Source organism: Nitrosospira sp. Nsp18 (genome assembly GCF_900103145.1).
GTDB lineage: Bacteria > Pseudomonadota > Gammaproteobacteria > Burkholderiales > Nitrosomonadaceae > Nitrosospira.
Genome location: NZ_FMWY01000034.1, coordinates 1 through 40435 on the forward strand (window position 1 = coordinate 1; position 40435 = coordinate 40435).

Below are 40435 nucleotides of genomic sequence, written 5' to 3' on the forward strand. Positions count from 1 at the left end.
ACGCCGGAGAATCACTTCGGCTTTGAGGGCGTCGCCTGGTACTGGCACTTCGTGGACGTGGTCTGGCTGGGCCTGTTCATATTCGTCTACTGGCTCGTATAAGCAAGTACATCATACCGCTGGGTATTAATGACCCAGCGGTATGAATCCCAAATAGGTCCCCAGCATGAGCATGGCAAACAGAAAGACTGATAGTCCAACGCGCAGGGTCAAGGACCTAACCGCACGTATGCCGTTTCCTTTATCCTTGATTACATAATATAGCGCGGACGCCAGGCTACCGAGGATAAAGAGGAGAAATAGAACGACGACAATTTTCAAGGTCAGTCCTGTAGTTATTGGGTCTGAGAACAAGTTTAGCCGAGTTCTGAATACTATCCAATGACTATTTTAGGCTGGCAATTCACGCCGCGATTGTGGTCAACAATAGCGGCCACAGCCGGTATAGTAATTTTCATACAACTTGGTAATTGGCAGCTTTCCCGTGCCGAAGAAAAGGAATCGCGGCAGGAGCGGCTTGATCTTCTTTCGCGAGAACCTGCTGTCGCGGTACCGGACATTCCGGTTCGCATCGAAGATTTTCAATATCGCCAGGTCGAGGCACGAGGCGAGTATGTACCGCTACACACGATTTACCTCGACAACAAGATATTTCAGGGTATGGCTGGTTACCAGGTAATCACCCCGTTGAGGATAGGTAAAAGCTCAATGCATATTCTGGTGAACCGGGGTTGGGCTCCAGCAAATCGGGACCGTAATAAATTGCCTGAAGCGCCCGCACCAAATGGCGAAGTGATTGTCTCAGGATTAGCAACGATAGCGACACAAAAAACCCTGGAACTGTCAGCGGACGTTGTAGCGGGTAAAGTTTGGGAAAATCTTGACCTTGAGCGTTACCGGCGCGCTACAGGATTGATGCTGCAGCCGGTAATGATATTGCAAAAAAACGACGTGAAGGATGGCTTGGTGCGCCAGTGGGTGCGGCCGGATTCGGGCGCCGCTAAGAATCTTGGATATGCGTTTCAGTGGTTTGCCATGGCGCTGGCTGTACTGATTATTTATTTGGTGTTAAGTGTCAAACGAAATCGCCCCAAGGAAAAATAGACGAACGCTGATCTTATTGCTACTGCTGTTTTGCGCGCCTATTATTGCTTCTTATGCGCTGTTTTTCTCGGATATAAGGCCCGGCAGCGTTAATTATGGCGAGTTACTCGAAGTTAAAGCCCTGAAAGGGAGCGCTTTAAGTCAAACCGACCAGACGATTTTTCGCATGCGTCAAGTTCGTGGCAAATGGGCATTAGTATCAATTGACTCAGGAAAATGCGATGAGCGATGCCGGGAAAAATTATATTACATGCGTCAGGTGCGCCTGGTGCAGAATGCTGAACGGGATCGAATAGAGCGGTTATGGCTGATCGATGATAATGAAATCCCGTCACCGGAACTCGCACGTGAGTATGAAGGTACCTTATTTATTAATGCGAAGGATAGCGACTTGCTCAAAGCTATTCCCGCCAAGGCTTCGCAGCACGACCATATTTACCTTGTCGATCCTATAGGAAATCTTATAATGCGTTTTCCGAAAGATGTGGATCCTTCAAAGATGGCGAAAGACATCAAGCGATTGCTCAAGGTTTCTCAATTGGAACATGCGATGGGGACGGATAAGCGTCACTGAGCTGATATAGGTCGCGGCCCGAATATTGAAATGAAAGCCGGGATCATTGCAATAGCTGACGGAACCCCGCATTGCAGCGATCCCTCGAAGTCGGTAAGCGCAGGTATAGTGCCTGCACTGAATTAGGAGATGAACATTATGTCTACTACGAGCATTGCCTGGCAACAGACCGCCTCACGTATGCAACACTTCTATCGGTTGACGAAGCCTAGAGTTGTATCTCTTATCGTCTTTACCGCGGTTATCGGCATGTTTCTCGCAGTACCCGGTGCCGTTCCTTTAAACGCGCTGATATTTGGTACGCTGGGTATTGCGCTCGTAGCCGGCGCGGCTGCGGCAGTCAATTGCCTGGTCGAGCAAAAGATCGATGCGATAATGAATCGTACACGTGGCCGACCATTGCCCCAGGGAACGGTCACATCGCCCGAAACCTTGTTTTTTCTTGCGTTGATCGGTGGGACCGGATTACTTATGCTTCACCAGTTGGTAAATCCGCTAACCATGTGGCTTACCTTGGGGACCTTTGTCGGATACGCGATTATATATACCGTCATACTGAAGCCCAACACGCCGCAAAACATCGTCATCGGCGGTGCTTCCGGCGCTATGCCGCCCGTGCTCGGCTGGGCGGCGGTGACGGGCGAAGTGTCCTCGGACGCGCTGCTTCTGTTTCTTATAATCTTCGCCTGGACGCCGCCACATTTTTGGGCGCTGGCGCTGTACCGCAAGCTTGAGTACGCTAAGGTGGGGATGCCGATGCTCCCGGTTACTCATGGCGATAAGTTCACGCGCTTGCATGTCCTCCTGTACACGCTGATACTCATCGCCGTCACATTGATGCCTTATGCGACGCAGATGAGCGGGCTCATCTATATTACCGGTGCTTTGGTATTGGATGCGGTATTTCTGTACTACGCAGTAAAAATATACCTCGATTATAGTGATCAGCTCGCGCGCCAGGCGTTTCGTTATTCCATCTGGTATCTCGCTGCACTATTTACGGTATTGCTTGTGGATCATTACATCAGGTTATAGTAAGCGTGTGAGACTCCTGCAATTCAATTCCCTGCAATTCAATTCGCGCACGATATGGCCAGCGGCGGTAACGCTTCTGGCCGCTCTCCTGCTCACAGCCTGTAATAACGGCAACGCCCCAAAACCGACATTTCTCTCGACGGATATTACCAACGCCGGCTTCGGTGCCGATTTCAACCTGGTCGACCATACCGGCAAAATGCGTACGCTTGCAGACTTCAAGGGTAAAGCGGTAGTAGTTTTTTTTGGCTATACCCACTGCCCCGATGTATGCCCGGCGACAATGGGCAAACTTGCGACTGCGATGAAAGAGCTCGGCCCGGAGGCATCTCGTGTTCAGGTATTATTCATTACCGTGGATCCTGAACGTGATACTGCGCCGGCACTCAAGGAATACCTGTCTGCGTTTGATCCAACCTTTCTTGGTTTATATGGCGATGACCGGGCGACGAAAAAGGTCGCAAAAGAATTCAAAGCCATTTATCAAAAACAGGAGGGAGAATCCCCCGGACATCACACCATGGATCACTCTACCGGTACCTATATCTATGACACAAAGGGAAAGCTTCGGCTATACGTGAGCAGTGAGAAGGACGCTGATGTTTTTGCCCATGATCTTTCTGAGCTATTGAGAACGACAAGTTAGTACACTTGCAGCACAAGCTGGCTCAGCTCCAGATTTCCACTAGTATGACGGTCGGAATAAGCTCAGGTTAAGGTAATACCGCAACTTAAGGAAATAGCTTTCCCGGATTTAGTATATTGTTGGGATCAAACACGCGTTTGATCGCTTTCATCAGCGTTATCGTTGGCGCATCGATCTCCTTCCCGACAAACGCGCGTTTTTCGCTGCCCACGCCATGCTCCCCTGAAAGCGTGCCATTGAGTTCGATCACCAGGTCGAATATATCATTCAGACATTTTTCCGCGCGGCTCATCTCGTCGGCGCAATCCGGATTCACGAGCAAGTTGACATGAATATTGCCATTGCCCGCGTGACCAAAATTGACATTGGCAATGCGATATCTATCGCTCAGTTGCATCAACCCGTCGAGAAATCGAGGTAGTGCCGAAACCGGTACAACCACATCCTCATTAATCTTCTTGGGCGCAATATCGCGCAGTAACGGAGACAATGTTTTACGGGCCAGCCATAAACTTGCGGTATCCACTGTTTCCTCCGCATGGATGAGCCCCTCGTTGCGGCATGCAGAAAGAATCGCCGCGCGCGATTCCGAAATATATTGCTCGGACCCATCCATTTCAATCATCAGCATCGCGCTGGCGTCAGGCGGCAGCATATTGGGGAATCGGCTACGTATCAGGTTGAGCGACCCGGCATCCAGGAATTCAAGCGCGCTGGGCGTCTGCGGCAGCGCCATCACCCGGACTATCGCTGCGGCACAGCTCGGAAGGTCCCGGTAATGCGCAGTGAGCCCGCCATAAGATTGAGGGAGCGGAGTAAGCTTAAGTGTTGCTTCCGTAATAACGGCCAGCGTACCTTCCGAGCCTATTAAAAGTCGCGTGAGGTCATAGCCCACTACGCCTTTGGTGGTATAACAACCCGTCCGGATTATGTCTCCCGCGCCTGTAACGGCCTTGAGTCCTAGCACGTGATCGCGTGTCGTCCCATATTTGACTGCATGTGGCCCTCCCGCGGAGGTCGCCAGATTTCCCCCTATGCTTGAGTAGCCCGCACTCGACGGATCAGGTGGCCAGAAGTAGCCGTGAGGCCGCGCCGCGTCCTGTATCGATTGATTGATAACGCCGGGTTCTGCCACAATCACACGATTGGCGGGATCGATGTTGATAATGCGTAGCATCCGCTCCAGGGATAACGCCACCCCGCCCTGTTCAGGAAGGCTTCCGCCCGAGGTGCCGGTGCCGCGTCCGCGTGGCGTTAGCGGAATTTTAAAGTCGTTACAAAGCGACACTATAGCCTGTACTTCCGCGGTGGTAACCGGAAATACCACCGCATCCGGCGGAAAAATCTTTCGCGTGTTGTCATACGCATAGGCATAACAATCCACCGGATCCGTATATATCCGATCCGCCGGAAGCAGACAGACAAGTTTGGCGACGAAATCAGGCGTAATTACAAGAGACCTCTTATCATCCATCGGCTCCGCCTTTCCATCTTGAAAAAGCACAAGTATCCTGCTTGGCCAAACTTTCCCAAAAGCTTAATCCAGGTACTCGAAAACTTTCACAACCTTCCGAACACCACTTGTAGACCGCGCAATGTTCACTGCACTGTCCCCCTCCCTTACCTTTACAAGGCCCAGCAGATAAACCACAGCATCCTCAGTAACAACTTTAACGTGATTGACCTGAAACTCCCCGCTATCTAGAAAACGGGCCTTGACCTTGGACGTCAGCAATGCATCATTGCTGCGGGAAGCAAACGAACTTACGTCACCTATCGCTATCTCATTGGTGACTTTCCGTACGTTCTCCACGCCCGTCACCAGTTTTCCAATCTCTTTTTTCAATCCCTCGGTTGGAGCCTCGCCAGTAAGCAGCACGTTACGATTGAAGCTGGTGACGTTGACATTGACATCTCCACCCATCTTTTCGCTGATCCGTCGGCCGCTCTTAAACTCAATCCCCTCATCCTCCACGAACATACCACTGGTGCGCCGATCCTGCGACACCGCCGCCCCCGCGCCAACACCCGACACCACGCCGGCCGCAACTAGCACAGCACAGCCTGAAATGAACGGAAACAGCAATATCAGCAACCACTTCAAATTCCGATTAAGCATTCATACCCCTAATAAAAAAGAATAACCGCATCAGCATCATGCGGTCCAGTTCCAGCAATTTCCAACCAATTTGTGGCCTAACCCAGAAAAAACCACACAACTCCCACGGCGGCTATTTCGTAATACATACGAAATAGCTCAGTAGGGTAAATAAAATCCAAAAAAGAAACCTCATTCAATTGAAGTCGCTCGTCCGAGCCGCGGTCATCAATAAACCGCGCAAACACATGCCATTCCATCACGTACGGTATGCTGCTATTCTCCAAATGCGTTCCTGATCCACTCAACCTCCTTGCCGCCATGACCCGATAATAATACCGCGTCGAAACGGCAGGGCGGCTCGAACTTCAGAGCAGCAAGATAGTGACGCGCCGCACATAATAATTTTTTCCGCTTCACAAAAGTGATGCTGCCCGCCGCGCCACCAAAGAAGCGATTTGTACGCATTCGGACCTCAACGAATACCAGTGTCGTACCGTCTTGCATAATGAGATCAATTTCGCCAAAGCGGCAACGATAATTCCTTTGGAGCAAAACAAGATCATGGCGCAGAAGATAAGCTTCTGCATAGCGCTCCGCCTCGCTCCCATTCAACTTGAATGTTCCATATATGTACCGCAGTTAATCAAATGCCGATAAACGACATATATTATTTTACAATACTCTGCATCCCAGCAATCACCCACCACCGCAAAATGCAATCAAAGGAATTACCCTCGCCGGGCGCGTTATATATTGTAGCCACACCAATAGGAAACCTGCGCGACATCACCCTGCGTGCGCTGGACATACTTTCGGCAGTGGATGTGATTGCCGCAGAGGATACTCGCACCACCGCTAATTTGCTGAGGCATTATTCGATAAATAAAAAGATGATGGCCTTGCATCGCCACAATGAAAACGCCACGGTGGACAAGGTTGCCAGTTTGTTATCACGAGGGCAATCAGTGGCACTCGTTACCGATGCCGGCACCCCGGGAATCTCCGACCCCGGGGGAATTCTCGTTAAGCTGGTACGGGAACGCGGATATAAAGTGGTACCAATCCCTGGCCCCAGCGCGGCAGTTTGTGCTCTCTCGGCAGCAGGAATCACCGCTCCCCATTTTCTATTTTATGGTTTTCTCCCAGCCAGCGGTGGGCAGCGACGGCGGGAGCTGGAAGCGTTGAAATCACAGCCATTCACCATCATCTTTTACGAGGCGCCTCACCGCATTCTTGAGTGCCTAACCGACCTGGTTGAGGTACTGGGTGATAAAAGGCAAATAACGATTGGGAGAGAACTGACAAAATTATTCGAGACAATCCACAGTTGCGAGCTCGGCGACGCCTTGGGCTGGCTTCAGGCTGATCCTAATCGTCAAAAGGGCGAGTTCGTACTGCTAGTATCAGGCGCAGTAGCGCCGAACCCGGCGGAATTACCAGAACAGGCGCTACATATGCTGAAGCTGTTGTTGCGCGACTTGCCGCTAAAACATGCAGTAACGTTATCTGCGGAGATCAGTGGCGAAAGCAAAAATACGCTGTATTCGCAAGCTCTTCTACTACAACGCGAGCAAAATCAACAAAAATAGCGATCGGCCCCTCAAATGCCAGCGCTTGGCCTAGTAGACGCTAATTGCGGAAAAACATGGATGTGAACCAAGGCGTTCCAATCAGTAATCCCAGCACATAAACCAGCAGGAGTTCCCAATACTTCATCCGTCCCTGGTAGGCCGTCAAAAACTCAGGTCAAGCATAATCCTGATGAGGCTGGCGCAAGGTTGGGGCAGCGACTATAATACCCGGTCGCATGGTAACATCAACTGGTTCTTGCGAACGTGGGCAGCCCCCACTGACATTTAATTTTTTGGAGAGTCGACTATGAAAACACCTGCTACCTTTTATCACGCTGGCTGTCCTGTATGTGTCGAAGCCGAGCGGCAGATTGCTGACGCTCTGGATACCGACCGTTACGAGGTTGAACTCGTGAATCTCGGCGAGCAAAAGGATCGTATCGCGGCTGCTGAAGCGGCTGGCGTCAAGTCGGTGCCCGCAATTGTCATCAACGGCGCACCTTTCCACATCAACTTTGGCGCACCGATGTCGGCATTGAAGTCCTAATTGCCGGGAATGGCGGGCGAACTGCTCGCCATTTGCATAATATTTCCCATTATAAACACGATATACGCTACTCCCCGTTGCTCAAACCAAAGCTTGCATCCTCTGCATTTCCCTTCCCTTCCCTTCCCTTCCCCTTCCCTTAGGCGCCCCTGTCTGGCGAACACCCGATCTTTATTTTTCCGTAGCATGGCCGAGCATATGTATGCCGAAATAAACTCGAGTTTTCTTCTATACTAAGAAAATATCAGGAGTATTATCATGTCGACCATACCCGCGGGAGGAACAATGGAACTCATTCTATGGCGCCATGCCGAAGCTGAGGATGGTTCTCCGGATACTGCGCGAGAACTGACCGATAAGGGGGTGAAACAAGCGCGCGCGATGGCAGAATGGCTGAAGCCAAGGCTACCCAAAAACACGCGCGTGATAGTTAGTCCAACTGTGCGGACTCAACAGACTGCTGCCGCACTTGACGAGGATTTTGAAACTGTCAAAGAGATTGGGCCTGCCGCGTCGGCGAAAGCAGTTCTTGCAGCCGCTGGCTGGCCAGAAGCCAAAGGCGCAGTCGTGGTGGTGGGCCATCAACCCACGCTCGGGGAAGTGGCAGCGGTGCTTATATCCGGCGAGCCCGCAGGATGGCCCATGCGCAAGGGTGCGATATGGTGGTTCAGCCACAAAACGAAGGGAGGCGTAGAGGAGACGATTTTACGCGCCAGTATTTCACCCGACATGCTGTGACATGGTTAACGGCTGATCTTAAAAAAGAAGCTCACGCCACTTGCCGATCATGATCCGGAGACGGGCCGCTAGATACCTAGCCTGCGATCAAATAGCCATGCTTGTCATGGAATCTCCAGGGTTTACGAGGCATCAGCCTGTTCTGCGCCTCAGGTGGAATAAAGTGTAGGGGAGAGCGCCGACCTCGGTACGGTAGCATTACAAGATGCTGGCTATCAATTAGCTGGATAGGAAGGACAGCAAAGCAAAACATTCGCTTTCTTGCAACATCGGTGAAATTTCCGCTTCCGAGCACCGCAACAGGCCGCTTGTGCTGGCTGCATGGGGGTCGTGTACAATGCATCCACGTGCCGGCGCGACCGGTAATCATTAAATCAATTACATCCGGTACCGAACAGCCGTCCTGGATATCGGGTGCAGGAAGTTAGCTCCTCCAGGCGTCCGAATTTAACAAACGTACACAGTGCCTTTATAGTCGCAAAAATCCCTTGAGTTTTCGCGACTTTTTGCTTCATATACGACACCCCACCCACTGTTTTTTTCTCATCAGGTAACCGCGCATTCCGGTATACCCAATCAAGACCCGCCAAAATATGGAACCAAAAAAAACCGCCAGCCGCCAATCCCTTGGTCTGCTGAGCCTGGCTGCGCTCGGCGTCGTCTATGGGGACATCGGCACAAGTCCCCTATACGTCATGAAGACTGTTTTTGACCCTGCCCATGGACTTGCCGTCAACGAAGGCAATGTAATCGGCGTCATCTCGCTCATTTTTTGGGCACTCATGATTGTGGTCTCACTCAAGTACATCACTTTGATTTTGCGAGCGGACAATCATGGGGAGGGCGGCATCATGGCGTTGCTGTCGTTAGCGAGCTCCTCGGTCGCAGGTCGTCCACGGCTGCGCAATTTCCTGTTTCCCATCGGCGCGTTCGGTGCCGCGCTATTCTTCGGCGACGGCGTCATTACCCCGGCGATCTCCGTATTGAGCGCCGTGGAAGGACTGGAAGTCGCAACTCCCCTACTCAAACCCTACGTACTTCCCATAACGTTGATTGTGCTGATCGCGCTTTTTTTGCTGCAGCAGCGCGGCACAGGAGGCATTGGTACCCTATTCGGACCGGTGACCCTCATATGGTTCACTACCTTGGGACTCGCCGGCCTCGCCAACATTGCTGTTGCGCCACAGATATTGGCAGCGTTTAATCCTATTCATGCCCTCGCCTTTTGCCTCAACAATGGTTGGCTGGCGTTTATTGCTTTCGGCGCCGTGGTGCTGGCGGTGACGGGGGGAGAGGCACTCTATGCCGATATGGGGCACTTTGGGCCGAAGCCGATTCGGGTGGCATGGTATGGATGCGTCCTTCCCGCGCTTACACTAAACTATCTTGGGCAGGGAGCACTTGTACTCTCCAATCCGCTGGCAATCGCCAATCCCTTTTTTCTATTGTTTCCCTCCTGGGCCCTCTATCCTGCCGTAGGACTGGCTACCGCAGCGACAGTGATTGCATCGCAAGCCGTTATTTCCGGGGTCTTTTCGGTGACCAGACAGGCGATACAGCTGGGATTCCTGCCGCGCATGCAGATCAAGCATACTTCGGATCGAACAATCGGCCAGATCTATATTCCATTCGTCAATTGGATGCTGCTGGCAGCCGTGATCATGGCGGTACTCGGGTTTGGCTCGTCATCCAGTCTTGCGTCCGCCTACGGTGTCGCCGTGACCGCTACCATGGTAATTGAAACCATACTTACTTTTTTCGTACTTCGTTATGCCTGGAATTACCCGTGGCTGCTATGCGTTCTGGCGACCGGATTCTTCCTGACGATCGATACGGTATTTTTTGCCGCTACCATTCTCAAAATCGCTCAAGGGGGCTGGTTTCCGCTAGCAATTGGAGCAGTTATCTATTTTGTCATGGTTACGTGGAATCGCGGGCGCCGCATCCTGGTTGATCACTTGCGCTTCGCGGCAATACCACTCCTGCCGTTCCTTGAGTCACTGACTGCGCATCCGCCGGCGCGCGTGGCGGGTACGTCGGTTTTCTTGACGGCTGATCCAAATGGGGTGCCACACGCGCTTTTACATAACCTTGCCCATAACCAGGTCTTGCACGAGCGCGTAGTGTTTTTGACTGTAACGTATATCGAAACTCCCTGGGTTCCAGCAGACGAGCGAATATCGGTAAAGCCATTAGTGGAAAACTGCTACCAGATTACCGTTCGATACGGCTTCAAGGACGAACCCAATCTGCCGTATGCGCTCGAACTATGTGAGCCTTATGGGCTTGTGTTCGAGCAGCTTAAAACGTCGTTTTTTCTTAGTCGCGAGATCGTAGTGCCGAGTCCCGGGGCTGGGATGGCGATGTGGCGGGAACGCGTTTTTGCAACCATGGCGCGCAATGCAAGCAATGCTGCCGAATATTTCAAGCTACCTGCAAATCGTGTTCTTGAGCTGGGTGCGCGGGTTGAGATATGACGGGTTTCAGAATGGATTATTCAGCAAACAGAGTGCACGGCGTGGGAAAAAGAAACGATTTCAGAAATGGCGCGCCCAACACGATTCGAACGTGTGACCCCCGCCTTCGGAGGGCGGTACTCTATCCAGCTGAGCTATGGGCGCTAATATAGATAAGCTTGTCGACTAAAGGAATCTCGGGTAGCCCTCCATCTTTGATAGTGACGTGCTTCGACAAGAACTAATCCAGGACCCGGGCGATAGGATAGCTTTTTTTAAACCCCGCGTCCAACGTAACAAATCACTTTTTGCTTCGGTAGGCGTGAACCTATACAATAATCACTTTACTTGGAGTTATCGTGAGCGCCGCTGAAGACGAAGAGCATTCCTCGATTATTAAAACACCAAAACAATTGATGGTGGTCGTTCTAGCCGCTTTCGTGTTTCCTGTTCTGATTATTTGGCTATTGGGGAAGTATGTTACTGGAGATGTTCCGATAGACCAAAACAGTCGTGCTTTTTCCAATGAAACTGTGGCGCAACGCTTGAAGCCGGTGGGTGAACTGGTGCTTGCAAGTGATACTTCGCAGTCTGGAGCGCAATCTGGTGAAGGAACCGGTGAACCAGCGAGCGCGGTAGCTCCTCCTCCGGCAACGAGTGCGGCAGCTGCTCCAGTAGCAGATGCGGAAGGTCCGGAAAAAATAAAGGCAATCTACACCGCTAGCTGCGCTGCCTGTCACACCACTGGGGCGGCTGGCGCGCCCAAGCTGGGCGATAATGCTGCATGGAGCGCCCGAATCAAGGCTGGCAACGAGACACTCTACAACAGCGCACTTAAGGGAAAAAATGCGATGCCCCCGAAAGGCGGAAATGCGAGCCTCTCCGATGCCGACGTGAAAGCGGTAGTCGATTACATGGTGAGCCAGTCAAAGTGAATCTCTGAGCAATTTCGATAGTAAGATAAAGGGCGATAGGTAAATTACATATCGCCCTTATTTTTATGAAGAATGCCCGCGTTTGTGTATCTGATCTGCCGGAATTATTGATTCCGTAAATATGGCCACGTTCGCGATCGGTGATCTGCAAGGTTGTTATCAGGAGTTTCAGGAGCTCCTTGAGCTAATTCGTTTTGACCCTGCAGAGGACAAGCTGTGGCTGGTGGGGGATATTGTCAACCGGGGTCCGGATTCGTTGGCTGTGTTGCGCTTCGTCAGAGGGTTAAAAGATGCAGCAATAATGGTCCTGGGCAATCATGATCTGCATCTACTCATGGTGGCCGAAAGATGCGTCAAACTTCATCGGAATGATACATTAAATGATATTCTCGACGCGCCTGACAGGGATGAGCTGCTCCATTGGCTGCGGCACCAGAAGTTGCTGCATGCGGACGGTAATTATGTCATGGTGCACGCGGGTTTATTGCCTTCCTGGAGCGTCGCACAAGCTTCGCTCCTGGCGAAAATAGTGGAGACTGCGCTTCGCAGTCCGGATTTCCACGAACTTTGCCGCCATATGTATGGGAACCAGCCTGACCATTGGGACAACGGCTTGGAAGGTTATGAGCGTCTGAGAGTGGTAATCAACGCCATGACACGCATGCGTGTATGCACTGCGGACGGAAAAATGGATTTCGGCTACAAGGGCTTGATGCAGGACATTCCAGCCGGTTACCTGCCATGGTTCGATATGCCCAATCGCGCCAGCAGCGAAGCGATTATCGTCTGTGGGCATTGGTCTGCGCTGGGGCTGCAAATCAGGGATAACTTGATAGCGCTCGACACGGGTTGCCTGTGGGGCGGGAGCCTTACCGCTATTCGCCTTGAAGATCGGCGGCTTTTTCAGGTGTCTTGTGCGGCAGGGGAAGGGATAAGGCATCTGCAATAGCATGCTCCGCACCTCGCGCAAGTTCTCGCCGGTTTTTCCCGCTGCTGTTGATCGGGTCGGCGAAAATCAGTTCCAAGTCAATCCACGGTTGACTTAATATCTGCCGTAACGATTCCAATAGCGAAATCTTGACGTATGGCACTGCCTTACTGATTTCTCCTGTCGTGTCCGTATAACGTATCGCCACCGGATAAACCAGCGCTGCAACCATTACCGCGGGTTGCAACAGCGATGCATGAAAATGGCGAAGCAAAGTACCATCGCTGGTAGTGCCTTCGGGGAATACCGCAACGCGATCGCCAATTGTTAAAGCATCCCCGATATGTTCATTTATCCGGGCGGTATCGCGGCGTTTTGTGCGTTCAATGAACAAGGTGCCCACGTTACGGCTCAACCAGCCGAACAGAGGCCAATCTCGAATTTCAGCCTTGGCTACAAAACGTGCGGGACATACAGCTATGAGAGCATGCACGTCCACCCAGGAAACATGATTCGCCGCCAACATCACGCGCTGCGTTCCGGCGCTGGGCGGGGTGCCGCGGTAGTGCAATCGGATACACAGAATCGCGAGCAATCCGGCGCACCAGTTTTGCGCCATACGCCTTTGTGCTGCCTGACCAAGATGTGGGTAAATCGCGGATTGAACCAGACCCGAAACGATATGCAACAACAGGCGGACGGAGCGAAAAACCTGTATCAGCCGACTATTGGTATTGATTTCGTTTTTCATGTCATTATTATTGCATCAATAATGACATGCTGCCTCAGCAGCAGCGCCAGGTACTTTTTTCGGTCGGTGTCATTGCGCTTCCCGTTATAGAATGCGGCTACCGAAAATTTCAAAGTATCGCTGGTCTATTTCATCCCTGGTGAAGCTGTGATTCTGGCCACCGCGCTCGGCAATTTTCAACGCGCCCATCAGGGAGCCAAGCTGCCCGGTGCTCTGCCAATCCATTCCATTAGTAATTCCGTAAAGCAGGCCTGCGCGAAAAGCGTCACCACATCCGGTGGGGTCCACCAGTTTATCTGCCTTGACGCTCGGGATCTCGATTTGTTGACCATCAGAATAAATTACTGACCCTTCACCGCCTTTTGTGACAATAAGTCCCTTCACAAGTTTTGCCAGCGCTTCCAGCGAACATCCGGTACGCTCACGCAGCAATTGACCCTCGTAGTCGTTAACAGCTACGTAATCCGCCTTGTGGACAAAATCCAGGAGTTCTTCCCCGTTGAACATGGGTAATCCCTGACCCGGATCGAACATGAATGGAATGCCGGCTTCGTGAAATTCGCGTGCATGCTGGACCATGCCGTCTCGCCCATCCGGGGCAACGATGCCCAGGCTTGCGGTTTTTGCGTCCGCTACGTGATTTTCATGAGAAAAATTCATCGCACCCGGATGAAAGGCGGTTATCTGATTGTCCGCCAGATCGGTTGTAATGAATGCTTGCGCGGTAAATATACCCGTAATGCGGCGTATATGAGTTTGCACAAGGTCCAGGCTCGTTAACCGGTACGCATATGGTTGATAGTCATCCCCAACGGTTGCCATGATGAGCGGCTTGCCGCCTATCATTTTCAGGTTGTAGGCGATATTGCCAGCGCAGCCACCGAATTCTCTTCGCATATCCGGTACCAAAAAAGCCACATTCAGAATATGGATTTTTTCGGGCAGAATATGGTTCTTGAAATGGTCGTTAAACACCATAATGGTGTCGTAGGCAATAGAGCCGCAAATGAGTGTATTCATGGGCCTGATGGATAGTGAAGGTTTACGTGCTTCAGATCGGAACGACCATCAAGCGCTGTGCTGTTTCCATACTAGATCCAGCTCCCGCGCGGCCTTTACGTCGTCCAGCCTGCGCACGGGGGTCGTATGAGGCGCGTTTTTTACCAAGTCCGGCTGAGTGTGTGCTTCTTCCAGGATTTCCTTCATCGCAGCGACAAATGCATCAAGCGTTTCCTTGGATTCAGTTTCCGCCGGTTCGATCAGCATGCATTCCGGCACCAAGAGCGGAAAGTAGATGGTAGGGGCATGGTAACCCTTGTCCAGCAGGCGCTTGGCTACGTTCATCGCAGTTACGCCTGTACTTTCCTTCAGGTCTTTCAATGTAACAATAAACTCATGGCTGGCTCGGCGGTTCGGGTAGGCAATCTCGAAACCTGCCTTGCTCAGTTCCGCCATCAGGTAATTTGCATTAAGCGCAGCGAACTCGGCTACGCGATGCATTCCTTCCGCACCGAGCAGACGCACGTAGATATAAGCCCGGAGCAGCACGCCCGCGTTGCCCATATGAGCCGAAAGTCTGCCGATGGATTGCGGTATCTCCTTTTCCGTGAGCCAGCGATAAAGTCCGTTTTCGAGTGCTACCACCGGTACGGGCATGAATGGCAATAGCCGAGGGGCAACCCCGACCGGTGCTGACCCGGGGCCGCCGCCGCCGTGTGGCGTTGAAAAAGTCTTGTGCAGATTGATGTGAATGACGTCGAACCCCATATCGCCGGGCTTCACCTTGCCGAGTATGGCGTTCAGGTTCGCGCCATCGTAATAAAGCAATCCACCTACCTCGTGGACGATTTTGCTCATCTCAGCCACGTTTTTTTCGAACACGCCAAGCGTCGAAGGATTGGTCAGCATCAACCCTGCCGTTTGTGGACCCACCGCTGCCTTCAGCGCTTCCATGTCCACGTCGCCGTCTTTGTCAGTGGGTATTTCCACCACCTTATAGCCGCACATGACCGCTGTGGCGGGGTTGGTCCCGTGTGCTGCATCGGGAACGATGATTTCAGTGCGGGCGGAATCGCCGCGCGACTCATGATAAGCGCGAATCATCGATATCCCGATCAATTCGCCCTGTGCCCCGGCCATAGGCGTAAGACATACTCCAGCCATGCCGGTTACATCTTTCAGGATTTCCTGAAGCTCATACATGCAGGCGAGAAATCCCTGACCGGTACTTTCCGGCGCCCGCGGATGCCGCGCCAGAAATTGAGTCAGCATCGCAAGCGAGTTGCATGCTCGAGGGTTATATTTCATGGTACAGGAGCCAAGCGGATAGAACTGCGTGTCTATCGAGAAATTCTTTTGCGACAAGCGGGTGTAATGACGCACAGCGTCCATTTCAGACACTTCCGGCAGCAGCGGCGGCGCTTTACGCATCAGGTTTTCCGGAATGCCGGCTATCTCCGGACTTGTTGTCGGGGATTGAGAATAATTGCGCCGTCCGGGGCGCGAGTGTTCAAATATCAACATAGTGAAGTCCGATTCTTTGCAGTAAATACTTATTGAAAGGGGGTCCCGCCAATACGGGTTGCCCGGTCGCGTCGTCGGTATCCGGGCCTATTGCAGAGCAGCCAGGGCGGCATCATAGTCGGGCTCATCCTTGATTTCCGGTACGAGTTCAGCATAAATTACCTTATCGTTCTCATCCAGCACCACGACGGCCCGGGCAGTGACTCCAGCCAACGGACTATCGGTAATCGCCACGCCATAATTTTTCATGAATTCGGAACCGCGCATGGTCGAAAGCGTTACCACTTTGTCCAACCCTTCGATATCGCAGAAGCGGCTCATTGCAAAAGGCAGGTCGGCAGCGATTATCAGCACCACCGTATTAGCCATATTGCTGGCCTTTTCATTGAACTTGCGGGTCGACATGGCACAGACCGGCGTATCCAGGCTAGGGACAATGTTGAGTACTTTTTTCTTGCCGGCAAAATCAGCCAGCGTCACATCCTTCAGATCCTTGTTTACCAGCGAGAACGCCGGCGCCTTTTCACCGATTTTCGGAAAATTACCTTCAACTTTAATCGGATTGCCGGCTAAGGTGACCATATTGTTGCTCCTTGTGTGAGGGCGATATCGGTTCGAGTGGTTGAGAATCAACTGACGAGTTACAAATTATCGATGGCGTTCGCCAACTTCTCGGTGTAATTTTCCAGATCAGCAGATGTTTTGGTCTCCGTGGCGCATACGAGCATCGCATTGCCAAGCTCCGGGTAATATTCGTCCAGATTCAGCCCACCCAATATCCTCTGGTTTTTTAGCGCCTGCAATACATCCTTGGCCGGCGCCGGTAGGGAAATCACTGTTTCGTGAAATAATGGCCCGCTGAAAATTCTTTTAACGCCCTTGCAGTTCTCCAGTTTTTCCAGCAAAGCCAGCGTATTCGCATGGGACTGCGCGGCAATGCGTCGCAACCCTTCCGGCCCTGTCAGGGATAGGTAAATGGTGGCCGCAGTGACCATCAATCCTTGATTGGTACATATGTTCGATGTAGCCTTGGATCGCCGGATGTGCTGTTCACGTGCCTGAAGTGTGAGCACAAAACCGGTCTTGCCGTCCAGGTCCGTCGTGCGCCCGATAATACGTCCCGGCATCTGGCGTACCAGCGTCTGCTTGCAGGCCATGAAGCCGAAATAGGGTCCGCCGCTCGAAAGTGGAATTCCCAATGGCTGGCCTTCACCCACCGCGACATCAGCGCCCTTCTCGCCCCATTCGCCGGGGGGAGTGAGTATGGCGAGCGCCATGGGATTGACTACGGCAATAGCCAGTGCGTTTTTGCTGTGAGCCCAATCGGTGAGGGCATCGACCTCTTCGAGCACGCCGAAAAAATTGGGCTGGGGAATGACCAGCGCGGCAAATTCCTCCTTGCCGAACTCGTCCAACGCTTCAACCAGAGTCTGGCCAGATTGCTTGCAATAAGGTAGCTCAACGACGTCGATACCCTGGTTTTTGACGATGGCCCGAACCACGCTGCGATAAACGGGATGAACGGTCGTCGGCATCAGAATACGGCGTGAGGATTTGTGAGAGCGTACCGCCATCAATGCCGCTTCCGCCAGCGCGGAGGCGCCGTCGTACATGCTTGCATTGGACACATCCATACCCGTTAGCGACGCCATTATCGTCTGGTATTCATAGAGCAATTGCAGCGTGCCCTGGCTGGCTTCGGCTTGATAAGGGGTATAAGAGGAGTAGAACTCGCCGCGAGTGGTTATTTGCCATACCGCGGCCGGGATGTGGTGCTCATAGGCGCCTGCGCCTATGAAATTGAGATACCGCCCATCTATCTCGGCGCGTTCCAGCATCAGCCGCGATACTTCCATTTCGCTCAAGCCTGGGGGCACACGTTTCAGGCTACCCGTCTTGAGGGCGGCCGGAATTTCATCGAACAGATCATCAATGGTATTTGCGCCGATACTCGCAAGCATCGTATTTATATCTTCTTCAGTATGGGGAATGAACGGCATATTTTTTCCGCGAAATCATTGAGTGAACGGTAAACCTGATAAATAACCTCGAAAATAACCTCGGGGTTATTTATCAATCGCCGTCGGCTTCGAGTATTTTTTGATACCCTGCATAATCGAGCAGATTATTCAGCTCGCCGGCATTTTCCGGTTTTAGCCTGAAGAGCCAGGCCGAGTAAGCATCCTGATTTATCTTCTCGGGAGTCGATTCAAGCTCGGGGTTGACAGCGATTACCTCTCCTGAAATGGGTGCGTATACGTCAGCCGCGGCTTTTACCGACTCGACAACGGCACATTCTTCTCCCCGCTTGAGTTTGCGCCCCACGTTAGGCGTTTCCACGAAGACCATGTCGCCCAGTAACTCTTGAGCGTGCTGGGTAATGCCGATGGTTGCCGTGCCATCATCTTCGAGCCTCACCCATTCGTGGGATTTGGTGTATTTCAAATTGTTTTGGATACTCATGTCTTCACTCCAGAATTAAATGACAACCGCGTTGCCGTCAATATCAAACCAGGATTTTGCCATTTCGCACGAACGGGTATTTCACCACCTTCGCTCTCAGCATCTTGTCCCGCACTACGACTTGCACTTCATCTCCGGGGGAGACGCTTAGCGGCAGGCGTGCCAGCGCGATAGATCGTTCAAGCGTGGGGGAAAAGCCGCCACTGGTAATTTCACCTTCATTCTGATCGGGGTGCGTCATCACTTTCTGATGACTGCGCAATACGCCCCGATCCAATAATATCAAACCGATGAGTTGTTGTTTTACCGGCTTTTCCAGAAGTGCCTGCTTACCGATAAAATTACGATCGCTTTTCAACTCGACCGTCCAGCCCAACCCCGATTCCAGCGGGTTGGTAGTATCATCCATATCCTGGCCGTAAAGGTTCATGCCCGCCTCAAGCCGTAAGGTGTCGCGCGCGCCTAATCCTGCCGGCGCTACGCCTGCAGCATGAAGCGCATTCCAGAATTCTACGGCATCAACCGCCGGCAGCATGATTTCAAAGCCATCCTCCCCGGTGTAGCCGGTACGGGCGATAAAATATTTATCAAAAAAAACTGCCTGGAACAGCTTGAGATTCTCCGTTTCCGCCTGAGACCCCGCAATGACTTGCCAAACCTTGGCACGAGCCTCAGGCCCCTGTACCGCGATCATGGCCAGATCACGACGTGGAATAATTTCAAGTCCGGGAGCAATCTCATCACGCCGCGCCAGGATCCATGCCAGATCCTTGTCGGCAGTACCTGCATTGACAACCATGCGGAAATGCGATTCTGTGAGAAAATAAATGATGAGATCATCTATTACCCCACCCTCGGGATTCAGCATGCAGGAATAGAGTGCTTTGCCGGACTGCGTCAGTTTATCCACATTGTTGGCGACCAGCCGCCGCAGGAACTCACGTGCAGTCTCGCCCTTGATATCAAGGGCGAGCATATGGGACACGTCGAACATGCCCGCATCACTGCGCACCCGGTGATGTTCGTCAAGCTGGGAGCCATAGTGCAAAGGCATATCCCAGCCGCCGAAATCGACCATCTTGGCCTTCATGTCGCGGTGGGTTTGATTAAGGGAAGTTGCTTTCAAAGATCGATACCTCAAAAAAAAGGGTGAAGTCATGTCATGACTTCACCCCTCTGTCCTTTTTACCTGAGAGATTACGGAATATCTGTTTCTCTATTCCGTCTGCCCCTTCGGTGGCCAACTCAATGCCGGCGCTCTCCAGATTGCCTTTTCACAAGCGGTTCTCAGGGATCAGGATGACCTGCTCCACGCCTGAGCGATTCCGGGGGGTTGCGCCTTCGGCGGCGCCGATGAAACCGGCGCACTCTTCCGCTTGGATATAAATAAATAGCAGACTCGAACTATACTCCAGCAGCCGGGATCAAGACAAGGCATATCACATGGCCGAACTGTTCTTGCCTGCAATTCTAAATAAGTGAATCAACGTGTTTTGACTTTAAAATGGTATCTTATTCAAGCCCGGCAGCGATTAAATTCGAACCTTTGTGCTGCTTATATCCAGACGAGGCAGCGATTTATCCATGATAACGGGGTGTTATGAACGTGAGGTAAAAATGTATCCTGGCCATTTTGGGTTTTCTGAGCAGCCCTTTGCCGATTCATCAGTCACCGATTTTTTTTACGAGGGAGCCAACCGGGGCGCGACGCTGGATGCGCTCATTTATGTGCTTACACATGGTGAGGGGGTAGAGGGCATCATTCAGGTCATCGGCGCTGACGGCAGCGGTAAAACCACGCTATGCCGGTCACTGATAAAGCGATTGCCTGCACAAATGCAAGCTGTTTATCTCGCCAAGCCGGATTTTTCGCGAGAAGAATTTCTCCATTCGATCATGAATGAATTAAATCCCGGAGGCACTGAAAGCGCTACTACCGCTGTGCGGGCCACTGGTGCGATAGAAGAACTGCAACGTGCGTTGACCGAGAAACATGCCGGCAACGGACAAGTCGTGTTACTCGTGGATGAGGCTCATATCCTGTCTGCGGAAGTACTTGAAGAGGCATTGGCCCTGTATGACCTGGAATCGCCCCGTCACAAGTTGCTTCAAATCGTCCTGTTTGGCCAGGTTGAACTTGAAAACAAGTTGGCTTCGCCACAGATGCGCAGGCTTAACGACCGCGTCACTCATCGCTTTGCCCTGCAGCCTTTTAATACTAAAGCAGTTGAAGAATATCTGGTGCGCCGCGTGGGTACGGCGGGCTATCCCCACGCCGATATTTTTTCTGCTAAGGCGGTAAAATTGATTTCAAGGGCTTCCGGCGGGCTTGTTCGACAGATAGACATTCTCGCGGATAAATCCCTCCTGGCGGCATCGATCGCCGAAACCCGCGAAGTAGATGCGCATCAGGTCAACGCAGCCGTTGAGGATTCAGGAATCAAGCGCAGCTCCAGCGGCGGAAGCTGGCAACAATGGCGAGTTTTTCTGGGCCACTGCACAGTTGATGCGGTGGCCGTGTTTTCTACGGTCGCGGTCGTAGCGCTGGGCGTGTTGGGCTGGCATGATATTCGCTCCCCTTCGCCGGAGATTACCTCGCTAGTTGCTTCGATGCCGCTTGAAGCAACAACGCCAGCGCCGGTTTCGATTCCCGCACCCGGACCCGTATATTCCACGATGGTCACATCGATTCCTCCCAGCACTCCCCCTTCAGTTTCAGCGGCTGCAGCAGCGCCTTCCGGCATTTCCCGCTCAGTTTCGGCAGTTGCCTCTACGCCTGCTCCTCCCGAAGCTGTGGCAGGGATAGCACCTTCCGCAGAGAGTAAGCCCGCTGCCGAGATCGGACAACGCAGCACTGCCAGAACGCATATTGCCGGCGTTGAGCTGGCGGGAAATGCATTGCTGGAGCAGCGACTTGAAGTGACAACCAACACCATGCGCAAGACGGATAAGAATTTCTATACGATCCAGTTGTTCGCCACCGAAAACATACAGCCCGACCGTATGGAACGATTTCTGCTACGTGCACGGAGTCAGGTTGATTTATCCGATCTCTATGTCCACCCAGTAAGTAACGGGGATCAGGCCAAGTTTATCGTCACATATGGCATTTATCCCAGCCGTGACGAAGCCGACGCGGCGGTGGCAGGACTTCCAGAGAAATATCAAAGCTCGTTTCAACCGGCCTTGTTTGCCTTGAGCGACCTCCACTGATCCCGTATTTGTATGGAAATTTCCAAATGCTTGTGTTTTCGATATTCACGGCGCGGCCATTTCCAATAGCCGCGGGCGCGGCAATACGTGATGCTACAATGGTAACTGTCCGTTAAACATCATTTTACTCATGCCCGCTCCCTATCTTGCCACTGCCTTGACCGGCCCGATCCTTGATCTGGAGACATGCATCATCAATGCCATGCCCACCATTGAGCACTGGCTGAGCAATGAGTGGCAAAAGCATACAGTGCCGTTTTATTGCTCTGTGGATTTACGCAACAGCGGGTTCAAGCTGGCGCCCGTGGACACCAACCTGTTCCCCGGCGGTTTCAACAATCTCAACCCTGAATTTTTGCCGTTGTGCGTACAGGCAATGATGGCGGCAGTTGAGAAAATATGTACCGGCGCGCGCAGTGTGCTGCTGGTCCCGGAAAACCACACGCGCAATATTTTTTACCTGCAAAACCTGGGAGTGTTGCAAGCCATCATGCGCCATGCCGGCATGGATATTCGCATTGGCACCTTGTTACCAGAGATTACCGCAGCCACTGTGATCAATTTGCCCGATGGCGGCAAGCTTACGCTGGAACCGATCCAGCGCAGAGGGGATCGCGTGACGATAGAAGGCTTTGACCCGTGCGTCGTGCTCCTCAACAACGATCTCTCGACAGGCATACCGGCAATTCTGCAAAATCTCGGGCAGACCGTCGTTCCACCCCTTCGCGCAGGATGGGCGACCCGACGCAAATCGCAGCATTTCGCAGCTTACGACAACGTGGCGCGAGAATTCGCCGACCTGATCGGCATCGACCCGTGGCTCATCAATCCCTATTTTGCCGCTTGCGGCAAGATCAATTTTCGCGAAAAGAAAGGCGAAGACTGCGTAGCAAATACCGTAGACGAGATCCTGAGCGACATTCGGGAAAAATATGTGCAATATGGCGTCAAGGAAGACCCCTTCGTCATTGTCAAGGCCGATGCCGGCACCTATGGCATGGGTATCATGACCGTGAAAGATGGTGCCGAAGTCCGCGCGCTTAACCGTAAGCAGCGCAACAAGATGGCGGTCGTGAAAGAGGGCTTGCAGGTGACGGAAGTCATGGTGCAGGAAGGCGTATACACGTTCGAGAGCATTAATGAAGCGGTAGCCGAACCTGTAATATATATGATCGACCGTTACGTGGTGGGCGGATTCTACCGGGTCCACACCAGCCGTGGAGTCGACGAGAACCTCAATGCTCCAGGTATGCAGTTCGTACCGTTAGCCTTTGAAGATACCTGTCTTATGCCGGATCGTGAAGCCCGGCCAGGCTGTAGCCCCAACCGATTTTACGCTTATGGCGTGATAGCGCGCCTCGCGTTGCTCGCGGCAGCGCAAGAGCTGGAAAAAAGCGAAGGGCGAATCGAGGCTTTGTCGCTTAGCGTGACGCCATAATTCTTTCTTCAACCATTTCATCAGAATGCTGAGCTTGCAGACGCGTTCTGGAAAAACTGGTTTCGCCTTTGTATGCCGCTAGCGTAACCGAGGGTTCATAATTTATGAAAATCGCCTTCGTTCTCGACCACCTCGATTCAATAAAAACATATAAAGACTCGAGCTTCGCCATGATGCGCGAAGCGGTTTTCCGCGGCCATGATCTATTTGCCATGCAGCAGGGCGATCTGGTGTGGAAAGGTGGCGAGACAATAGGACTCGCGCGAGCCCTGCAATTAACGAGTGAGACTGATAAAGGGCGTCCGTGGTATCGGACAGCTGAACCGGAAGAAACGCTCCTGCAGGAATTTGACGCGGTGCTGATGCGCAAGGACCCGCCTTTTGACATGGAGTATGTTTATAGTACCTATCTGCTTGAGTTGGCTGAAAGCCACGGCGCTCATGTCATCAATAGTGCACGAGCAGTGCGGGACCATAATGAGAAGCTCGCGATAGCGAAGTTTCCGGAATACACTGTGCCTACGCTGGTGACAAGGCAGGAACACCTGATTCGCGATTTCCTTGCTGAATACAGCGATATCATCCTCAAGCCACTGGATGGCATGGGTGGTGCGAGCGTGTTTCGCATTCACAGCGCTGATCATAACATAGGCGTGATAATAGAAACCTTGACGCATTACGGTACACGCACGATCATGGCTCAGCGTTACATTCCCGAAATCAACCAGGGAGACAAGCGTATTCTGCTGATAGCGGGAAAGCCCGTGCCCTACACGCTGGCGCGTATTCCCAAGCCGGGTGAGACCCGCGGCAATCTTACCGCAGGCGCCAGGGGCGTAGCGCAGCCACTTACGAGGCGCGATCGGGAAATTGCCGAAGCATTAGGTCCCGCATTATATGATGAGGGCTTAATGCTTGTCGGGTTGGACGTAATCGGTGACTACCTTACCGAAATTAACGTCACCAGTCCGACAGGGATGACGGAAATTACTGATCAGACCGGCTTCAACGTAGCAGGGATGATGTTGGATGCGATTGAAAAAGCATACTCGTAAAAAACGGAATACGGATTGCAGCCACCGCTACGCTATGCCTCCTTAGCCTGCTAAGGAGGCTTGTTCTATTTGAGCACGTCGAACAGGTTGTTGAAATCGTCAGTCCAGGTAGCAAGGCCGAAGAGCGGTTTAATCGAGCTCGTAGCTTCGCGAATCGGCCCTGGCTGCAAGGCTCGCTTATCCTTGGCTATCAATACCCAATCAGTTTTTCGCAACGGTGAATTCTTTGCCTCATCATGGATCAGCACTGACTGCAATCCCTGATCCGCGGCGATTTTTTGCACCACAGGGGCAAGCGATAGGAAAGTATTGGTAACGTGAAAGGCAATGATACCGTCCGGATTCATATGGCGCAGATAGATCGCCACAGCCTCTCGCGTGATGAGGTGTATAGGAACGGAATCGCCTGAAAAGGCATCTACCGCAAGCACATCGAATCTTTGGGGTTTCTCTTTTTCTAATGACAAGCGCGCATCACCTTGCACAATTTCGATGCGAGCCTTACTGTCGCTGATAAAGGTGAATTCGCTTCGGGCTAGCTCGATCACCTGAGGGTTGATCTCATAAAAACGATAAATGTCCCCGGGCTGGCCGTACACGGCAAGGGTTCCTGCGCCCAGACCGATTACCCCTACCTTTTTATCTTGCGATCTGGTGTGAGCGATGGCAAGACCAATTCCGGCGGTGGGCCCATAGTAGGTCGTTGGTTCAAACCGGCGATCCGGGGCGAGATATTGTCCCCCGTGATTTACCGAACCATGATGGAGTTCGCGAATGTTGTCCGCTGGATTATCGTAGTTTTTATCAAGGATCAGCAAGGTTCCATAAAAGCTGCGTTCCATCTTGCGAGCATCCTTTAAATCATCGGATATCTGCGCAAAGAGAAAGTATCCGCACAGCAATGCAATACAGGCAGCTCCAGCAGGCAATAGCTTGCGCTCCCGGAAGAGAGAAAGCGCCAACAAGGCGATAATGATGAATCCAATACCTAGCTCGTAATATGCGGGAAGAACACGCGGGGCGACGAGCCCAACCATGATTCCACCGAGTGCGCCCCCGAGGGAAATCATGAGGTAAAACCGCGTCAAATATCTAGGCGCAGGTCGCATCTGCGCCAATTCCCCATGAGAGAACATGCAAAAGAAGAATAGACCTACTGCGTATAAGGGAATGGCGGTCTTCACATTGTAACCAATGCCACCTTGTAAACCATAAGCGCACGTAATAATAAATGCCGCGGTGGGCATCAAGAAACGCGAACGAACATACCATCGGTCGCTTTCGAAGCAGAGAACAAAGGTGAGCAAATAAATGGTGAGCGGCAGGAGCCACAGGAAGGGGATGGCGGCGATGTTCTGGGTGATATGGTTGGTAATCGCAATCAGAAGCCATGAGCCTGTCGCGGACAGACCGAGCCACGACAGATAGTCGCGCAGGCGTGGTTTCCATCCGCTTTCATGTTTATGGCTCAGAGCAGAAGCTTCTGCCGTCAGGACCCGGGCGTGGCGAAAAAAATAGAAAGCGGAAGCAGTACAAAGGAGTGCAAATAGCGCATACACATCAGACCACGCATAGGCCTGTAAATGAAGGGAAGTTCGCGGCTCGATGAGGAATGGGTAGCTCACCAGAGCCAGCAATGAGGCAAGGTTCGATAATGCGAAGAATCGATAGACGTGAGTACCGATGAGCGTACGAGTCACCCAAGCCTGAATAAGTGGCCCGGTAGTCGATATCAAAAAATAGGGAAGGCCAATCGTACTTACCAGGAGAACCAGTATCAAAAGCGCGGGATCTTCCGTGCCGGAGGGCTTCCATGCCGGATCGGGTATGATGGGCAAGAAGACCAGGCTTACGGCAAGCAAGGAAACGTGGAGTGTTACCTGATAGAGAGGCTTGAGATGCCGCGTAATCCAGTCGGAGTACGCATACCCTGCTAGCAGTACTACCTGAAAAAATACCATGCAGGTTGCCCAAACAGCAGCCGAACCGCCAAACCATGGCAGAATATGCTTGGAAATGAGCGGTTGAACCAGGAACAACAGGAACGCGCTGGAAAAGATGGTGACGGCAAAAAGTGCCATCGTCATCGATTTTTGTGCTGAATTCATGCGCCATTCCCCGCGGAAATCGGAGGCCACTCATAAAACCTTACAGTTGCGACCTTGGTCCTCAGCCTCATACAACTTATACAGCCCAGTTTTTGCCGCCTGTTCCCGCAGAAGATATCGTCATACAGAGATATTAGTCATGCAAGCTTGATGTACGTCGTTTTACTTTAGTCGGTTTATTACAAGTTTGTTGAATAATTCCGGTCAAGCGGAAGTGGGCTTAAAAAGGGCGACCAATCTGATGTTGCCAAGCCGTCGTTTCCCTGCTCATTTCCGATGCATCGAGGCTATCGAGGCCGGGGGGCGAATCTGCCGATAATTCTCAGATGGGCAGGCTCTACATCCGGTCAGCCGCGTGATGCCGACAATGCTAGAATGGCGCGTCACCCCTCTTAGCATTTGTCAACAGCAGGGCAGAACATGATCGGAATTTTAATTATCTCGCACGGCAATCTGGGTGACAGTCTTATCCATTGCGTTAACCACGTCATGGGTCAAAAATCCGAGCAGTTGACATACCTGAGCATTACCGTTCAGGATGACCCCGACGTCGTCATGCCCAAAGCGGTGGAATTGGTGAAACAACTCGATCGCGGTGATGGCGTGCTGGTGTTGAGCGATATCTGCGGTGCAACGCCATGCAATATCGCCAGCCGGCTCGTTAAACCCGGCAGTGTGGAATGCCTTGCCGGGGTCAATCTGCCGATGCTGGTGCGAGCGCTTACTTATCGCAACGAGCCACTCTCAGCCGTAGCCGAGAAAGCGCTATCCGGCGGCAGAGAAGGCGTCATTCGTATTGATACAGGACCAACATAATGCAATACCAGGAGGTCAAAATCCTGAACAAATTGGGTCTTCATGCGCGTGCGTCCGCGAAGCTCACGCAGTTGGCCTCTCGATACCGTAGCGAAGTATGGCTATCGCGGGACAGTCGTAAAGTCAATGCGAAAAGCATTATGGGCGTGATGATGCTCGCTGCAAATCAGGGCGTTACCTTGGGCATTGAAACAACCGGTACGGACGAGGCCGAGGCCATGCAGGCGCTGGTAAACTTGATCGAGGATGGCTTCGGGGAAAGCGAATGAGCTTTGTGCTGCACGGAGTGGGCGTTTCCAGCGGCATTGCCATAGGGCATGCGTATCTCGCTTCGCACGCCGCACTGGAGGTGGCGCATCACATCGTGCCGGAGGATCAAGTCAGCAATGAAATATCCCGGCTCGACATCGCTTTCAATGGTGTCCGTGAAGAGCTTGAAGCGCTGAATGCTTCTGTGGTCAGCGGCCCCGCCGCCCCGGAATATGGCGCATTTCTTGAATTGCACCGGATGATTCTGGACGATCCCACCCTCTCCACCGCTGCTAAAACTTATATTGCCCAGAACCAGTGCAATGCCGAGTGGGCTATTACCCAGCAAATGGGTGTATTAATGGCGCAGTTTGAAGAGATTGAAGATCCTTATCTGCGCGAACGCAAGACCGATGTGATCCAGGTGGTCGAACGCGTGCTGAAAATCTTGCTGGGGCACCCGGGTTACGTTCCGGCGCCATTGAAGCATGATGGCGACAGCATTCTGGTTGCCCATGATCTAAGCCCCGCTGATGTGATTCAGTACAAGCAGCACCGTTTTACCGCATTCCTGACTGACCTGGGCGGCTTGACTTCGCACACGGCTATTGTGGCACGCAGCCTCAACATTCCTTCTATCGTTGCGCTTCATCACGCGCGCAGATTGATCCGCGACAATGATATTCTCATCGTGGATGGTACTCAGGGCGTGGTAATAGTGGGCCCTGACGAGCATGTGCTGACGGAATACCGGCTTCGCCAGAACGAACTTGAACTGGAAAAACAGAAGCTGAGGCGCATCAAGACGACACCTGCCACGACTCTTGACGGTACAGCGGTGGAGTTGCAAGCCAATATAGAACTACCTCAAGATGTCGAACAGGTAAAGGAAAACGGAGCCACAGGCATTGGGCTGTTTCGCAGCGAATTCCTGTTCCTCAATCGCGATAGCTTGCCGGGGGAGGACGAACAGTTCGAAGCTTACCGTACCGTGGCGCGAAAAATGCGGGGAATGCCGGTAACGATACGTACGTTTGATTTGGGCGCCGACAAGAATCTTGACAATGCAAAGCGCGTAGCTGCCAATCCGGCGTTGGGATTGCGCGCTATTCGCCTAAGTTTAGCTGAACCTCAAATGTTCAATACGCAGTTGCGTGCGATTCTGCGCGCTTCCCGTTATGGCCAGATTCGTATGCTGGTGCCGATGCTCTCCAGCGTTTCGGAAATTGCTCAGACCTTGCATTTGCTGGAAAACGCCAAGCAAAGCTTGCGCATGGAAAAGATTCCCTTCGACGAGAAAATACAAATAGGCGGTATGATAGAGATTCCCGCCGCAGCGCTATGCCTCGATGTTTTTATGCGCAAGCTGGACTTCTTGTCCATCGGGACCAACGATTTGATTCAGTACACGCTAGCCATAGACCGTGCCGATGATTCTGTCGCACACCTCTACGACTCGCTGCACCCTGCAGTACTGCGGTTGGTGGCTCACATCATACGTACCGCCAACCGAACCGGAGTACCCGTGGCAATCTGTGGCGAGATCGCGGGAGACATCGTATTTACCCGGCTTCTGCTCGGTTTTGGGCTACGGACGTTTTCCATGCACCCAGCGCAACTGCTGACCGTGAAACGAGAGGTATTGAGAAGTAATCTGCCTGATATCATACCGCTTGCGCAAAAAATACTTAAAGCCGATGATCCGGAGAGAATTCACGGGTTATTGACAAAGCTGAACGGCTGATTTATACCTGCAAAAGATTTAGACCGGTCAACTTGAACCGGCCAGATAAACTGGCTTAGCAGCCACATGAAATAGGCTGGCGCAAAAGATGGAACTATATGTATAGAAACGTTTTTGTGGAATGGAAGGCATGCTCCTGCGACGCGGAGCTGGCTGACTGTCACTGTCAGCTCCCGATAGTGTTAATACATGTCCTCTGTTAACCTTCCGGGTCATGCTGAGTTTTTAGCCGTGCGATGCAGGAAATCAATGTCGGTCTTATTTATTCTACCTGGCGTGCCCCGGAATATGTACTTGCAGACTGTTAGCCCTAAAAAATTCTGCTGACGATCCTTTCACGTTAATGCAAGATTCCGATTCGATTGGCATCGTCGCCCCGCAAACCGCGCGTTTCGACACACCTCTGCATTTAAAAAGCGGACCCGTGCTCGAGAATTACGAGCTGGTTTATGAAACCTACGGCCAACTCAACGCAGCCAGATCCAACGCAGTCTTGGTTTGCCATGCGCTTTCCGGTAATCATCATCTCGCGGGTGTTTATGCGGACAATCCCAAGAGCGGTGGTTGGTGGAATAATATGATCGGTGCGGGTAAGTCCATCGATACGGACAAGTTTTTCGTAGTCGGGGTCAACAACCTTGGCGGCTGCCATGGTTCTACCGGACCCGCAAGCATCAATGCAAAGACCGGTAAATGTTATGGCGCGAATTTTCCGTTAGTGACAGTGGAAGATTGGGTAAGAACACAGGTGCGATTGGCAGACCACCTCGGCATTGATCAGTTCGCCGCAGTGGCAGGCGGCAGCCTCGGCGGGATGCAGGCGTTGCAATGGACGCTTGATTTTCCGGATAGGGTGCGGCACGCATTGATTATTGCCGCTGCAGCAAAACTGACTGCGCAAAACATCGCTTTTAACGATGTGGCGCGCCAAGCCATCATCACCGATCAGGATTTTCACGGCGGGGATTACTATTCCCATGGCGTAGTGCCGCGGCGGGGTCTGCGGCTCGCGCGCATGCTGGGGCATATTACTTACTTATCGGATGACGCGATGGCCGCGAAATTCGGGCGTGAGTTGCGTAACGGGGCGCTTGCATTCGGTTTTGACGTGGAATTCGAAATAGAATCCTATCTGCGCTATCAAGGGGATAAATTCGCCGATCAGTTCGATGCAAACACCTATTTGCTAATGACCAAGGCGCTGGATTATTTTGACCCGGCGCACCAGCACAACAACGATTTGAGTGCGGCATTTCGCGCTGCCAAGGCAAATTTCCTGGTGCTGTCATTTACCACTGACTGGCGTTTTTCGCCAGAGCGCTCCCGCGCTATTGTCAGGGCGTTGCTGGATAACGAGCTGAATGTCAGCTATGCGGAAATCACCTCCAGCCATGGACATGATTCCTTCCTGATGGAAGATCGTCATTATCACAAGCTGGTGCGCGCTTATATGGACAATATTGCCACGTGAGCCGGTTGCAGCGCTCATGTCATACGAATCAGGGTCGAGTGCCGTGGTAAAAGACTGGGTGGCTCATTGCGTCTTTTAGTAAGCTATCTCCGATCAGAGGCCATAAACATCAACTCCGCCCGAGTAGTTGGCCAGATAGAGCCTGCCGTTCGCAGGTGTTGGCGGCAGAAATTTATTGAACACATAGGCCAGCGCCCAGTCCTGGCTGTCCCACAGCTTCTGGATGCGCGATGAACCGTCGCCCCGGGGGACAAAGTTCTCCGGGTCATAGGCCAGCAGACGACCGTTGGTAATCTCCGAGTTGGCGTTGCCATAGGGTACCGATGCCCATAACACTGCCGAACCCGGTGTCGAACCGTTGGCCGACAGGCTGATCATGCCGCCCGGCATCCCGCCTACGCCTCCTGTATTCGGCGATGCCGTTTCGTCGCTCGATGCCAGGAAAGTCAGGGTAAGGTTCGCATTCACCTTCCAGGCGCGCAGGTTCGCATTTTCCCCCCAGCAGAACACCATCCATCCGTGTACCGGCGACTTGTAGACCACGGGCGTCGAGTGTTGGTGATGCGTCTTGCCGTCGAACAGCTTGTTAAGCCTGGTCATGTCGGCTGGAGCCGGACTGATGTCGAAGCCGGGAAAGAACGTGAACCAGGCGATATATTTCGCCTTCGCGTAGTTGCTGGCGATCCTCGCAGGTGCAAAGTCCTCATTTTGCGTCTTGCCGAACGCGCCGAGTCGCAAGATATAGACGATGCCATCCTTGCCCGCCCCGATCGCGCAGGCTAGCTCAGGTATTATGCCCAAGCCGCCGGAGCCAAGGTCCATATCCGTAAAGGCGTTCGTGTTGCTGGCGCCGTCATCGTTATCATTGCCATCTCCCTTTGGCTCCGGCAGAGTCGGGTCGTTGCCGTTACGCGCTGCGTCGCTGAATGGGGCGAACCAATCTGTGGCATGCAACCGGGCGGCGGTCGTCGTCGTAGCAGGATCATACTGCAACTCCACCAGGCACTCGCCAAGATCCGTAGGCGGATCGAAGGCGCCATTGCCGGTCATGAGATACAGCTTGTTGCCCTGCACCGCCGGCGCTTGGGCACCCATCCAGATGCCGCCGCCCGAATACCTTGCGGTCGAGGACCAGGCCGCCGCGATCTTCGTGATGCCTCTCGTGGTTACGTCTACCGCGATCACCCAGCCGCGGTTGCTCGCAAGGCTCTCGGAGACGGAGCCGGCCGCGATGAAAACCGTCTTCGCACCATCAATCGCCCCTATAGCAAGGCCGCATCGCTGTTTGCGGGCCGCGCTCGAAAACTTCTGGCTGGGAATGCCGCCACCCGGATGGTAAATAGCTCCATCCAGGCTCAATGGAGGAGCCAGATGCGATCCATCCACAATGCTGATCCAGTGGAACCAGAAGCTGGCCTTCGCTACGCTGCCATCCGGCGAAGACCACGATACACCGCCCCAGGCGCCATCAGCGAGGTCGAGGATGCCGGTGCTCAGGAAACCCCAGTGATCGTTGATCAGGTAGGTGTCAATCGCCCTGCTGCCCCTTATCGCCACACCCAGTTTTTGGCGCCAGATGGGCTGCCCGGTCGTCGCGTCGTGGGCTTCCACGTAGTCGGACATGATGGCGTGAATAACCAGGTCCCGAGTTTCCCCGTCACGCGTTTTAACGCCTGGTGCGACCAGGGTGGTGGCTTCGGTACCGCGGCCGTCGCCATAAAGCGGGATGGTAAACAACCGGCGAATGCCCTTCCGGCGGACAGATGCTTGGGTAAAGACGACTTCATGGAGGTTGGCATTGGAACGGGAGGGCTCGAAGCCCCGTTGGGTGACCGCGATCGACATATTAGGACTCCTTTATAGCGAGGATTAGAGGGAGGCCGTGTAATGCATAGTTGATTCGAAATCGGATCGGCTTGGTACGACCCCTCGACCTTGCGGAAGTGTCCTCCGCCCCCTTTGTTGGGGCTAACCGCGAAGATAATGGAGGTCCTCAACGTCACCCCACGTCTCAACGGGTGATCAGTCTGCCTTCTTTCGCCATCGATAGCTTTCCATTCCTGCGCCGTAATAAATACTCCTTCTCCCTGTGTCATTCGGTGCGCTATCGAACGCACAGCCTACCGGAATTTTTCTATTGGCAATGCGAGCAGGACGGGAGTAGTGCTCATTTATTTTCGGCTTTCCAACCCCAGTTAGCGCGGCTGTTGTACCCATGTATGCCCCGATAAATAATAACCTTTGGGATAAAGCGGGAGCCGTCATGGAATTCAGTACGTTCACGCTGGATAGCTTAAATTGCTGCCGTTATTGGCCTGCGGCAATTTGCCACATGCGGCAATATGCCACATTGATTTATTGATATGGATAATGAATGCTCAGTCGAGTCGGTTCCGCCAACGGGCATGCCGATCCTAATGACATTTAATATTATTCATAAACAGGGACTACGTATGAAAAAAAACCTCGGATATGCACTTTTCCTTGCTGGCATGACTTCCTTGCCGGCATTAGCTCATGTCGGCTATACCAACCGCAACTTTGGTGCTTTCGATAATACTTACGCTGTTTCCAGCATATCAAATCAGGCAGTTACCGGTAATTACGGCTGGATTGACGGCACGGATGCAGACTACGGCGATGCGCATAAAACACTGGCTTACCGATTTACTTTACTGAGTCCGACAGATGTGACACTCTCGTTCGCTAGCCAGGTTTACACCGCAACAGGGGGTGCTGCTCTCGTGCTCGATGGATTGATACCCGGTTTTTCACTCTATCAGGGGCTTGCGCATGTTGCGCCGATCGGAGCGGATTACGATTCTTCGGATATCTCAAAGGCATACCGGCCCGCTGACACCGAAGGTTCATTCAGAGCATTGAATGACTGGAAAATCGGCAATGCGCCCGATCCGGTAAAAGATTTACCCGCTGCCCTGAGCTTTTTTAAATATGTTAGCCATGCTTACGACGGAACAGGAACGGTCCCCGGATTCGACGGTGTAGCCGATGGCAAGGTTTCGCACACTTTCATGAATCTCGCCGCAGGTGATTATTCGGTGTTCGTGGGAGGATCGGATTATCTGGCCCAGGATATCGCCAATCCGCATCTCCTGAATAAGTATGGCGTTACTGGCACCTTAGTGGCAGGCGTGGTACCCGAACCTGAAACCTACGCCATGCTACTGGCAGGCCTGGGGCTGATGGGTACTATCGTTCATCGGCGCAAATCGAGGCAGGCCTGGTAGATGAGGCGAATGCCAGGCGTCTTGATTGATAAAGCCCAGCTTTCCAGTCATCACTGATCCTGTCTGCGTTCTTCCGGTTCAGCGCGTACTTCGAGGAGTTCGCTTCAGAATGAAATGCATCCGGCACTGATCCGGCCTTCGATTCGGCGTCGGACGTATGTTGTAACGCGAAGAAGATCGGCCAATAACGCGCAGCGGGTCAGACATCATCCTGTAGCAAGTTGTAGGACGCCTTATGTGGCAATATCACAACTTTTGCCCGCTAAAAATTATCCAGCATACGCACGCCTTAGTTCATCAATATCCATCTTCTTCATATGAAGCATCGCTTCCATGGTCCTTTCGGGTTTTTCCGAATTGGCGTCATTTAGCATCTCAAGGATTTGTAAACCGAAGCTAGCGTGGCTGCGAGCTTTCCCTGTTTTCTATGTATGCGTACAACTTTTGCCAATTTCAGCTGAATATAGTCTTCAAAAGAAGAGCTTTTAAGAGAACCGGATTCATGGGTTAATGAAAATCCCGGCTCTCCACCATGAGATTACCCAACAAATGGCTATGGTCTACCAGTCGCTTGGCAATCAGATGTTTAACTTCGCCTTCACGTTGCCATACCCCATACACCGTTAAAAGCCTTGAGTTTAATATTTCACGGCGCTGTTTCCGGACAAGCTGGTTCCATACCACAACGTTCGTTATCCCGGTCTCATCTTCGAGCGTAACAAAGACTACTCCATTTGCCGTTCCAGGACGCTGGCGGCAGGTCACAATGCCGGTTGTTCGAACCAACCGCCCCGTTGGACAACTGTCCAGTTCCATTGCCGAATGTAAATTCATTCGGGTCAATTTCGGCCGCAACAAGGCAAGGGGATGCCTGCGCAGAGTGAGCTCCGTGCTGGCGTAATCAGCCGTAATTTCCTCTCCTTCACGCGCGGCGGCAATGTTGGGCAGCGTCTCCCTCACGGGGACGTCTCGCATCAGATCCAGTTGTTTTATGTGGGATGCGACCGCCCATAAAGCCTGACGTCGATGACCCGACAGAGCCCGTAACGCATCGGAGTGAGCGAGGGAGCGCATCTCAGCGGTATTCAAGGACGCGCGGCTTGCCAAATCGCTCGTATTTTCAAATGGTGAGATTTTTCTTGCCTCAACGATATGCCGGGCAGCTTTAATGCCAATCCCTTTCGCCCTATTCAGGCCCAACCGGACAGCGAGCTGAAAAGATTTATCCATCTGTTCTTCAAGCGTGCAATTCCAGTCACTGATTGTTACGTCCACCGGCCTGACCTGAACGCCGTGCCGCTGCGCATCCTGGATCAGTTGCGACGCGCTATAAAAGCCCATGGGCAAGCTGTTCAGCATGGCACACAGGAAGGCAGCGGGCTCGTGGCATTTAAGCCAGGCCGATACGTAAACCAGCAGGGCAAAGCTTGCAGCATGAGATTCCGGAAACCCATATTCGCCAAAACCCTGGATTTGGCGGAAGATCCGTTCAGCAAAATCGAGGGTATAGCCTCGGCTGGTCATTCCCTCGATTATTTTCTTATGGAAAGAACTGAGCTCTCCTTTTCTTTTCCAGGCGGCCATGGAACGGCGCAACTGGTCTGCCTCGCCCGGAGTAAAGCCAGCAGCCAGCACTGCCAATTGCATCACCTGCTCCTGGAAAATCGGGACCCCGTAAGTTCGTTCCAAAGCGGTTTTGACTTCCTCGCTTGGATAGCTGACCGGCTCCAGGTTCTGGCGGCGGCGTAGATAAGGATGCACCATGCCTCCCTGAATCGGCCCTGGACGAACAATGCCGACTTCTATTACCAGATCATAGAAATTCCGGGGCCTCAAGCGCGGCAGCATGGACATTTGTGCCCGGGACTCGATCTGGAAAACGCCGATGGTGTCAGCTTTGCAAATCATGTCGAAGGTTTTTTTATCTTCCCCCGGGATATCCTGCATCTGGAATGGCTTGCCGTGCCGTATAGAAACCAGATCGAGCGTGCGACGGATGGCCGATAGCATACCCAGCGCGAGCACATCGATTTTCATCAGTCCTACCGCTGCAAGATCGTCCTTATCCCATTGGATAATGCGACGATCCGGCATGGCGGCGTTCTCGATGGGGACAATGCGGCACAGCTTGTCGCGGGTAATGACAAAACCACCTACATGCTGCGATAAGTGACGTGGAAACCCATATAAGGCCGGGATCAGTTGAATCAGCTTCCCGATGATGGAGCTATCGGGATCGAAGCCGTTTTCAATGAGCCGCGTACCAATATCCGAGGTCTTGTCCCACCAGGCAAAAGAACCGGATAACCGCTTGATACGTTCGACATCGAGCCCCAGCGCTTTGCCGATATCCTGGACCGCCGAGCGTGTACGGTATGTGATTACCGTTGCTGCTATCGCAGCACGATCCTGGCCATATTTCTGATAGATATGTTGAATGACCTCTTCCCGGCGTTGATGCTCGAAATCGACATCGATATCAGGAGGCTCATGGCGTTCTTTTGAAATAAACCGCTCAAACAGCAGGCTGCTGCGCTCCGGATCAATCTCGGTAATACCCAGGCAATAGCAGACCGCAGAATTGGCCGCCGATCCGCGTCCCTGGCAGAGAATGCCGCGCGACCGGGCGAAATTTACGATATTGAATACCGTCAGGAAATAGGGCTCATAGTTCAGATCGGCGATCAGCTTCAATTCATATGCGACCTGTTTCCTGACTTTGACCGAGGCGCCTTCGGGAAACCGTCTTGCCATGCCCTCCTCGACCATGCGTCGCAGATAGGCGGCATACGTCTCGCCAGTTCCTGCTAACTCATCCGGATATTCATAGCGCAACTCGTCCAGCGAGAAAGTACAACGTGCTGCAATCGAAATAGTTTCCTGCAAGAGCTGCGGCGAATAGATTTCCGCCAATTGCAATCTTGTACGCAGATGCTGTTCCGCATTAGGCTGGAGAGAATAGCCGCATTCGGAAAGCGGCTTGCCGATACGAATGGCCGTCATCGTATCTTGCAAGGGCTTACGAGAACTGTCATGCATAGTGACATCGCCTGCAGCCACGAGCGGCATTCTGGTGATAGCCGCACCCTGCCGTATTCGTTCGAGCAGGTGATCCTCGCCGGCATGAAGCAATAGCTCGACAGCAGCCCAGCAGCGGCCAGGAAATAGTGACAGTGCCCAGCGCATGTCATTTACCAGACAGGCTTCCGTTTGTGTAAAGCGAGGAATCAATAAAATCAGACAATCTCGCAATAGAGCGAGATGGGGCGCATCAGGGCAGCTTTCGAAATCTGCGCGGCTTATACGATAGGCCCCTTTCTTGTCACGCTGTCTTGCCAGCGTTATCAGTTCGCATAGATTGCCGTAGCCTTCCCGATTCATGGCCAGGCAGACCAGCCGTAGCCCATCCTCCAGGATAAATTGGCTTCCGATGAGAAGATGGAGGCCGGCTTTTTTTGCTTCTGAATGGGCCCGCACGACCCCGGCCATGGAACACTCATCCGTTATGGCCAGGGCGCTATAGCCCAGGCTTACCGCGCGTTCAACCAGCTCTTCCGGAAAGGAAGCGCCGTTCAGAAAGCTGAAACTGGAGCAGCAGTGCAGTTCAGCGTAGGAAGGAGGGGAAGAATATATATCCAAGTGAATACCGAATAGTAGAATGCGGGATAGAGGCAAAGCCAATTTATCCAAACAGCCCCTGCAAATACCAGTCTTTTTTCTTATTTCCCCCTGCTGGGTCGTGCTCGCAGTAAATCCATAACAATTGGCCAAGATTATTTTCCGCAATAAAATAGTCGCGCGTGATCGCGTCATCGTCCCACCAGCCTGCCTCGATTCGCTCCGGTCCTGAAATTAATTTCAACAGCGACCCATAAACTGGCCGCTGACGTTGCAACTTCAGTTCCAGCGGTCTTTCCATTAACCAGGCAGGACGGATTAATTCCGATGGAATTCTGTCCCGATGCGTTCCCCGCCATGAAAATCCACCTATTCCTGAAGCGTTGAATCTTTGACTGCATTCCGGCCGATAGTCAGAGACAGCTTGCAGACTGGTGATGGCTGGCGGCCCCAGGCGGGACGAAAGTTTTTCAATAAACCGGCTTAATGAAGTCGCTTCCGATTGCGCGGTCGGGAACAGTTCCAGATTAGCCTCTATTCCCGCTGTTATTTCGTCCGCTATCAGTTCCAATCCGCAAACCGGAGCCATCAATTTTGTACGCTCCAGGCGTTCATGCAGCAAGATCATTAAATGATCGGGGTCATCACTTTGCTCGGAAAGCCGTATGTTGATAGGCGTGGATCGGTGTGGCTGCCGGGCAGAATGCTCATGATGCAGAATGAGTGAGAACGCTAAAACTGCCGCATAGCGTGAAACCAGCCAACCGCACATTTGCTCGATCATCCGCTGTACGGGAAGCAGCAACATTCCGACATTTTCAACTTGCGTCATTAATTCCATCTTTTGCTGGAAATATTCTGGTGCTTCAAACCATTTTTGGGGATCTGGTGAGTCGCCGTAAGCTTGATCCAGTTCCATTAGAAGGCCCGTACCAAATCGACGTGCTGTTCCTCCACGAGGCAATTTCCGTAAATCAGCCAGCGTTTTGCAGCCTATTCCGCGAATGACCTCAAGATGAGCCTGGGCCGACTCCAGCAAACTGACGGGCAAGAAGTCGATCAATGAGTGGAATTTAGTCCCTGCGCCATTGATGACGGTTTGAGGTGGTGCGGACTGTGCGAGAAGCCATGCTCCCCTGGCAGTGGGAGCCGCACCCACGCAGAGTTGCAAGCCTTGTGCAGCCACTGCCCGGTTGAGTAATCGGCACAATTTTTTCAGGCCGCCAAACAGCTTCAAACTTCCGGAAACTTCGGCGATCAGGCCGCTGCATTGCATCACAATATTGGGGGTGAAACGCAAAGCGGCATACGCAGCTTCCTGCAACGCTTTCATTTCTTCATTCGGGTCATGCTCCAATACCACCAAGTCGGGAAAAAGAGACAGGGCACTTGCCAAGGGTTGATGAGCCGTTACTCCCCATTGTTGCGCCGCCTTATTGGCCTGCTGGATATAAGCCTGATTACCCTTGCGAACAGTCACCGCCATTGCGGGGATCAGTGCGGCAGGAAACCGGCGTTCTATCCAGTCAAGTGATAATGTTGGGCAATATAGAGCGATCCACAGCATTGTGATCCAAGGCTCAACAGTGGGCTAAAGCAGGTCTGGATACAGCGGAGCCCAGGAAGGGCTTGATCTGGGGGAGGACAATATAAATGGGCAATACAGCCGGGGCGCCCCGCCGTTTCAGCAAACGCACAGAAAGAGTATGCTGTGCTACCGGACCGAGCAATATTCTGAGTGGGGCCGCGGAGGATTCAAACTGCGCGCTTGCCGGCCTGAACAAGAAAATCAGACTGGCAGCCGTCCGCGCGATAACCTGTAATCTGCGCGTCGTTTGCAGGCTGGATTCGGGCAACCAGCCGATAACCGCTCCGAAAGCGGCGCTTTTGATCCCTTGTTCAAGTACCCATAATCGCTCGTCGGGTTTGTAAACTCTGGCAATTACAATGCGCCGACTATCAATATGCAGGTTCTCCCACGCATGCATATAAGGAATATAAGGTGGACCAACCAATAGAATATTCCTCCCGTCCCCGGTGAGCTGTCCAAGCGGTCGACCCAGTAATCTGATTTCTCCCAGTCCTTCTGCCGGTAGCAGCAATTCCGTCAGATTGTGAACAGGCCATCCCCCTCCAGGCAAAGCTTTGTCCAGTTCATCAAAACCACTGGAAACAACCGGATCAGCCGAAGATCCTGATGCGTCACCCCGCCATATCCTGTTTTTAAATCGAGTTTCGATTTGTGAAAGCGATAGCGGCGCCGAGGGTGGAGAGGCAAGCGTCGACATGGCAAAGTTCCATTAACCACGGTTGGAGCCGATGCGGTTTCTGGAAGCAGGAGCTTTTCGAAACAGGCCAACATAAAACCCGTAGATTTCCAGCTTCTGCTCAGGGCGGATAGGCAGGTAATCCCCGCTTCGCCTATCATTACGTGCTTCCAGGTAATAGCCTTCTTTGTCCCTGGCCAGAACCTTGAGAGTGAATTCGTTATCTACAATAGCCAATACGACTTGACCAGGTGAAGCTGAATCGCTGCGCTCAATAACCACCATGTCGCCCTCGAGTATTCCCAGATCAATCATCGAATCGCCTTTGACGGGAAACAGAATGGTTTGAGAAGGCTTCTCGATAAGATAATCATCTATGCGCAATAATTCAGGCTGAACGTCAAAAGCCTCTTGAGGCAACCCTGCACGGACCCTATGCCCGACCGTTCGCTCGAAAAAGCGAGGTCCCGGACGTAATCTTCCGCCCGGACCATTTTCCAGAAAACCTTCTTCTTTTAAACGCTGAACGATCCGGTGGGTCCAGGAACGGGCCTTTCCGTTCCATAGCACAGATAATTGAGTTGTTGAGGGTATGATTCTTTCTTGGGCGTAGTAATCCTGAAGCTTGCCAAGATAAGAAGAAATGTCGAGTTGCTGCATGACGAGCGCTGAATAGAGAACGATTGCTCTTATTATAGAGAACAATCGTTCTCTATTCAAGCCGCTCCATGTTGACGAATGGCGCCGAATTAAATGTAACCGAAAGGTATTCTGAGAAATAACGTTGCGCCATATTGAAGGTTACCGAAAAGGAGACCTTGATATGGTAAAGAGTG

36 protein-coding genes, 1 tRNA gene and 1 riboswitch are annotated in these 40435 nt (G+C 52.5%); of the genes, 19 read left to right on the forward strand and 18 right to left on the reverse strand.

The features are described 5' to 3' along the window. Window positions 1-102 (forward strand): cytochrome c oxidase subunit 3 (locus BLS94_RS12870; RefSeq protein ID WP_176767880.1); only part of this gene is annotated, 102 nt, incomplete at its 5' end. A 24-nt stretch (window positions 103-126) separates the two neighbouring features. On the opposite strand, the gene BLS94_RS12875 is transcribed toward BLS94_RS12870, so the two are convergent. Beyond that, window positions 127-321 carry a twin transmembrane helix small protein gene (locus BLS94_RS12875; RefSeq protein WP_176767881.1) on the reverse strand — a complete coding sequence of 65 codons (195 nt, stop codon included), beginning with the start codon at window positions 319-321 and terminating at the stop codon, window positions 127-129. A gap of 60 nt (window positions 322-381) precedes the next feature. On the opposite strand from BLS94_RS12875, the gene BLS94_RS12880 reads away from it, so the two are divergent. The 4 genes from BLS94_RS12880 to BLS94_RS12895 all read left to right on the forward strand — a co-directional run bounded on the left by BLS94_RS12880 (window position 382) and on the right by BLS94_RS12895 (window position 3359). After that, window positions 382-1104 carry an SURF1 family protein gene (locus tag BLS94_RS12880; RefSeq protein WP_090961736.1) on the forward strand — a complete coding sequence of 241 codons (723 nt, stop codon included), beginning with the start codon at window positions 382-384 and terminating at the stop codon, window positions 1102-1104. Beyond that, window positions 1073-1678, forward strand: coding sequence for an SCO family protein (locus tag BLS94_RS12885; protein ID WP_176767882.1), 606 nt, complete (start codon window positions 1073-1075; stop codon window positions 1676-1678). Before BLS94_RS12880 ends, BLS94_RS12885 begins: the two co-directional genes overlap by 32 nt. A 138-nt stretch (window positions 1679-1816) precedes the next feature. Next, window positions 1817-2713, forward strand: a complete 897-nt coding sequence (gene cyoE, locus BLS94_RS12890) for a heme o synthase (protein WP_090961739.1) — start codon at window positions 1817-1819, stop codon at window positions 2711-2713. A gap of 7 nt (window positions 2714-2720) precedes the next feature. Then, the gene (locus BLS94_RS12895; RefSeq protein WP_256325433.1) at window positions 2721-3359 is read left to right on the forward strand and encodes an SCO family protein; all 639 of its coding nucleotides are present in this window, start codon (window positions 2721-2723) and stop codon (window positions 3357-3359) included. 85 nt (window positions 3360-3444) lie between these two features. Here the strand turns inward: BLS94_RS12895 and BLS94_RS12900 are convergent, their stop codons facing one another. The 3 genes from BLS94_RS12900 to BLS94_RS12910 form a co-directional block, all read right to left on the reverse strand. Next, entirely contained in the window at window positions 3445-4833 is a 1389-nt protein-coding gene (locus BLS94_RS12900; RefSeq protein ID WP_090961800.1) for an FAD-binding oxidoreductase, read from the reverse strand. Window positions 4834-4896: 63 nt separating this feature from the next. Beyond that, entirely contained in the window at window positions 4897-5478 is a 582-nt protein-coding gene (locus tag BLS94_RS12905) for a BON domain-containing protein (protein WP_090961742.1), read from the reverse strand. A gap of 255 nt (window positions 5479-5733) precedes the next feature. Further along, window positions 5734-6072 carry a YraN family protein gene (locus tag BLS94_RS12910; protein ID WP_090961745.1) on the reverse strand — a complete coding sequence of 113 codons (339 nt, stop codon included), beginning with the start codon at window positions 6070-6072 and terminating at the stop codon, window positions 5734-5736. Between the two features lie 101 nt (window positions 6073-6173). On the opposite strand from BLS94_RS12910, the gene rsmI reads away from it, so the two are divergent. The 4 genes from rsmI (at window position 6174) to BLS94_RS12935 (ending at window position 10793) form a co-directional block, all read left to right on the forward strand. Then, entirely contained in the window at window positions 6174-7049 is an 876-nt protein-coding gene (rsmI, locus tag BLS94_RS12915; RefSeq protein ID WP_090961802.1) for a 16S rRNA (cytidine(1402)-2'-O)-methyltransferase, read from the forward strand. Between the two features lie 289 nt (window positions 7050-7338). Next, window positions 7339-7578 (forward strand): thioredoxin family protein, encoded by a 240-nt coding sequence (locus BLS94_RS12920; protein WP_025042147.1) that lies wholly within the window; start codon window positions 7339-7341, stop codon window positions 7576-7578. A 285-nt stretch (window positions 7579-7863) separates the two neighbouring features. Then, entirely contained in the window at window positions 7864-8316 is a 453-nt protein-coding gene (gene sixA / locus BLS94_RS12930) for a phosphohistidine phosphatase SixA (RefSeq protein ID WP_072767973.1), read from the forward strand. A gap of 593 nt (window positions 8317-8909) precedes the next feature. After that, window positions 8910-10793 carry a potassium transporter Kup gene (locus BLS94_RS12935; protein WP_090961750.1) on the forward strand — a complete coding sequence of 628 codons (1884 nt, stop codon included), beginning with the start codon at window positions 8910-8912 and terminating at the stop codon, window positions 10791-10793. Between the two features lie 67 nt (window positions 10794-10860). Here BLS94_RS12935 and BLS94_RS12940 read toward each other — a convergent pair. Then, window positions 10861-10937 (reverse strand) — tRNA-Arg (locus BLS94_RS12940). 194 nt (window positions 10938-11131) lie between these two features. Between BLS94_RS12940 and BLS94_RS12945 the strand changes: the two genes are divergently transcribed. After that, on the forward strand, window positions 11132-11707 hold the full coding sequence (locus BLS94_RS12945; protein ID WP_072767975.1) for a c-type cytochrome: 576 nt from the start codon (window positions 11132-11134) through the stop codon (window positions 11705-11707). Window positions 11708-11828: 121 nt separating this feature from the next. After that, window positions 11829-12656: a symmetrical bis(5'-nucleosyl)-tetraphosphatase gene (locus tag BLS94_RS12950; RefSeq protein ID WP_090961753.1), complete on the forward strand. Its 828-nt coding sequence runs from the start codon at window positions 11829-11831 to the stop codon at window positions 12654-12656. Here the strand turns inward: BLS94_RS12950 and BLS94_RS12955 are convergent. From BLS94_RS12955 to gcvT, 7 genes are all read right to left on the reverse strand, one after another. Continuing rightward, window positions 12583-13386, reverse strand: coding sequence for a lysophospholipid acyltransferase family protein (locus BLS94_RS12955; RefSeq protein ID WP_090961756.1), 804 nt, complete (start codon window positions 13384-13386; stop codon window positions 12583-12585). The genes BLS94_RS12950 and BLS94_RS12955 overlap by 74 nt on opposite strands. A gap of 84 nt (window positions 13387-13470) precedes the next feature. Beyond that, window positions 13471-14406, reverse strand: coding sequence for a carbohydrate kinase family protein (locus BLS94_RS12960; protein WP_090961759.1), 936 nt, complete (start codon window positions 14404-14406; stop codon window positions 13471-13473). A 48-nt stretch (window positions 14407-14454) separates the two neighbouring features. Then, window positions 14455-15909 (reverse strand): aminomethyl-transferring glycine dehydrogenase subunit GcvPB, encoded by a 1455-nt coding sequence (gene gcvPB / locus BLS94_RS12965; protein ID WP_090961763.1) that lies wholly within the window; start codon window positions 15907-15909, stop codon window positions 14455-14457. Between the two features lie 87 nt (window positions 15910-15996). Further along, window positions 15997-16491 (reverse strand): thiol peroxidase, encoded by a 495-nt coding sequence (tpx, locus tag BLS94_RS12970; RefSeq protein WP_090961766.1) that lies wholly within the window; start codon window positions 16489-16491, stop codon window positions 15997-15999. A gap of 59 nt (window positions 16492-16550) precedes the next feature. Beyond that, window positions 16551-17909, reverse strand: coding sequence for an aminomethyl-transferring glycine dehydrogenase subunit GcvPA (gcvPA, locus tag BLS94_RS12975; RefSeq protein ID WP_090961769.1), 1359 nt, complete (start codon window positions 17907-17909; stop codon window positions 16551-16553). Between the two features lie 73 nt (window positions 17910-17982). After that, on the reverse strand, window positions 17983-18372 hold the full coding sequence (gcvH, locus tag BLS94_RS12980) for a glycine cleavage system protein GcvH (protein WP_090961771.1): 390 nt from the start codon (window positions 18370-18372) through the stop codon (window positions 17983-17985). A 43-nt stretch (window positions 18373-18415) separates the two neighbouring features. Beyond that, window positions 18416-19531, reverse strand: a complete 1116-nt coding sequence (gcvT, locus tag BLS94_RS12985) for a glycine cleavage system aminomethyltransferase GcvT (protein ID WP_090961773.1) — start codon at window positions 19529-19531, stop codon at window positions 18416-18418. A gap of 7 nt (window positions 19532-19538) precedes the next feature. Next, window positions 19539-19647: riboswitch (glycine riboswitch) on the reverse strand. 309 nt (window positions 19648-19956) lie between these two features. Here gcvT and BLS94_RS12990 point away from each other — a divergent pair. From BLS94_RS12990 to gshB, 3 genes are all read left to right on the forward strand, one after another. Further along, a complete protein-coding gene (locus tag BLS94_RS12990) occupies window positions 19957-21585 on the forward strand; it encodes an AAA family ATPase (RefSeq protein WP_090961775.1) in 1629 nt (542 codons plus the stop codon). A gap of 130 nt (window positions 21586-21715) precedes the next feature. Then, window positions 21716-23023 carry a glutamate--cysteine ligase gene (gene gshA / locus BLS94_RS12995; protein WP_090961777.1) on the forward strand — a complete coding sequence of 436 codons (1308 nt, stop codon included), beginning with the start codon at window positions 21716-21718 and terminating at the stop codon, window positions 23021-23023. A 104-nt stretch (window positions 23024-23127) separates the two neighbouring features. Next, a complete protein-coding gene (gene gshB / locus BLS94_RS13000) occupies window positions 23128-24078 on the forward strand; it encodes a glutathione synthase (RefSeq protein WP_090961779.1) in 951 nt (316 codons plus the stop codon). 65 nt (window positions 24079-24143) lie between these two features. Here gshB and BLS94_RS13005 read toward each other — a convergent pair whose 3' ends face one another. Next, on the reverse strand, window positions 24144-26186 hold the full coding sequence (locus BLS94_RS13005; RefSeq protein ID WP_218124810.1) for a spermidine synthase: 2043 nt from the start codon (window positions 26184-26186) through the stop codon (window positions 24144-24146). 420 nt (window positions 26187-26606) lie between these two features. On the opposite strand from BLS94_RS13005, the gene BLS94_RS13010 reads away from it, so the two are divergent. From BLS94_RS13010 to BLS94_RS13025, 4 genes are all read left to right on the forward strand, one after another. Then, window positions 26607-27002, forward strand: a complete 396-nt coding sequence (locus tag BLS94_RS13010) for a PTS sugar transporter subunit IIA (protein ID WP_090961781.1) — start codon at window positions 26607-26609, stop codon at window positions 27000-27002. Then, a complete protein-coding gene (locus tag BLS94_RS13015; protein WP_090961783.1) occupies window positions 27002-27271 on the forward strand; it encodes an HPr family phosphocarrier protein in 270 nt (89 codons plus the stop codon). Before BLS94_RS13010 ends, BLS94_RS13015 begins: the two co-directional genes overlap by 1 nt. Then, window positions 27268-28995 carry a phosphoenolpyruvate--protein phosphotransferase gene (gene ptsP, locus BLS94_RS13020; protein ID WP_090961785.1) on the forward strand — a complete coding sequence of 576 codons (1728 nt, stop codon included), beginning with the start codon at window positions 27268-27270 and terminating at the stop codon, window positions 28993-28995. Before BLS94_RS13015 ends, ptsP begins: the two co-directional genes overlap by 4 nt. Before the next feature lie 343 nt (window positions 28996-29338). After that, window positions 29339-30466, forward strand: a complete 1128-nt coding sequence (locus BLS94_RS13025) for a homoserine O-succinyltransferase MetX (protein ID WP_072767990.1) — start codon at window positions 29339-29341, stop codon at window positions 30464-30466. Window positions 30467-30559: 93 nt separating this feature from the next. On the opposite strand, the gene BLS94_RS13030 is transcribed toward BLS94_RS13025, so the two are convergent. Further along, window positions 30560-32311 (reverse strand): hypothetical protein, encoded by a 1752-nt coding sequence (locus tag BLS94_RS13030; protein WP_090961787.1) that lies wholly within the window; start codon window positions 32309-32311, stop codon window positions 30560-30562. Window positions 32312-32919: 608 nt separating this feature from the next. Between BLS94_RS13030 and BLS94_RS13035 the strand changes: the two genes are divergently transcribed. Beyond that, window positions 32920-33714: a PEP-CTERM sorting domain-containing protein gene (locus BLS94_RS13035; RefSeq protein WP_090961806.1), complete on the forward strand. Its 795-nt coding sequence runs from the start codon at window positions 32920-32922 to the stop codon at window positions 33712-33714. 507 nt (window positions 33715-34221) lie between these two features. On the opposite strand, the gene BLS94_RS13040 is transcribed toward BLS94_RS13035, so the two are convergent. Genes BLS94_RS13040 through BLS94_RS13055 form a run of 4 tightly spaced genes read right to left on the reverse strand, consistent with a single transcriptional unit; the run spans window position 34222 to window position 40319 of the window. Next, window positions 34222-37353, reverse strand: coding sequence for an error-prone DNA polymerase (locus BLS94_RS13040; RefSeq protein WP_090961809.1), 3132 nt, complete (start codon window positions 37351-37353; stop codon window positions 34222-34224). A 43-nt stretch (window positions 37354-37396) separates the two neighbouring features. Next, entirely contained in the window at window positions 37397-38899 is a 1503-nt protein-coding gene (locus BLS94_RS13045) for a Y-family DNA polymerase (protein WP_090961789.1), read from the reverse strand. A gap of 13 nt (window positions 38900-38912) precedes the next feature. Further along, window positions 38913-39620, reverse strand: coding sequence for a translesion DNA synthesis-associated protein ImuA (imuA, locus tag BLS94_RS13050; RefSeq protein WP_090961791.1), 708 nt, complete (start codon window positions 39618-39620; stop codon window positions 38913-38915). A gap of 12 nt (window positions 39621-39632) precedes the next feature. After that, complete coding sequence (locus BLS94_RS13055; protein WP_256325434.1) at window positions 39633-40319, reverse strand: LexA family protein; 687 nt, start codon at window positions 40317-40319, stop codon at window positions 39633-39635. Between the last annotated feature and the right edge of the window lie 116 nt (window positions 40320-40435).

What these genes read in the sequence shown, in the direction of transcription:
- BLS94_RS12880 (WP_090961736.1), top strand. Translation starts at nt 382, where the DNA reads ATGACTATTTTAGGCTGGCAATTCACGCCGCGATTGTGGTCAACAATA.
- cyoE (WP_090961739.1), top strand. Translation starts at nt 1,817, where the DNA reads ATGTCTACTACGAGCATTGCCTGGCAACAGACCGCCTCACGTATGCAA.
- BLS94_RS12900 (WP_090961800.1), bottom strand. Translation starts at nt 4,833, where the DNA reads ATGGATGATAAGAGGTCTCTTGTAATTACGCCTGATTTCGTCGCCAAA.
- BLS94_RS12905 (WP_090961742.1), bottom strand. Translation starts at nt 5,478, where the DNA reads ATGCTTAATCGGAATTTGAAGTGGTTGCTGATATTGCTGTTTCCGTTC.
- rsmI (WP_090961802.1), top strand. Translation starts at nt 6,174, where the DNA reads ATGCAATCAAAGGAATTACCCTCGCCGGGCGCGTTATATATTGTAGCC.
- BLS94_RS12920 (WP_025042147.1), top strand. Translation starts at nt 7,339, where the DNA reads ATGAAAACACCTGCTACCTTTTATCACGCTGGCTGTCCTGTATGTGTC.
- sixA (WP_072767973.1), top strand. Translation starts at nt 7,864, where the DNA reads ATGGAACTCATTCTATGGCGCCATGCCGAAGCTGAGGATGGTTCTCCG.
- BLS94_RS12935 (WP_090961750.1), top strand. Translation starts at nt 8,910, where the DNA reads ATGGAACCAAAAAAAACCGCCAGCCGCCAATCCCTTGGTCTGCTGAGC.
- BLS94_RS12950 (WP_090961753.1), top strand. Translation starts at nt 11,829, where the DNA reads ATGGCCACGTTCGCGATCGGTGATCTGCAAGGTTGTTATCAGGAGTTT.
- BLS94_RS12955 (WP_090961756.1), bottom strand. Translation starts at nt 13,386, where the DNA reads ATGAAAAACGAAATCAATACCAATAGTCGGCTGATACAGGTTTTTCGC.
- BLS94_RS12960 (WP_090961759.1), bottom strand. Translation starts at nt 14,406, where the DNA reads ATGAATACACTCATTTGCGGCTCTATTGCCTACGACACCATTATGGTG.
- gcvPB (WP_090961763.1), bottom strand. Translation starts at nt 15,909, where the DNA reads ATGTTGATATTTGAACACTCGCGCCCCGGACGGCGCAATTATTCTCAA.
- tpx (WP_090961766.1), bottom strand. Translation starts at nt 16,491, where the DNA reads ATGGTCACCTTAGCCGGCAATCCGATTAAAGTTGAAGGTAATTTTCCG.
- gcvPA (WP_090961769.1), bottom strand. Translation starts at nt 17,909, where the DNA reads ATGCCGTTCATTCCCCATACTGAAGAAGATATAAATACGATGCTTGCG.
- gcvH (WP_090961771.1), bottom strand. Translation starts at nt 18,372, where the DNA reads ATGAGTATCCAAAACAATTTGAAATACACCAAATCCCACGAATGGGTG.
- gcvT (WP_090961773.1), bottom strand. Translation starts at nt 19,531, where the DNA reads ATGACTTCACCCTTTTTTTTGAGGTATCGATCTTTGAAAGCAACTTCC.
- BLS94_RS12990 (WP_090961775.1), top strand. Translation starts at nt 19,957, where the DNA reads ATGATAACGGGGTGTTATGAACGTGAGGTAAAAATGTATCCTGGCCAT.
- gshA (WP_090961777.1), top strand. Translation starts at nt 21,716, where the DNA reads ATGCCCGCTCCCTATCTTGCCACTGCCTTGACCGGCCCGATCCTTGAT.
- gshB (WP_090961779.1), top strand. Translation starts at nt 23,128, where the DNA reads ATGAAAATCGCCTTCGTTCTCGACCACCTCGATTCAATAAAAACATAT.
- BLS94_RS13005 (WP_218124810.1), bottom strand. Translation starts at nt 26,186, where the DNA reads ATGAATTCAGCACAAAAATCGATGACGATGGCACTTTTTGCCGTCACC.
- BLS94_RS13010 (WP_090961781.1), top strand. Translation starts at nt 26,607, where the DNA reads ATGATCGGAATTTTAATTATCTCGCACGGCAATCTGGGTGACAGTCTT.
- BLS94_RS13015 (WP_090961783.1), top strand. Translation starts at nt 27,002, where the DNA reads ATGCAATACCAGGAGGTCAAAATCCTGAACAAATTGGGTCTTCATGCG.
- ptsP (WP_090961785.1), top strand. Translation starts at nt 27,268, where the DNA reads ATGAGCTTTGTGCTGCACGGAGTGGGCGTTTCCAGCGGCATTGCCATA.
- BLS94_RS13025 (WP_072767990.1), top strand. Translation starts at nt 29,339, where the DNA reads ATGCAAGATTCCGATTCGATTGGCATCGTCGCCCCGCAAACCGCGCGT.
- BLS94_RS13030 (WP_090961787.1), bottom strand. Translation starts at nt 32,311, where the DNA reads ATGTCGATCGCGGTCACCCAACGGGGCTTCGAGCCCTCCCGTTCCAAT.
- BLS94_RS13035 (WP_090961806.1), top strand. Translation starts at nt 32,920, where the DNA reads ATGAAAAAAAACCTCGGATATGCACTTTTCCTTGCTGGCATGACTTCC.
- BLS94_RS13045 (WP_090961789.1), bottom strand. Translation starts at nt 38,899, where the DNA reads ATGCTGTGGATCGCTCTATATTGCCCAACATTATCACTTGACTGGATA.
- imuA (WP_090961791.1), bottom strand. Translation starts at nt 39,620, where the DNA reads ATGTCGACGCTTGCCTCTCCACCCTCGGCGCCGCTATCGCTTTCACAA.